The following is a 57,671-nucleotide window of genomic DNA, read 5'->3' as shown; positions in this document are numbered from 1 at the left end:
GGGTTAGTATTCCCGTTACATAAATAGCAATTAATGTACTCGCAATAACTGCTAAAATAATCAACAGACCAGTTGTTGACATCAATTCTGGATAATCAATAATACCAACTGTTGCTGGAATAAAGAACAATGTTAAAACGCCAATTAAAAAGCCAGCACCATCTTGGATGTATTCTACTTTCATTAGTTTAAAATTAAGTGCAAGTGCTAATAACAGTAAGCCAATTACACTTCCTGGAAGCGGAATGTGTAAGTAAGACACAATGCCCACACCGATATAATAAAAAATATTAAGTATGCCAATTTGGACAATAATACGAACAACTCGCATTAATATCATAGTAAAATTTTCGTTCATCATTTCGCCACCGTTCCCCCCTGTTACGCTTATTCTACAACTGAAGGAATTTTCTGTCTATTATAATTTTAGAAAAACAATAGAAAAAAGAGTCAACCCAAAAACAAAATGAGTTGCTCTTTCGTGTACAAAATCCGCTTAAATGCGCATTTTTTCTATATTTACGCCATTGAAAGTAGTTGAATAAAATGGACTTAACAGAGCTAAAAACTTGTCGTTCCCTATAAAGCGTGCCCTGAACCACCGTCAATATTAACAGCTGTCCCTGATACATAACTTGCTGCATCTGACACTAAGAAAGTAATGACATTAGCTGCTTCTTGCGTTTCTCCTACACGACCTAGTGGAATAGATTGACCAACTTTACGAGAGTAGTCATCCCACGAAAGATCTTGTGCTTCTTTTTTCCATAACTTCTCAATTTGATCACTTCGAATTAAACCAATACACACTGAATTCACACGAATATTATCTTTTCCTAAATCTTTGCTCATGGCCTTCGTTAAAGCGAGCCCAGCTGCTCGACTAACAGTAGTAGGAAGAGAACTTGCAGGAGGCGTTTTAGCCATTACTGCCGTCACATTCACAATTGCACCGCCGCCTACCTTTCGCATATAAGGCACAGCATATTTTGAGCAATTGATAGCACCAAACACTTTTAAATCGATATCAGCTTGCCACACTTCACTGCTGACCGTTTCAAACGGATTAGCTGACGCTGTGCCTGCGTTATTAATAACAATATCTACGCGTCCATAATGCTCCACAGTACGTTCTATAAGCCTCTTACAGTCTTTTTCCTTCGTAATATCCGTCGGTACAATTAAGACTTCCTCGCCCGTTTCATTTTTAATGCATCCAGCGGCCACCTGTAGCTGTTTTTCACCACGTGCACTAATTACTACCTTTGCACCTTCTTTTACTAGCTGCATCGCCGTATAATAACCAATCCCTTTACTTGAACCAGTAATAATTGCTACTTTTCCCTTTAAGCCTAATTCCATTTCGCCCCACCTCTATGTTTTCAAATAGTTATTTACTAGTTTTACTGTATCAAAGTTAGTAAAATTATACAAAAAAACGACTATAAAGCGAATATGCTTTATAGTCGTTTTATATGTTCAATTATTTTTTCGCTACAATATGGATTGGGTTGCCTAGTAATACTTCAGCAGCTTCCATTGTAATTTCACCTAATGTTGGGTGAGCATGAATTGTTAACGCGATATCTTCAGCAGTCATACCGCCTTCGATAGCTAAGCCCATTTCAGCGATCATATCAGATGCACCAGCACCTACGATTTGAGCACCAATTAATAAGCCATCTTCTTTACGCGCAACTAGTTTCACGAAACCTTCTGTTTGGTTTAATGCAAGCGCACGGCCATTTGCTGCGAATGGGAATTTCGCTGCAGTATATTCAATACCTTCAGCTTTTGCTTGATCTTCGTTGTAACCAACTGTTGCCATTTCTGGATCAGTGAAGCATACAGCAGGAACAGCTAAATAATCTACGATTGATTTCTCGCCAGCGATTGCTTCAGCAGCCACTTTACCTTCATAAGAAGCTTTGTGTGCAAGCTGTGGACCCGCTACGATATCACCAATTGCATAGATGTTTGGAATGTTTGTACGGCATTGTTTGTCAACTTTAATAAGGCCACGTTCACCGAATTCAATGCCAACACCTTCAAGACCCATTTCATCTGTATTTGGACGACGACCTACAGTTACTAATACATAATCAGCTTCGACTTTTTTCTCTTCTCCGCCAACTTCATACGTAACAACTACGCCGTTTTCTGTTTCTTCAACGCCTTTAGCAGATGCGTTTACTTCCATTTCAACGCCTTTCTTTTTAAGGCCTTTTTTCACGATTTGTGTCATTTGTTTTTCGAAACCAGCAAGAATATCTTTGCCACCTTCGATAATTGTAACTTGTGCGCCTAGGTTTGCATAAGCTGAGCCTAGCTCTGTTCCGATGTAACCTCCACCGATTACAACTAATTTACTAGGTACTTCTTGTAAAGAAAGTGCGCCAGTAGAGTTTAGTACACGCTTAGAGAATTTAAACGTTGGAATTTCAACTGGACGAGAACCTGTTGCGATAATAACATTGTTAAATGTATATGTTTGAGCAGATTCACCATTGATGATACGCACTGAATGAGCGTCAACGAAATACGCTTCACCTTGTACAATTTCAACTTTATTACCTTTAAGTAAGCCTTCAACACCGCCAGTTAATTTTTTAACAACGCTGTCTTTAAAAGCTTGCGCTTTTGAAAAGTCTAATTTCACATCAGAAGCGATGATACCCATGTCATCTGAATGTTTAGCATGCTCAAAGCGGTGACCCACTGAAATTAATGCTTTTGATGGAATACAACCTACGTTTAAGCACACACCACCAAGTACATTTTTTTCAACGATTGTTACTTTTTGGCCAGTTTGAGCTGCACGAATTGCTGCTACATATCCTCCAGGACCTGAACCAATGACAAGAGTATCTGTTTCGATTGGGAAATCTCCTACTACCATTTTTGTTACGCCTCCATTAATAATAATTCTGGCTCACTTAACAAACGCTTTAAGTGATTTAAAGCATTTTGTGCAGTGGCTCCATCGATCATGCGATGATCAAAGCTCAATGATAATGCTAACACAGGTGCAGCTACAATTTCACCATTTTTTATTACAGGTTTTTCAGAAATTCGACCAATACCTAAAATCGCTACTTCAGGGTGGTTAATTACTGGCGTAAACCATTGACCACCTGCAGAACCGATATTCGTGATAGACATGGAAGCGCCCTTCATTTCATGCGGAGCAAGTTTACCATCTCGCGCTTTTGTCGCTAAGTCATTAATTTCATTCGAAACTGCAAATACTGATTTGCGATCTGCATGTTTAATAACTGGAACTAATAAACCTTTTTCTGTATCTGCTGCAATACCGATATTGTAGTAGTGCTTTTGAATAATTTCTTGTGTTGCATCATCTAAAGAACGGTTAAATTCTGGGAATTCTCGCAATGTTGAAATAAGCGCTTTTACTACGTACGGTAAATACGTTAATTTTACACCTTTTTCAGCAGCAATATCTTTGAATTTTTTGCGATGTGCTACAAGAGCTGTTACATCAACTTCGTCCATTAGTGTAACATGAGGCGCAGTTTGTTTCGAGTGAACCATTGCCTTGGCAATCGCCTTGCGAATACCAGACATTTTTTCACGTGTTTCTGGGAAGTCGCCTTCAAGAACAACTGGCGCAGCTTGTGCAGTTTCTTGCTGAGCAACTGATTCTTCATTTGCCACTGGTGCTTCTGCAGCTTGCACTGCTCCACCGCCGTTTAAGAAATTCTCAATATCTTCCTTTAGAATGCGACCGTTTTTACCAGTACCTGACACTTCATGAATATTTACATCATTGTCTCTTGCAAATTTGCGAACAGAAGGCATTGCAATAATACGTTTTGTACTATCTACTGTTTCTTGCTTTACAGCTGCTTCCGCTGTTGCTGAAGCTTTTGGTGCTTCTTCCTTAGCAGGCGCTTTCGCGACATCCTGACCAGCTTCAGCCGTGGACTGAACTTGTGCCTCCGTTTTCGCCTCTGCATGATCGTCACCTTTAAGTTTTAAATCTTCGTAGCCAGGAGCATCTAAACGGATTAATACATCGCCAACAACAGCAACTGTACCTTCCCCTACTAAGATTTCCTCTACTTTCCCTTCAACTGGTGAAGGAATTTCTACAACTGCTTTATCGTTTTGTACTTCACAAAGAATATCGTCTTCTTTTACAGTATCCCCAGCTTTAACGAACCATTTTACAATTTCGCCTTCGTGAATACCCTCGCCAATATCCGGTAATCTGAATTCAAATGCCATGTGTACCCATCCTTTCTCTTTGCTTTTCTTCAAATATGCAAACTACATTAGAATGTTAAAACTTTTTTCGCTGTTTCCATTACATCTTTATAGTTCGGTAACCAAACACCTTCAGCTTGTGGGAATGGGTACACTGTATCTGGTGCTGCTACTCGAAGTACTGGTGCTTCTAAACTCAAGATAGCTCGTTCTGTAATTTCAGCGACAACATTCGCAGCAATACCTGCTTGTTTTTGTGCTTCTTGAACAACGATTGCTCGGCCTGTTTTCTCAACTGACGCAATGATTGTTTCAATATCAATTGGTTGGATTGTGCGTAAATCAATAACTTCTACAGAATGTCCTTCTTTTTCAAGTTCTTCTGCTGCTTTTAAGCTTTCATGTACCATTAAGCCATATGCAATAATTGTTAAATCTTTACCTTCACGTTTTACATCTGCCTTACCTAATGGAATTTCATATGCTTCCTCAGGTACTTCTTCACGGAATGAGCGATATAATTTTAAATGCTCTAAGAAAATGACTGGATTGTCATTGCGAATAGAAGAAATAAGTAATCCTTTAGCATCGTAAGGTGTTGATGGTACAACGACTGTTAAGCCCGGCTGTGCTGTCATTAAACTCTCTAAGCTATCTGAGTGCATTTCTGGTGTATGCACACCGCCACCGAATGGAGAACGAATTGTAACAGGTGCATTATATACACCACCGCTACGGTAGCTTAAACGCGCTAATTGTCCACTGATTGAATCCATCACTTCATAGACGAAGCCGAAAAACTGAATTTCTGGAACTGGGCGGAAACCTTGAAGCGAAAGACCGATTGCTAAGCCACCAATACCTGACTCTGCTAATGGTGTATCGAATACACGATCTACACCAAATTCTTTTTGTAGGCCTTCAGTTGCACGGAAAACCCCACCGTTGACGCCTATATCTTCCCCGAATAACAGAACGTTTTCATCATTCTTTAATTCTGTGCGAAGCGCATCTGTAATTGCTTGAATCATCGTCATTTGTGCCATAGCTTATTTCGACTCCTTCTCTTTGTAGATTTCATACTGTTCTTTTAAATTCGATGGCATTTCGCCTTTGTACATATTTTCCATTAATTGTGTTACTTTTTGCTTTGGTGCAGCATCGGCTTTTTTAATTGCGTCTTTTATTTCTTCTTTCGCACGTTCAATAACAGCCTCTTCTTTTTGCTCATCCCATAGTCCTTTACCCTCTAGGTATTTACGGAAACGAACTAATGGGTCTTTTTGAGCCCACTCGTTATCCGTGTCTGACGTACGGTAACGTGTTGGGTCATCCCCAGCCATTGTATGCGGACCATAACGGTAACACATTGTTTCGATAAATGTTGGACCCTCACCATTGATTGCTCGCTCACGTGCATCACGAGTAGCAACGTACACTGCAAGTGCATCCATACCATCTACTAAAATACTTGGGATACCTGCTGCAACACCTTTTTGTGCAATTGTTTTTGCCGCTGTTTGTAATTCACGCGGTGTAGAAATTGCAAATTGGTTATTTTGTACGATGAAAATAGCAGGTGATTTAAATGCACCGGCAAAGTTCATTCCTTCGTAGAAATCACCTTGAGATGACCCACCATCACCTGTATAAGTAACTGCTACAGCTTTTTTACCACGTTTTTGAATACCAAGTGCCACCCCAGCAGCTTGGATAAATTGTGCACCAATAATGATTTGTGGAGGTAAAACATTAACACCTTCAGGGATTTGATTGCCCTCGAAGTGACCACGTGAGAATAAAAATGCTTTATCTAACGGTAAACCATGCCATACAATTTGTGGTACATCACGGTAACCTGGTAAAATCCAATCTTCTTTTTCTAATGCAAAGTGAGAAGCAAGTTGTGAAGCTTCCTGACCAGCTGTTGGTGCGTAGAAGCCTAATCGACCTTGACGGTTAAGAGAAATGGAACGTTGATCTAAAATACGTGTATATACCATACGCGTCATTAACTCAACTAACTCTTCATCTGCTAATTTCGGATCTGCCTCTTCATTTATAATTTCGCCTTCTTCGTTCAAAATTTGAAACATTTCAAACTTTTCTTCGATTTCAGTTAGCGTTTGTTGTGGATCAAAAATATTATTGTTTTTTTTGCTCATTTGTCACATCTCCCTTTCAACTGTATTAAAATAAATCACTTTCAAACTAGTACAACTTATTCTTAGGACTCAGTATACTGAATAAAATACAGTCGGTCAATCATATATTACGCCTTATACCAAAGAATTTTTCTACAAAAACGTTAAGATTCGACTGTCCTATACTGTATCACTAATAACATAAATCTGTATTACAACAACTTTCTTTAAGCGCTCAAACATTACGTTTCTCTAAATAATGACCAATAGTAGAATACCCCAGTTTTCTGCAATCTAATAGCTACACAATAATTTTTTAAGTTTATTCAAATAAAGTCTTTTTTCATGTGCATGTTTTGATGCGTGATGTATACTTATAAATAAGGTAATACAAAGATTGAAAGGAAGATTCTCACATGATTTTAATGGATGATATAATTCGCGAAGGCCATCCGACACTCCGCACTAAAACAGAGGAAGTTCAATTCCCTTTAACTGATGAAATAAAACAGCTTGCTACAGATATGCTACAGTTTTTAATTAACAGCCAAGATCCTGAAATTGCCGATAAATATGATTTACGCAGCGGGATTGGATTAGCTGCTAACCAAGTAAATAGTCTACATCGCATGTTTGCCCTTCACTTAAAAGATGACAAAGGAGAACAATTGAGCTTTATCGCAATCAATCCGAAAATTGTTAGCCACTCTGTCGAAAATACCTATTTGCCAACTGGCGAAGGTTGCTTATCTGTTGATCGCAATGTTCCTGGTTATGTGCCACGTCACGCACGTATAACAGTGAAATTTAAAACAATCGACGGCGAAGAGAAAAAAATGCGTCTATCTGGCTTGCCAGCTATCGCCTTCCAGCATGAATTAGATCATTTAAACGGCATTATGTTTTATGATCGCATCAATGAAAAAAATCCATTTGCTGAAATTCCAGACGCTGTTCCATACGAACGCGACTAAGCCACACTAGTAGCTAAGGCGGATGCTTTCCACGGACGTACACATAAGCCGCTACCATCCACTAATGTAATTGTTTTAGTTGCCTGGCACTTAGCATAGATACCTAGCATAATATCGGCTCCTAAATCGTAAAAATCCACTACGCTTTCCGCGGGCACGACTAAGCCGCAACCTTCGCTGTCGCGCGGTCTGTTGCGTCTTACATTGCGTGCGTTCCCCCAGGAGTCTACGTGGATTTTTACTTGGCAAGTCATAAATACATGGCTAGCACGGAAATTGAATTAGTGCCTGACACCCGCTCTCTGCTAAATTTAATCTATTACCAAAGAAGATCAGCTAAGTTCTTCTCCATAATATGCATAGCAAAAAGTGTTAGATTGATTGCAGTCAATCTAACACTTTTTTTGCTTTTATTCTATCTGCTATATTTTAAGCTAATCGCGCATTAATTGTCTCAATTAATGCCGGCAGCTCACGCATTGTTTGAATCGTATAGTGTGCACCCGTTTGTTCAAAAATAGCTTTTGTTTTTTCAATAACGACTTGTTGCTCTTCATCAGATAGACTCATAAATTCCTGTTCTGTTAAGCCCATTTCAGAACTGCCAACTATTACACCAACAGCCCAAACTCCAGCATTTAATGCCTCTTGTATATCTGACGTAGTATCCCCGACTTTAACAACTTGCTTTGTCGCTTTCACGCCAAGTTTTTCTAAATTTCTGAAAATCATATATGGATAGGGACGTCCCTTATCACCTATATCAGTCGGTGTAACTAAAAAATCAGGCTTGTATCCTTTCTTAGCAGCATGATGTGTCACGACTTCCATCATCGTGGCAGTATAGCCTGTTGTGGAGCCAATGCGTATTCCGGCTTGTCTTAATTGATGCACTGTTTCTTTCACATGTGGAATCGGATCAGTGTACTTAGCAAGTGATGCCATTAATTTCGTTTCAAACTGCGAATACAGTGCCTGTACATCTTGTTCTGTAAATGAACGGCCATACACACGTGCCCATTCCTCACTCACTCTTGGCATCTCAAGCATCGTCCGAATATGGTCAATTTTTAACATGCCCATCGGTTTGCGTGCTTCTTCTAGTGTCACCGCAACACCTGCATCTTCAAAAATAGTAAGAAATACATTGACAGGTGCAAAACAACCAAAGTCAACCGCTGTACCTGCCCAATCAAAAATTACCGCTTCAATTTTCATTATTTTTCACCGCCATATAGTTTTCAATAACATGACATAATGTAGTCATATCTTCCTCATGAACATCCCCTATATTACCGATTCGGAATGTATCAAATTCAGTTAGCTTTCCAGGATAAATAACAAAGCCTGCTTGTTTCATTTCATGATAGAAATGCTCAAAAGAAAATCCTTCATATGGATATAAAAACGTCGTGATAATCGGCGATTGCATTTCCGCTGAAATATAAGCTTTAAAACCACAGCGCGATAATCTATCACGCAAAAGTTGATTATTTTTAGCATATCGTTTGTAGCGTGCCGCAACGCCACCTTCTACAGCAAGTTCCTCCAACGCCTTTGCAAAGGCTGCTACAACATGAGTTGGTGATGTAAAACGCCATTTCCCATCTACGCTCATCACTTCCCATTGTTTGTATAAATCTAATGCTACACTTTTGGCCTGTCCTTTACATTTTTCTAACGCTTCTATTTTCGCAACAACAAATCCAAAACCTGGCACGCCTTGAATACATTTGTTAGCACTACTGATTAAAAAATCAATTTGCATATTCGATAAATTCATTGGCACGCCACCAAAGCTACTCATTGCATCTACAATAAATGTTTTATTAAACGATTTTACAACTTTGCCTATTTCATCAATAGGATTTAATATCCCTGTTGTCGTCTCACAATGGACAATCGCGACATGCGTAATAGCAGCATCTTTTTCAAGTATAGCTTGTACTTCTAAAGGTGATGGTTGCTCGTGATAAGGTACACTGTAAACTACATGCTGTAATTGAAGGACAGTTGCCATTTCTACGATTCGTTCCCCGTATGCCCCATTTGTGATAATGAGTACTTTATCTGCATCTCCAATAGCAGTTGTCAGAACCGATTCAACGACAAAGCTCCCACTTCCTTGCATTAAGATAGCTGTATAGTCTGTTTCATCAACCTGCGCTAACGCTACTAACTGTTTGCGTATTTCTTGTGTAACTTGCTTGTAGTCGTCATCCCATGTACAGCGATCCACTAGCATCTCTTTTTTTACTGCTTCTGTAGTTGTTAATGGACCGGGAGTTAATAATTTGTAGGTATTCATATTGTTAGGCTCCTTTATTGTTGTGCTTCTTTAAAGAATGTTTGATGTTTTTCTAATAAATCGACAGTTAAAGTCGTATCCCATTTTTTTAAGTATTTTGGAATATATTTTTCCTCTACTTGCTCACCTTCATAAAGTGCTACTGGATATTGTTTTAACAAATCTGCTCGCGCCTCAGTCGCAATGACCTTCGCTATCTCACTCGCCAATGCCTCGTCCCCTTCTTTATCTACAACGGCAACAGATTCCGTTAACGTGAAGTTACCTTCCGTTGGGTCAATATAGTCGATTGGTAAGCCCTCATTTTTTGCATCAATCGCTTGAATACGTAAACCAAACCCTGCTGCGACTTCTCCCGTTTTCACCTTTTTAATAGGACCAGAACCAGAACTTTCAATATGCGGTCCAGCATTTTTAATTAAATCTGCTAATACTTGCTTTCCTTCTTTTTCGCCATATTCACTCATAATCGCCTGAACTAATAGCCAGCCAGTAGAAGAATCTAAAATATTTGGAAAGGAAACTAAATCTTTGTATTCTGGCTTCGTTAAATCTTTAATTGTTTGTGGCACAGGTAGCCCTTTTTGCGCCAATAAATCTGTATTGATAAAAATAGACCCGACATTCCCTAAAATCGGTAATGCATAAGTTGAACCACCATCTAACGGCTTTAACTCTGAAGATAGTTCGACAAACATTGATTTAGATGTTTGAGCACTTTCGATAAAGTAAGAAGCTATTGTTACCACATCCGCTTCAATATCCTTACCCTCTGCCATCATTTTCCCACCTAATTCAGATGTACCGAATGATTGGATAATATACTTTCCTTCATACCCCTTTTTATCGAGTGTGGTTTCCATTACTTCAATTGCTTCATCATCAGCATTAGAATAGATAATAACTTGATCCTTCGTATCAGCCTCCGCACCTCCACACGCTGCTAATACAATTGCAGAACTCACCGTTCCAAACATCATGACTGTCGACTTTTTCATCATTCCATCTCCTTAAACTTTTCTTTTTTTGTTGTTATATAGTCACAACCTAATTTCACAATGAGGTTTGTACATAAAATAAAAATTGAGAGAACAAAAATATCCGTATACTTCGCAAAATGCTGCAATTCTTTAATACGCGTGGAGACAAGCATCGTTTTCGTACTGACAAGGAAAATTACGCCACTGACTGTCACCATGGCATTTAAAAAATAATAGCTAAACATTTGAAAAATAGTAGGTCTTATATTCGGCAAAATAACGCGAATGACCGTTTGAAGCCAAGAGTCCTTTAATAATTCTCCGGTCACTTCCCATGTTGGGTCCATTTTTTGCAAAGAGTTTTTCGCCATTAAATACGGTGTTGTAAAGAAATGGACAACCGTATAGGCAATAATGATGAAGAAGGTCCCTTTAAGCGAACTCCCATTGAAGAAAAATAAATAAGAAAGACCGAGTACCATCCCTGGCACTGTATTGGTAATCATTGAAGCAAAATCTAATGTACTTCTCCCTTTGAGCGGTGTTCTGACATTTAGAAGTGCTGAAACAAACGCGATGCCCACACCTAAAATGGCTGTAAAAAAGGCAACAATAAGGGAATTCATATAAACCCTAATTAAATTCTTTTCTGCTAAAACATTTTGTACATGTTCCAATGTGAAACTAAAGTCATATGGATAGCCCTTAGTAAATGGCACGATGAACATTGTTGAGAAGATGATAAAAATCGTACTTACGCATACTAACGATAGTACTGTAAATGTACTGTCTCGAAGACGATGAACGACTAGAGCACTTTGACTGACATGCTTATATTGAAAATTAAATCGATCTAGCACGCTCAGCATCACGATGCCAAGTACAGCAGGGACAAGCATGAGCACAGAAATTACCGCCCCTTGCTCAAATCGCACAATAGAGCCAAGCATCGCTTGATATAGCTCTGTTGCAATCACTTTATAACCCCCACCTACCGAAGCAGGGATACCAAAATCGGTAAAACTTAAAATAAACGTTAAAATAAATGCTCCACCAATTGTTCCTATCATAGGTCGAAATACGGTATGGTAAAATCGACGTGATGGTCTATCATGCATTAGCATCGAGACAAGCAAAAAGCGTTTATCAATGTACTGCATGGAATTTTGCATTAAAATAAATGCAACAGGCAATGTGTAAAGCACATACCCAATCAACAAGCCATTAAATCCATAAATCGTCACTAAGGGCTGCCCCAGAAGTTTTGTTAGTATTCCTTGATTGCCAAATGTGTAAAGCAATACAAAACCATAGGTAATTGTCGGCAAGAGCATCGGCAATGTTACCCCGATATGTACAAGCTTTTTTAAATGTTGATTCATCGTCGTAAAATGCATGGCATAGGCAAGAGCAAACGCTAAACAAGTAGTAATAACAGCAGCGACAAATGACACTTGGAAACTATTAAGAAACGCTTCTCGAATTTCAACGCTCTGTAATGCTTCTACATAGTTTTGAATCGTTACGCTATTGCCTTTTTTCAAAGACTGCCAAAACATATAAAGTAATGGCACAATTAAAAAGAACAGAAAAAAGAAGACAATTGGCAGAAAGAGAATTTTCACCATTTTATTCGTTTTAAGCATATGATTCTCCAAACAGTTGATAGATGTTATGACGTTTAATATGAAGTTGCTTTAATATAAAGTCTTCTACAAATTGATTTTTTGGTGTTTTCAATATTTCGTGAGGTGTGCCATATTGTGAGACAGTTCCCTCATTAATGATGAGTACTTTATCTGATAACGTGAGCGCCTCCTCAGGATCATGTGTCACAATAATTGTTGTTAAATTAAATTGGCGAGCAATTGATTTAATGCGCTCCTTAATTGATTCTTTAATCACACCATCTAGCGCGCTTAACGGTTCATCTAGCAATAAAATTTTCGGCTGCATAACAAGCGTTCTAGCAATAGAGACACGCTGTTTCTGTCCACCAGATAATTCGTGAATCTTTTTATGTAAATGTGGAGCGAGTTCTAAGAAATCCACATACTCCTGAATTTCAGCTTTTGACATTTGCTGTTTTTTATTTTTCAAGCCATAAACGATATTGTCGTAAGCATTCAAATGTGGGAACAACGCGAAATCTTGGAAAACGATATTAAATCCTCTATCCTGCATTGATTGTTTCGATATATCTTGTCCATTGTAAAAAAGTTGTCCATTTGTTTGTTCCGTGAGACCTAAAACAATGTTGAGTAATGTCGTTTTCCCACAACCACTCGGCCCCAATAACGAAACAATTTCACCAGAATCTATCGTTAAACTTATATCTCTTAAAACATTTTTAGTTTTATAACTTTTTGAAATATTTTTTAGTTCTAACAAATTGCTCACTCCTTTTGAGTTGTTAACCACAGTATAGAGACAATTTGTAAAGAGAAATCACATGTTTGTGTAAATGTTGAGTAAATTCTGACTAACTGTTGACAAACTCATTACTACTTTGAGTAAATAACAATAAGAGGTGATGAAATGTATACAGTTGAAAGACAACAACATATTTTGCAATTCATTCGGAATAACAAGGTAGTAAAATTAGTAACCCTGACAAAAGAATTTAATGTATCAATGGAAACTATCCGAAGAGATATTCAACAACTTGTGCAAGAGAAGAAAATCGAGAAGTTTTATGGGGGTGTAAAATATATTGAACCCGTTGAAGGATTAATGGACAATCGATTAACACAGCAGTTAACAGAAAAAATCGCCATTGCCAAAGCTTGTGCTTCTTTAGTTGATCATGGTGACTGCATTTTTATTGATAGTGGCTCAACAACTTATCAAATGACACCATTTCTACTAGGAAAGGAGAAACTAACAGTCGTGACGAACTCTCTTCCTGTAGCATTTGATTTAATTGGTTCTACTATTGAAGTAATGATTATCGGCGGAAGAGTGCGACATTCGGAAAAATCGGTCACTTCAAATGACTTTCTTTTCCGCTTCGACCATCTCAATATTAATAAGGCATTTATATGTGCAAGTGGCGTGACATTAGAAAAAGGAATATCCGATTTTAGTTTAGAAGAAGCGATGACGAGGAAACAACTTATTAATATTTCGCAAACCGTTTATGTTGCGACTGATTCTACCAAATTCAATAAAGATGTGGCTATTCAAGTATGCCCGCTAGATGAGGTCGATATGATACTTACTGATAACGGACTGCCCAAAGAAACATTACAACAATTTACAGAAGCAGGAATTAAGCTGGAGGTTGTTGATATCTAAAGTATTGTTTGAGTGAATTGTTTGAGTGACTGGCACCGATAATACGTAAAAAACCCACTTCTCGTGGGTTTTCCTTTTAATATTCAAAATTGTTTGAGTGACTGGCACTTAAATAATTTTTAAATAGCGCATTGCTTTTGCAAGTCCATCCGCATCTACATGATCGGTAATATGTGTCGCGACCGCCTTTACTTTTTCATGGCCATTCCCCATTGCCACACTCGTACCAACAGCCTCTAACATTTCAATATCATTCATACCATCACCAAAAGCAATGGCATCCTCTAACGTTAAACCCATTTTAGCGAGCACTTTTTCGATTCCAGCAGCCTTGGAACCACCTTTAGGTAAAATATCACAAGAATATTCATGCCAACGCACGAACTGGACATTTGGAAATGCCTCATAATACAAATGTTCATCTTTCTCTTCCATAAAGATTAGTGTTTGATAAACATCGTGCTGCATATAATAAGATGAGTCTAATTCTGGGTACGGGTATTTTAACGTGTTTAAACTTTCGGATACCTTGTTATGCCCTCCAACTGACGCAATCATTCGCTTGTCATCTAAAAAAACAACGGGTTCATTGCGCGCTTCTCCAAAGGCAATAATTTTAGCTAATTCTTCTTTTTCTACCCCATTTGCGTAGACAACCTCGCCTTGATAAACGACGTACTGTCCATTAAAGGTCACATACGTATTAATATCAAGCTCTTCTAGCAATGGTTCAATCATAAATGGTGCACGTCCAGTAGCGATTGCAAGCTCATACCCTTTGCGACGTGCTTCCAATAGCGCTTCTTTGGCAGAAGCAGGCATTACTTTTTCACTGTTATAAAGCGTTCCATCTACATCAAAAAATAAAATTTTTTTCATCCTATTATCCCTCTCTTTATGTATGATATTGCAAAGGCTAAATCCTTTACACAGGCATTGTTTTTAATTATAATGATCCTAAGGAGTGATGTGCCATGCTGAAGAAACTAAAGCGAAAATTGTTGAAGCGACTTCGTGGCGTACTCGGAAAAAAATCAATTGCCTAACATTTGCCCTTCATTATTTGAAGGGCTTTTCTTTATTTTAGAGTAGCTGCGTGATAATATAAAGGAAATGCATTTATTTGACTATGCGCAACCACTGTCTCATTGCTTTTCATGAAAAGTGCAAGATTAAAGTATTGAGATACAAGAAATTCAAACGCTCATTTCTTTATTCGTCTAAAGTATACTAGAAATTCGCGATTTTTTCTTGTAGTACGTGTGTGGTAATAGCCAAATGTGCAATAATAATGTACGCAATCAAAGGAGAGCAAACTATGATTTACAAAGTTTATTATCAAGAAAAAGCAAATGAGATTCCAGTTCGCGAAAACACTAAAAGTCTATACCTTGAAGCTGCTTCAGAACGTGAAGTACGTCAAAAGTTACAAGACCGTCATTACAACATTGAGTTCATTCAACTGCTTGAAGGTAACTATTTAGAGTACGAACAAGCAAGTCCGAACTTCATCTTGGAGGAAATTTAACAAACATGAAGTTTGTTAAAAATGACCAAGCAGCTGTTTTCGCGCTCGGCGGACTGGGCGAAATCGGCAAAAATACTTACGGCGTTCAATTTCAAGATGAAATCATCTTAATTGATGCCGGTATAAAATTTCCTGAAGACGATTTACTTGGAATTGACTATGTTATTCCAGATTACACGTATTTAGTACGAAACGTAGATAAAATTAAAGGGCTATTTATTACGCACGGACACGAAGACCATATCGGTGGTATCCCTTATTTACTACGTCAAGTAAATGTTCCTGTTTATGGAGGTAAGCTTGCACTTGGCTTATTGCGCAATAAACTAGAAGAGCATGGTTTACTACGTACAACAAAACTAATCGAAATTAAAGAAGAAGATATTATTAAATTTAGAAAGACATCTGTCAGCTTCTTTAGAACAACGCATAGTATTCCAGATGCTTACGGTATCGTCGTTAAAACACCTCCAGGCAATATCGTGCATACAGGTGACTTTAAATTCGACTTTACACCTGTAGGAGAGCCTGCAAACTTAACAAAAATGGCTGAAATCGGACGTGACGGCGTTCTTTGCCTATTATCTGATAGTACAAATGCTGAAAAACCAAATTTCACAATGTCTGAACGTACAGTTGGAAAAAGTATCGATGAAATCTTCCGCAAGGTTGACAGTCGTATTATTTTCGCAACATTTGCATCCAATATTCACCGCTTACAACAAGCAACAGATGCTGCCATTAAATACGGACGAAAAATCGCTGTATTCGGTCGATCTATGGATAATGCCATTACAATCGGCCGTGAGCTAGGCTACATCAACGCACCAAAAGATACTTTTATTGATGCGCAAAGCATTAACCGTTTACCTGCTAATGAAGTAATGATTTTATGTACAGGCTCACAAGGTGAACCAATGGCAGCACTATCTCGTATTGCCAATGGTACACACCGTCAAATTCAAATCCAGCCTGGCGATACAGTTGTCTTCTCTTCTTCACCGGTACCAGGGAATACGGTTAGCGTCAATAAAATTATCAATTTACTGTTCCGCGCTGGCGCAGAAGTTATTCACGGTGCATTAAATAATATCCATACTTCTGGTCACGGTTCACAAGAAGAACAAAAGCTTATGCTACGACTGATGAAACCAAAATTCTTTATGCCTATTCACGGTGAATTCCGTATGCTAAAAATGCATACGCATTTAGCAGAAGATTGTGATGTTCCACTGGAAAATACTTTCGTCATGGAAAATGGCGATGTTTTGGCATTAAGTGCAAATGAAGCACATGTGGCAGGTCGCATCCCTTCTGGTGATGTCTATATTGACGGCAATGGTATTGGAGACATCGGTAATATTGTCTTACGTGATCGTCGTATCCTTTCCGAAGAAGGTTTAGTCATTGTTGTTGTCAGCGTTGACATGGAAAACCAAAAAATCGTTTCAGGGCCTGATATTATTTCACGAGGATTTGTCTATATGCGTGAGTCTGGCACAATGATTAATGAAGCACAAAAAATGCTAAATCGTCATTTAAATGAAACCATCCAAGGTAAAACACCTCAATGGACTGAACTTAAAAATGAAATCACTGATGTTTTAGGACCTTATTTATTTGAGAAAACAAAACGTCGTCCAATGATTTTACCGATTATTATGGAAGTATAATCTTCTATATTAAGAAGCTACGCGATTAATGCGTAGCTTCTTTTTTTGCATAGAAACTCTATCTTACTTTGATAAAGTAATATCATTTTTTCAAATCGCCTCTATAGATTTGAATCGTTTTAAACAGGACCTTTCCCATGGACTCTTTGTCGCAAAATCCCCCGTTTTGCAGACCGATAACACTCACTTTGTCCCACGTCCAAAAAATTTTATGTGTTTTAATAAATTTCTAAAATTTTGAAACCTCCTACAATGTTTTACGTATATAGTAATATCCACTTAAAAAAATGCAACATCTCTTTTCAAAAACAAGTACAAAAAAATAGAATTATCCACAATTACAAAACTGTGAACAATTCTATTTCAACAATTACAACTGAAAGTATTTATCCAATACATATACGACCCATTGACACCCCGGCTGCAGACGAATATTTTCAATTAAACCTTTTATAATCGCTTGACTATATGTCGTATGCTCAACTTGATTTTTTAAAAGCTCCAAAGATTCTCGTTCAATAGACGGCTCTAAATTATGAATACTTTGATCAATTAACTGTAAAAGCGATTCCTGCGTTATTTCTTGATCACATGGTCTTGCTACTAATTGAGCCAGTTCTTCGGTAATAAAAGGGATTGTCGTATGTCGAGCAATTATATCGGTCTTTTCCGCTAAAGATTGCGCCAACTGATCTAAGTCGAGCGGTAAATCAGAAAATATAAATAGCTCGGCATAACTTTTCATAAACCCTTTTACACAATACATAACATCGTACTTTGTCTCTTGCAGCTCTTCACGATACAACTGTTCAAGCATTTGGACAATAGACTTCGACATATCTGCTTCATAGGCACTCACTTTTTGAAACAACTCTTTATTTGTAAGAAATACCTTTTCATTAAAAAAAACACGTGACGATGCTGCATGTTTTTTGAATGCTTGAAAAATATTTTTGTAGAAATCAACCAACATGACATCTTTTTTATTTGAGTTTCTGACTACGTGGTCAATGTCTGCGATAAATTGCTGCAAGTAGTAGTCAACCATTGAGAAAAGAAGCTCATCTTTTGTTTTAAAAGACAAATAAAATGCCCCTTTAGAAATCCCACAGCGTTCCGTAATTTGCTGTACAGATGTTGCTTCAAAGCCTTGTTCAGAGAATAGCTCTAATGCTTTCTCCATAATTAATTGCTTTTTTAACATATTTTTAAATCTCTCCTAATGCATTTCGTTGACAAATGACTGATTAGTCATTAGTATAAATAATTGAATCTAGTAAGTCAATAAAGGGTAGGTGTGAAGGTGAAAGGTTTAGTTAATTTTGTATTGAAAAACAAATTGGCAGTGTGGTTATTAACAATTATCATCACTGTCTCAGGTATTTATTCAGGTACAAGAATGAAAATGGAATCAATCCCTGATATATCGATTCCATACTTAATTGTAATGGGCGTGTATCCAGGTGCCACGCCTGAACAAGTCATGAATGAACTTTCTATTCCATTTGAAAAATCCGTTGAAAGTTTAGAGGATGTTAAAGCAGTTTATTCCACTTCCTCTTCAAATGTTGCCCAAGTGCAAGTCGAATATGACTATGGCATTGATATGGATGAAAAGAAACGTCAGTTAGAATCTGCTCTCGATAATGTCAAACTGCCTGAAGGCGCACAAGAACCAACAATCATGGCCATTAGTATGAACATGATGCCGGTTGTCGCATTATCTGTGAGTAGTTCGAAGGAAGACATTGTTGACCTAACATCAACAGTAGAAGATTTATTACTTCCTAAAATCGAAAAAATCGACGGTGTTGCGTCAGCAACGATTACTGGTCAACACATTGAAGAAGTTTCGTTTAAATATGACGAAGAAAAAATGGCTGCTCTTGGCTTAACTGAAGATGCAGTCAAGCAAATGATTCAAGCAAGTGATATGTCATTATCACTCGGTTTATATCAGTTTACGGTTGGTGAACAAGCGGTTTCCGTAGATGGTAAAGTTAAATCTATCGATGAATTAAAAGATTTATTAATACCTGTCACACCTTCAGCTACACAACCTTCTCCTTTCGTTCGCTTAGGTGATATTGCAACGATTGAAGTTGAAGGTAAAGTACAATCTGTATCACGTACAAATGGTAAAGATGCCATTGCGATTCAAATCGTAAAAAGTCAAGATGCAAATACAGTAACGGTTGTCAATGCCGTAAAAGATCTGATAAAGGATGAAGAAAAAAGAATTGACGGCTTAAAAATAGATATTTCACTTGACCAAGGTGCTCCGATTGAAGATTCAGTCTTCACAATGATTGAAAAAGCGGTATTCGGTGGCGCAATCGCTGTTTTAATTATCTTATTATTCTTACGCGATTTCAAATCTACTATTATTTCGATTATTTCAATTCCAGTTTCCGTTTTCATGGCATTACTATTATTAAACTGGATGGATATTACGTTAAATATTATGACGCTCGGTGCAATCACTGTCGCCATTGGACGTGTAATTGATGACTCCATTGTCGTAGTAGAAAATATTTATCGACGTATCCATTTAAAACAAGAAAAATTAACAGGTCGTGCACTGATTCGTGAAGCAACTATTGAAATGTTTAAACCAATCTTGTCTTCTACATTAGTGACGGTAGCGGTATTTGCCCCACTTATTTTTGTAGGCGGTATGGTTGGCGAATTATTTATGCCTTTCGCATTAACGATGACATTTGCTTTAGGTGCGTCATTAATAGTAGCAATTACCATAGTACCAGCTTTATCCCACTTCTTATTCCGTAAAAAAATCTACGGAGAGAAAAAGGAAAGCCAGCATCAAGAAGTTGGTAAACTAGCTAATTGGTACAGAGGTGTATTAGAAAAAGCATTAAATCATAAAATCATTACGTCTACGATTGCAATTTTAATGCTTGTTGGTTCACTTGCTTTAACACCATTAATTGGCTTTAGTTTTATGGGCTCTCAAGAGGAAAAGGTCATGTATTTAACATATACACCTGGTACTGGCGAGCTAGCTGATGAAACAGAAGCAAATGTAGCACAAGTTGAAAAAGAATTAATGAAACGTAAAGATATTGATATTTTACAAGTTTCAATCACTGATGCTACAAACGCAGATCCAACAGCAATGATGATGGGTGGCGGAGCTGGTGGTGCATTAATGTACCTCATCTTTGACCCAGAGATGGAAGACTTCCCTGCTGCTCGTGAAGAAGTAGAAGACTATGTATTTAATCTTGACCAATCAGGCGAATGGAAAAGCCAAAACTTCTCATCAACATCTATGGCTTCAAACGAAGTAAGTTACACATTATACAGTGAAGACTTAAATAAGTTACGTAGCGCAGTTAAAGATGTTGAAGGATCGCTTAAAGATGTAAAAGGTCTAGAAGATGTGAAGTCTGATTATGAAGATCCATATGTAGAACATGTCTTAAAAGTAGAGCAAAAAAATGTCTTAAAATATGGTTTAACGACTGCACAAATTGTCATGGCTTTAAATTCTACTGCTTCGCAAGAAGTGTTAACAACAGTTGAACGTGATGGCAAAGACATTAACGTCATTGTTAAACGCGATGCCAAGGCAGCAGCCTTATCAATCGATGATGTTTTAAAAACTGAAATTAAAACGGCTTTAGGTACAACGATGACAATCGGTGAGTTAGTTAACGTTGAAGAAGGTACTACACTTAATTCACTATCGCGTTCAAAAGGTGAATATTTCGCAACTGTATCTGCTACAATTATTGGCGATGATATTTCAAAAGCAACGTCTGCAGCAGATAAAAAGATCGATAAATTAGACTTACCTAAAGGTGTGACAACAGGCGTATCCGGTGTAGCGGCAGATATGCAAGAAACATTTACACAACTAGGTATTGCGATGTTAGCAGCCATCGCTATCGTTTACTTTATTCTTGTCGTAACGTTTGGTGAAGGTTTAGCACCGTTTGCTATCCTCTTCTCATTACCATTTGCAGTTATTGGCGCATTTGTTGGCTTATATGTCACAAATCAAACGATTTCTGTCTCCGTTATGATGGGTCTCTTAATGTTAATCGGTATCGTTGTAACCAATGCCATCGTACTTGTGGACCGTATTATCCATATGGAACGCGACGGGCTTGGGATGCGTGAGGCCATTTTAGAAGCAGGCGCAACACGTTTACGTCCAATTTTAATGACTGCCATTGCAACAATTGGTGCAATGATTCCAATGGCAATTGGTAATGGCGGTAGTGGGCTAATTTCGAAAGACCTAGCGATTACAGTAATTGGCGGTTTATTATCTTCAACATTATTAACATTAGTAGTCGTTCCAATTGTCTATGAAATGCTATCCAAAATGTTAAAGAAAAACCGTAAAGATGTTGAAGAAAACTAATGCATACAAGCAACAATATGAAAGAGAGTACTCCTACAATGGAGCACTCTCTTTTTTCAAAGAATTGTTTGGGTGCCTGGCACTTCAAATATGCGGTCTATATGATGAAATGCCCATATACAGATAATGACTTAGCTAGTGGGGCATACATTTCTTTACGTTCTCCAAGAGCTGGAATGGCAATAATGACCTCGTTATGTTGATTAGCATTGTATTGAATATAATTGTCCATCTGCTATCCTTATCCTTTTCTTTACTTTTGAACGACCATTATTTACTTTGTGTTCAATAACTGATAAACAGCTTGTTCCTGACCAAATCTCTCTAATATTTGTACTTTTTCCATACCTATTTTTTCAAGTACCCGACAAGAGGCAATATTGGCGGTCTGTGTTTCTGCTACTAACTTTGACAATTGTAAACTAGTAAATCCATAATAGATGACCGCAGTTAAAACTTCTTGGGCGTAACCTTTGCCCCAATATGACGGCAAAAATTGATAGCTAAGCTCATATGTTGTGTGTTCATGGTATTCATCAATCGATACTAGACCAATGAAAACATTCGTGTCCTTTAACGATATGTAAAAGTATGAATTAGGAAATGATGATTGTAGCATGCTGTTAAAAGAAGAAAGAATATAGTTTTTATCTGGAATCCCTCCAAGGAATGCTCTAACATCCTGATTACAATATAAAGAAAAAATATCCTCTTGATGGTGTGGCTTTAAAGACTCTATTATACAATTTTTAGTTATTAACATATTATTCCTCATTATTAGAATTTTCTTTATTATGACAAAGGCATGCGGTAAAATCAAATATATTTTTACAACTTTACCATAAAAAAGACTACATCCAATTTAATCGTGAATGCAGTCCATTATCTTAGCCACTCTTTTAATTCCTAACATATTATTCAGTTATAAAACATTCTTTTTGTGCGTCCCATTCTTCTTTTAACATCCCCATGCGAATGGAATTATAATAAACTCCCTCATAATAACGCACTTTGCGAATATTCGCTTCCAATTGCATTCCTAATTTCTCTCCAACGCGAATCATGCGCTTGTTTGCTGACTAAACTTAACCGTGCAATTTTCAACTCACTTATTTTCTCTTCCGTCCAATCAATAATGTAATTTGTGCCATCGTAAAGGGCAACGATGATTTCTTGCGATACGCTACATATTTTGGTTCCCAAAAATCTGCATATTTTAATTTAAAGTTTTTTAATCCTTTAAAATGATAGAAATACTGGCCATGTAAAAATAATTGTGCTGCAATTTTCTCGCTTAAAAAAGAATATCTAGATTGACCGACATTCGATAACGGTGACATGCCCATATTAAACACGCCATATCCTTGTTCTTTCGCCCACTGAAAGAGCGATAAGAAAATAAAATCCATCGTACCAGACGGTGCCCCAGGTTTAAAACGCATTAGGTCGACTGAAATTCTTTCGCCATTATCATACATGGGCATGATGCTGGCAAAGCCCATGATGCCTTCAGCTCCTCTTAACACAGCAATTTTTGAGGTGTTCAAATAATTTTCATCGAAAAAGCCAAGCGAAAATCCCTTTTCAGCCCTTCCTTGCAGCCATTTTTTTGATACTTCCCCAAGTTCAGTCATAACCTCCTGTGAGTATGGCGGACTTAATATTGCGACCGTAAAGTTCTCACGTTCAAATCTATTTTTTACCGCCCTGCTGCCCTTCATTTCTTTACCAGCAAATGTGAACCTCTCTAAATCAACAAACGCTTCCTCACCAAGCTTAAAAAAGCTATAACCATGCTCATGTAACACAGGGAAAATCTTATTATTAATCTCATAAAAAACAGGTGTATAGCCATGCCTATCTGCTACTTCCAAAAACTCCTGAATAGCCGATAATAAATCTCTTTCTGGACCTACCGGATCACCTAGCACCACGATTTTATCTGCATAGATTTGATAGGAGAATAACACCGTATTTTGTTTATTCCAATATACGTATTTGTCATGTAAAAAAATGAGATGAGAAAACTCCGTTCCCGTATACTCCGTAAGATGACTTTGGATTTTATCTTCATGTTCTTTTGATAGCAGCTTCTGCATTTTTTTAGGTCCGCGTGTAAGATAACCTAAGTAAAAGATAGCGCAAGCGATGAGGATACCAATCATGGCACTGAAAAATAAATCCCGATAATCTGTAAGGATATAATATTGTAATGGAGTCGGTATATGAATTTTTGCGGTAGGTAAATTGATATAACCTATTAATAAGTATATTGCCGTAATGAAAATAACCGCAGCAAGATCAAATAATATAGTACCCCATGTTAAGACATAACTTTCCCGATAAAATTGTTTTTTGGATGCCATTAACAATACGGCGACTATCAGTAAGAAGATTGCTTCTTCATAATCAAACCCTTTACTAATTGAAAATAATGCCGAACTGCTAAGCACGATAATGGCAAGTTGATAAGCCGTTTTCACTTTGTATTTAATTCCCCTACACAATCCTAAAAGAATAAAGCCTGCCGCAACAGTCAATTGATGGGAAATATTCATAATTGGCGATGATAAAAACTCCTGAGCGATTTTTAATCTGCTTAGAATGCCCGGTACCGATGCTGATAACAATAGTACAATGCCAGAGATAAATACTAAAATGGTTAACAACATATGACTAATCTTTTGAAAAATAACATTTGGCACATCATCCCATGACCGATTCCAACGCTCCCAATAAGCTTTCATAAATAATAGTACGGACACCAAAAATGGTAGGACAAAGTAGCCAACTCGATACAAAATTAATAAAAAGAGCACTTTTTCTTCTGCAATTCCAACACTTTGCGTCCCCCATAAAAAAACAAGGTCAAATGAGCCAACCCCTCCTGGAATCATACTTACTATACCAGCACATGAGGCAATTAAAAATATTGGTATTAGCGTAGATAGCTCCATAGGAATTTGGATGATGATTGTTAACATCCAAATAACAAAAAAGACCGCAAGCCATTCAGCAACTGAAGTAATCAATAACTGTAGGAATAATTTATACGTTAAGGCACTTCTTTTGTTATAGCGAATAAGATGCGTCACTAAAAATACAGGAACATATAAGCTGACCACTATGACAGCAATTGATAACCATCGAATTTCTTTTAACATTGGGAAATCCCAAAAGAATAAATACATCAACCAAGTTAACAATGAAATCCCTGTTAAATAAAAAAGAGTAACGGTGGCAATGCTTTTTAATAAGCCTTCTCGATCCACTTTATATTTTGCATAAAAATAATTTCGTAGAAATACACCAACTAAACCACCAAAGCCTATAAGGTTCGAAAATGTGTTGACGATAAATGAATTGTTTACCAAAGTACGCTTGTTTATTTTAATTCCTAGTAGTTTTGCTAAAATAACATCGTAAAAAATCATCGGAGTAATCGCACAAAACGTAATGAAAAAAATCAACAACAGTTCCCATACTTGCAATTGACTAACTTCATTTCGCAGTAAATTTACATTTACCCCCCTTAGCGATTGTTGTATTTCGTAAATCGCTATCGCTAAAAGTATGATTGGAAATATAATTTTTAGAAACCGTAGTAATGGTTCTTTCCTAAATTTAAACATGTGCTAAACCTACTCCCCATCAGCTTTCTTAACATACTTCATAATAAAAGTTGGATTGTATATGAAAAAATGGAGTATTGCAAACCAACTACAATATTCCACTTCATGCTTATTCTTTCATTGCTTTCTTCACAAAACGGTTAATATCCACATCAGCACCGATAAGCAGCATAATATCTCCAAGTAAAATTTTGTCGCTTGCTTGTGGAGATACGATAATATCGGATCCTCGTTTTATACCGACAATGTTAATGCCGTATTTTGCACGGATATCTAAATCCATAATCGAATAACCGGCAATGGCATCATTCGCTTTTAATTCCATAATCGAATGCTCATCTGACAGCTCTAAATAATCGAGCACCGTATTAGATAACATATTATTCGCTATACGAATACCCATATCACGTTCAGGATGAACTACAAAATCTGCTCCAATTTTGCGTAGCACTTTTTCGTGGTAGTCATTTTGAGCTTTTACTGTAATTTGCTGAACACCAATTTCTTTTAAAATAATGGTCGTTAAAATACTTGCCTGAATATCTTCGCCGATAGCGACAATGACATGTTCAAAGTTACGAATACCTAATGAATTTAATACCGATTCATCTGTTGAATCGGCAATAACAGCTTGCGTTGCGATTGCAGCAAACTCATCTACCCGTTCAGATGAATTGTCAATCGCCATTACTTGCGCACCTTGACTCATTAGCTCACGAACAATACTTCCCCCGAAACGTCCAAGTCCAATGACGGCAAACTCTTTTTTCATCATTCAAAATCCCTCCGAAAACTACAATTACTTTATTTTAACTTATTCTTGCTTATATGTATTGTCAAAACAGGAGACTAATCGCCATTTTACCTTTTCTATCTATTCTTTTCGACATTCTATTCTATTACTATTAAAAAAAAGCGAGGATTTAAACATCCCCGCCTAGCAAATATTAAAATTATGCATTACGCATTTCGTCGAGAACTCGATTGACACGCTTTTCTAACATCTTCATACCGCTGCCACCAGCTTGCATATGGCGAAGCTGTCCGTCTTTATCGAATACGAAATAAGCGGGTACGTATTGGTTTTCAAAAGCATCCGTTAGCTTCATTTCACTATCTACAAAAATAGGTTGTGTAATATCATGCTCTGCTGCAACAGCTTTGATTGTATCCAAATCAGTATCTGCTTCAGAACGTGGCATATGCACAGCAATAACGTTTAATTCATCTTTATATTGGTCACGGAAATTATTCACTTCCGGCATTGCTTCTTTACATAAATGACAGCTTACAGACCAAAAATGGATAAGTGTTGGTTTTTCGCCAACTAATTGTGCTTTCGTTACTTCCCCATTTAACCATGTTGTTGCACCTGTAAGTTCAGGCATTTGTTCACGAAGTTTCATAAAAAATCCTCCCTTGAAAAAAATATCCCCACAAGCGTGTCGTGGGGACCCATTATTCATTTTATGCATGAATTGAGGCTTGGCGTAATTGCGTTTGGATTTTTTTCAAACAGGCTCGAAAAAAATCCAAACGTGCCAGAGTACTCCGTTGATTTCATTGCATAATTGGCATTCATCCCGCTCTTTTTAAGAGTGAAGGACTTTTGCTCAATTCAATTAAAGCGTTGCTTGACCTGGGCGCCAGTTTGCTGGGCAAAGACCGCCAGTTTGTAAAGCTTGTAATACACGTAATGTTTCATCTACGTCACGGCCAATATTATTATCAAATACTGTTTGATATTTTAATTCGCCTTCTGGATTAATGATGAATAGGCCGCGTAGTGCGATACCTTCTTCTTCAATTAAAACGCCATATTCTTTCGAAATCGCATGGTTCGTATCTGCTGCTAATGGGTATTTTAATTCGCCAAGCCCATTTTGCGTGCGATCTGTGTTAATCCAAGCTAAGTGCGTGTGGATTGTATCAGTTGAAACGCCGATTACTTCTGCATCTAAGTCTTCGAACTCATCATAACGATCGCTCATTGCAGTAATTTCTGTTGGACATACAAAAGTGAAGTCCATTGGGTAGAAGAACAGTACAGTCCATTTGTCTTGTGCTTTAATTTCTTCTAAAGATACTTTACCAAAAGATTTGTCTGGAAGTACTGCTTCCATTGTGAAGTCTGGGGCTTGTTTACCTACCATGCGTTCTGCCATTATAAATCCCTCCGAATAATATGTAGTTTTATATTCCATTCGCACATGCGAACCGTCTTCTACGATAGCAAAGAAAGCACAGATTTTCAACGAAGTGCACTTCGCCACGCTAATCGTTTCAAGTATACTGACAAATTTTTGTCAAATACCCAATAAATAATCATCACTACACTTTAGTTATTAGCTTCTTTTCGTAAATTTATTCTAGAATAACACAAAAAACTGCTCGAAAATATAGATGCTTCTTTTCTTTCAAATACATCTGCATTTTTTCCTCCAAAACGATTGCAAATTTTTCATTATTATGTATAATAGTAATGTTTTTAGTAAACTAAAAGTTTCGTTAAAGTAAACTTCATTTTCTGAAAGTTTATGATTGCTAAACTTCTTATAGGAGGGAAAGGATGCAAATTGGAGGAAAAATTAAAGCACTTCGTTTGAAAAAAGGTCTTACCCAAGAAGAGCTTGGAGAACGTACAGATTTAAGTAAAGGCTATATTTCACAACTGGAGCGAGATTTGAATTCGCCTTCTATTGAAACGCTTTTTTCATTATTAGAAGTTTTAGGATCGACGCCCAAGGAATTCTTTGATGATGATGCACCTGAACAAAAGGTTGTCTACACCGAGGAAGATCAATCGACGTATACAGACGAAGAAAAAAAATACGAAATTCAATGGCTTATTCCTACATCTAATGAGAAAGAAATGGAGCCCATCTTTTTGACACTTGCTGCTGACGGCGAATTCAAACAGTTTGAACCATCGCTATCAGAAACATTTATTTATATTGTCAAAGGGCGTATTCGTCTCGTTTTAGGGAATGAACAATATATAGCTAGTGAAGGCAATGCGCTCTATTTTGACGCGGCAGCTCATCATCAAATTTTTAATGCCCATGACGATGAAACAAAAATTTTACTCGTCGCAACGGATTCTTATTTATAGCTTAAGGAGGCGCTTCAATGACAACAAATTCTATTATCCGCTTTGAAAATGTATCGAAATCATATAGTGACGGCACAGTCGTCCTAAAAAATATTAACTTAGAGCTTGAAAAAGGAAAGTTCTATACGTTGCTTGGTCCGTCAGGTTGCGGTAAAACAACGATATTACGCATTATTGCTGGTTTTACAGAGCCCACTACAGGCGATGTGTTTTTCCACGATAAAAAAATCAACACTGTTCCAGCCAATGAGCGCCAAGTTAACACAGTATTTCAGGATTATGCGTTATTTCCACATCTAAATGTTTTTGAAAATGTAGCATTTGGATTACGTATTAAAAAACTTCCTGAAAACAACATTAAAGAACGTGTCGGAGAAGCGTTAAAATTTGTCAACTTAGCCGGCTATGGCAATCGAGAAATTTCTGAAATGTCAGGTGGTCAGCGTCAACGTGTTGCGATTGCACGAGCTATTGTTAATGATCCAGAAGTTATTTTACTCGACGAGCCCCTTTCCGCGCTTGATTTAAAACTTCGTACAGAAATGCAGTATGAACTACGTGAATTACAGCAACGACTTGGTAAAACATTTGTATTTGTGACACACGACCAAGAAGAGGCACTTGCCATGAGCGATGAAATATTTGTATTAAGCGAAGGGCAAATTCAACAATCAGGTACACCAGTAGATATTTATGATGAACCCATTAACCGTTTTGTTGCCGACTTTATCGGAGAATCTAATATTGTTAACGGCGTGATGATAGAAGATTTTAAAGTGGAGTTTGCTGGGAAAGTGTTTGAATGTGTTGACCAAGGAATGAAACCAAATGAAAAAATCGATATTGTTATTCGTCCAGAAGATTTGGAAATTACAACAGTCGACAAAGGAAAACTAATTGTTAAAGTTGATACACAATTATTCCGTGGAGTCCATTATGAGCTCTCCACTTACGATAAAGCTGGTAATGAGTGGCTTGTCCATTCATTGAAGAAAGCTGAAGTAGGGACAGAAATAGGTTTAGACTTTGATCCAGAAGCCATTCATGTAATGCGCCTAAATGAAACTGAGGAAGAGTTCGATAAACGTCTAGAATCCTATGGAGATGACGAAGATGCAAACTAAAACTTCGAAATCAGCGTTATTTCCATACGTTTTATGGATTGCACTATTTGTTATTGCGCCGATTGCCCTCGTTGTTTACTACTCCCTACTAGATTTACATGGCAATTTTACGCTCAATAACTACAAAGCATTTTTTACATCTGTCTATTTAAAAATGACCCTTAGTTCGTTTTGGTATGCGTTTTTAATCACATTCTTTACATTGCTGATTTCATACCCAACAGCTTATTTTTTAACTAAGACCAAACACAAGCAGCTATGGCTATTGCTCATTATTATTCCTTCGTGGATTAATCTCTTGTTAAAAACATATGCGTTTATAGGGATATTCGGTTTATATGGTCCTATCAATGCAGCCATTGAAGTATTTGGCTTCGATCCGAAGCAAATGCTATTTACTGATATGAGCTTTGTCTTCGTATCCGTTTATATTTTTATACCCTTTATGATTTTACCAATTTTCAACTCGTTGGATCGTCTTAACCCAACTCTTGTCTATGCAGCGCGTGACTTAGGCGCTTCTGCCTTTACAACATTCCGTCGCGTTGTACTGCCACTAACAATGGATGGCGTTAAATCAGGAATTCAAGTTGTTTTCATCCCTGCTTTATCACTTTTCATGATTACGCGCTTAATTGCAGGAAACCGCGTTATTACGCTCGGTACAGCAATAGAGCAACAATTCCTTGTAACGCAAAATTGGGGCATGGGTTCAACGATTGCCGTATTTTTAATTTTATTTATGGTAATCATCATGTTCATTACAGGTCAAAAGGATAAAGGAGGTCGCGTGCGATGAGCAAACTGTCAACATCTGCAAAAGTGTATTTAGCGATTGTTTTTATCGTCCTGTATGCTCCTATTTTTTACTTAGTCTTTTACTCATTCAATAGTGGGGATTCCATGACAAACTTCCAATCCTTCACATTGGATCATTATAAAGCGGTATTCGAGGATTCTCGATTACTCGTTATTTTAATCAATACGGTGATTGTGGCTTTGCTTTCTGCACTAATTTCCACAATTATTGGCACACTTGGCGCAATCGGTATCGTTACAGTAAAAGATTCGAAAATGCGCAATACCCTGCTTTCCTTAAATAATGTATTAATCGTTAGTCCAGATGTTATTATCGGTGCAAGCTTTTTAATTTTATTTACAATGGTAGGCATTAAACTAGGCTTCGCTTCCGTATTATTAGCCCATGTCGCGTTTAGTGTGCCTATTGTCGTACTGATGGTTTTACCGAAATTATTAGAGATGAATAAATCGTTAATTGATGCGGCTTTAGATCTTGGCGCAACGAAAAAAGATGTTATGATGCGCGTTATTTTACCGTATATCCAACCAGGGATTTTTGCTGGTTTCTTTCTCGCTTTAACGTATTCACTAGATGACTTTGCTGTAACATTTTTCGTGACAGGAAATGGCTTTAGTACTTTATCTGTTGAAATTTACTCGATGGCACGTGCTGGTATTTCTCTTACAGTGAACGCCATTTCTGGTTTAGTATTCTTCGTTACAATTTTAGTAGTAGTCGGCTATTATTTCTTCACTAGTCGTACAAGTAAAAGAACGGAGGGACAACAATGAAGTCTTTAATTCAAGCTACCATCGCCATACTTGTCGTCTCCGCCCTGTTAATGTACGCGGCTGATGCAATGAGTGCTACCGGTGGTAAAAGCGGAAAAGATACATTAACTATTTTTAACTGGGGCGAATATATAGATCCCGATTTGCTAAAGCAATTTGAAAAAGAAACGGGCATTCATGTCATTTACGAAACATTTGACTCCAATGAGGCTATGATGACGAAAATTAAACAAGGTGGGACAGCGTACGATATTGCAGTACCATCTGAATACATGATTGAAAAGATGAAGGAAGAACATTTATTACTTCCTTTAGATAAAACAAAGATTCCGAACTTTAAAAATATCGACCCTTATTTTTTAGATTTGCCATTTGATGATAACAATAAATACTCTGTTCCTTATTTTTGGGGCACAGTTGGCATTGTCTATAATCCAGATTTAGTCGGTGACTTAGATTTCTCTTCATGGCAAGACTTATGGGATCCTTCTTTAAAACGTAAAGTCTTTTTAGTAGACGGTGCACGTGAAGTCATTGGGATGGGTTTAAACAGTCTTGGACACTCCCTGAACTCGTTAGACGACCAAGAGCTACGTCAGGCCACAGACAAACTGATTACACTCGCACCAAACGTCAAAGCGATTATTGGTGATGAAATTACACCGCTCATGATTAATAACGAAGCAGCCATCGCACTCACTTGGTCTGGTCAAGCCGCAGATATGCTATCAGAAAATGAAGATTTAGACTTTGCTGTGCCAGAAGAAGGTTCGAACTTGTGGTTTGATAATATGGTGATCCCGAAAACTTCGAAAAATATTGATGGCGCACATGCTTTCATTAACTTTATGTTAAATGCCGAATCTGGAGCTCAAAATGCTGATTATGTAGGCTACTCTACGCCAAATACTGCGGCAATGAGCTTAATGGATAAAGAAGTTATTGCTGATGAGCGCTTCTACCCTTCAGAAGAACAACGCAAAACGTTAGAAGTCTATAAAAACCTAGGACCCGATTATTTAGGGAAATACAATGAATTATTTTTAGAATTTAAAATGAGTATTCGATAAATACGAAATAGAAGAAGTGTTAGATTGAGTGCCATCAATCTAACACTTTTTTGATGGACTGTTGATGTCCGCTACGGCAGTTAGTGGCGATTTATGATTTTTAGTGGCAATTTTCTTTATTCTGTCGCCTTGTACTTGTATCATAACCATGACAGCTACCTACGACTATAATCTGATAGCCAAGCATTATTTCTTTATGATAGACTTTAGTAATGTTTTAATAGTAAATAAAGGGGGGTATTCGATGAACCAGCAGAAGTCTAATAAGGCCGCGTTGTATATTTTAATGTTTAATATGTTTATCGCAATGGGGAGTATTGGGATTATTATTCCTGTTATGCCAGAGTATTTAAAAATATTTGGAGCAGCAGGACAAGTTCTTGGTATGCTAATTGCAACGTTCGCCTTAGCACAATTCGTATTTTCTCCAATTGCTGGGAATCTTTCGGATCGATATGGTCGAAAAAATTTGATTATCTTTGGTCTGATTGTAACCGGCCTTGGGCAAATTTCATTTGGATTATCTACAGATGTATGGATGCTTTTTGTTGCCCGTTTCTTAGGTGGTTTAGGTTCAGCCTTTGTTGCACCGCCTATTATGGCGTTTGTGGCAGATGTCACAACGTATGAAGAACGAGGAAAAGGAATGGGCATGTTAGGTGCTGCCATGTCTCTTGGTTTTATGATTGGACCAGGTATTGGCGGGTTTCTATCGAAAGTTAGCTTGCATTTTCCATTCTTTACGGCTGGTGGAGCGGCTATTATTGCTTCTATTTTATCATTGTATTTACTGCCTTCTACAAAGCCCACTTCAGCACAGAAAGCTCAAAAACAAGAAAATCTTGCAAAACAGATGGTACGTTCAGTCAAAATGCCATACTTTGTCATGCTTATTATTATGCTAGTATTCTCGTTTGGAATCGCAAATTTCCAAACAACATTATCATTATTTGTAACAGACAAGTTTAATTACACGCCTGCCGATATTGCTATCTTGCTGACTGTAGGTGGTGCATTTGGTGTTATTGTTCAAATGTTTGTCATTACACCACTCTTTAAACGTTTTGGCGAAATGAAAGTTGTGTTAGTCAATTTATTTATTGCGGCTGTAGCAATTTATGCAATATTATTTGTATCTGGTTTTGCACTAATATTAATTGTTGCAACAATTTTCTCAACAGCCACTACACTGATTCGCCCTGCCGTTAACACGTTAATTTCTAAACTGGCCGAAAATGAACAAGGCTTTGCCGCTGGTCTTAATAATGCGTATATGAGCCTTGGCAATATGATTGGACCGGCACTAGCAGGCATTCTTTTTGATTGGAATATAAATAGCCCTTATATTTTTGGGGCAATTATTTTAATGGCCTGCTTCTTCCTAGCACTTATTTGGACATTAAAAAAGGCGCCACATCTAATGCAACCTGAATCAAAATAGAGTGAAATAACATTGACTAATATAGGTGTTAGTTATACCATTTATTAGTAATAATTGAATATCATTTTTACCACTAGGGGAGTCTTGACAAGGCTGAGACGTATATGGTCATATACGGACCCTTTGAACCTGATCTAGTTCACACTAGCGGAGGGAAGTGGCGACTCTTGCTTATTGTCATTATCACATACAAGACCGCTTCCTTTTGTTTAGAGGAAGCGGTCTTTTTGTCATTCATATGTAATTTCATGTTTTATTAATAAAGGAGGAACTACTTATGTCTATTTATAAACTAACTATCATGGCTTTATTGGTTGCTATTGCTGTAGCAGGCTCCATATTGGTCTCGATTCCAACTGGGATTGCTCGTGCCTATCCTGTACAACATGCTATTAACGTTATCGGTGCCATTTTACTAGGGCCTGTGCCTACCATTATCGTTGCTTTGTTAACAGCCATTATTCGCATACTAACAGGCACGGGCTCTCTTTTAGCGATCCCCGGAAGTGTCATCGGTGCAGCATGTGCTGCTTTTGCTTATAAATATAGCGGCAAAAAATGGCTAGCAGGAGTTGGCGAAGTATTCGGCACAGGTATCCTTGCTTCACTATTCGCTGTACCTTATGCGCAATTATTTATGGGAACATCCGTAGCTGCATTATTTTTTATGCCCGCCTTTTTCACATCTAGTTTGATTGGGGCATGTCTCGGCATTATCATCGCGAGCAGTCTTCGGAAAACTGCACCGTCTATTCTTATTACTAAGTAGCTATGTTCATACAAAAACGATGGCACATGCTTTTTTCGCAATGTGCCATCGTTCTATTAAGAGCGTTTTTTCATGCCTTTTAATAACTGCGCAACATTGGTGTTTTCCACCTGCACGGCTGTTTCTTCTATAGGCTTTCCTTTTTGTTTGCGGCTTATTATAAAGCGCCAACCAAAACGTCGAATCGTAATATCCAAGAAGAATAGCAACATCCCTGCTAATAGTAGCCATGTGGCAATATTTTGGCGCTCTGCTCCTTTGTTTGTGAATTCACGGAACACTTCTTGTGGTTCTTTCAATATTGAACCACCTGTTTGCTTTGTTAGTTGCTCTACAATGGTTTCATTCACAGGACGTAATGCATATTCCGCACTGTAAGGTACACTAAGACCTGCTTGGTAAATGGCCCGCTCTTCATCAGCGATGCGGAAAAAAATCAAACCTGGCTTCGCTTGGACAACTGCACGTACTTGCGAGGCAGATAGCGTTTCAAGCTGTATATCAAGCTCCTCACCAGCTTCATCGACAGCAACAATGTCTAAAAATGCTGCTTCATTTGTCGGATCGGTAATCATAAATGAACCATCTGTATCAAGACGTACATCATAGGCCACATCATTATAACTTGGTAGCATTTGCGATATAATGGTTTGCCAAAATGTTCCCCATTCCTGCCATCTTGCCCAGTCACCAGCCCATTTCCCTGTTGAATCGGATGTGAAAGCAAAAGTTTTACCAAGTCCGTATTGCCATTGTGCTAATACCGGGTCTTCTTTCTCACTTTCTGCTATAACAGCGGCTCCCTGCTTCGCTGTTGTACCAATGTAGGCATTCATTTGTGGTACACCATTCGCAAATAATGCATTCCAGCCTGATGCATTGTAGATTGTCGGATAGAAAGGATTGTCTTCTATATACGTACGTGAAATCATTGCTGTCTCACGTGATAAAATCGAAGGAATTGTCTGTTCATCGATGACATCATAGAAACGACCACTGCCCATTTCACTTAACGATTGTAGTAGATTGCCATCAGCATCTTGTCCAATCGCCACGGTTGACAGTGTAATTCCTTGTTCTTTCCCCGTTTCAATTAAATCCTCATAATTGCCAGCTTGTGATTGTCCATCTGTAAGTAAAATAATATGTTTCCTTTGCAACTTTAAATCAGCTAAACTATCATAGGCTGCAGCCAATGAACTATAAATTTCCGTACCTCCACCAGGAGTAACCGATAAAATCGTATCGACGGCTTCTTCTTTATTGCCTAATGGTCCAGTTTCGATGATTTCCCAAGGGCGATCATCAAAGGCGATAAATCCTAGCGTATCTTCATCTCGTAGCATTTCAACGGATCGAGCCGCCGCTTCTTTGGCAAGCTCTAGCTTAGAGCCATACATACTTCCTGAACGGTCGAGTACAATGACAAGCCCTAAAGATGGCAATTGTTCTTTGCCTTTTATCTCCATCTCAACAGGTAATAATGTTTCAATCGGTGTTTTAAAATAACCACCCAAGCCGAAGCTATTTTCACCGCCGACCATCGTAAAGCCAACACCAAAGTTTTTGACTGCCTGTTCAATAACGCTCATCTTCGCCTCTCCAACTAAGTGTCCAGGTACATTATCAAAAATAATCGCGTTATATTGCAAATAGCTAGACAGTTCATTTGGTAAGCTTGCTGCATCCACAACATCATAGGAAATAGAATTCGGTCCTAGAGCTGCAGCAATTGGTGATGTCGTATCGTAACCATTGACAATAAGTAAATGCGGCTCGCTTTGTACCATCGTCACACTTGTTAATTTATTATTTTCAAAAATGGCATCCTGTCCAACTTGCACGAGCGCCTCATATTTCACAAGCCCCTCTGCAGTTGCTGTATGTTTATAAGTAAAAACATTGGCACCTTGAGCAAGTTCCACCGACTCACGATGAATAAGTTTGTCATTTTCATACAGTAATAATTCACCTTGCCCTGCCGCTGTGGCATTGACTTCCGTCACAAGCTGTTGCTGTTCACCTACGTAAGCTATTTGTGGGGTAACAAAGCTTTTCAATGATACATCATTCGTCACACTTTGATGGAACGGCACGACATCTACACTAATATTGGAGCCTTTTAGCTTCGTGGCAAATTCTAACGCATTGCCTTGTGTTTCATTGGCATCTGTTAGTAATACAAGTCTAGTTGCCTTTTTCGGATCAACAATACCTGTTGCAAGCTGAAGACTTTGCTCTATATTTGTTTGGTCTGTTCCCTTAACCTCAGTAAATTTCGGAACATCTTTTAAGGATTTTGATAAAATCGCTTCCGTTTGGAGAGTTGATGAAAATGAGTAAATCCCTGCAAGTTGATCTTCCTTTTTCGATTTCAAACTTTCCTCTATAAAACTAACGATTTCTGCCTCTGTACGATTCATCGAAGCAGAGCGGTCAACTAAATATAAAACTTGCTCGTCCTTTACTGGTAATAACAGATAAGGTGCTGCCAATGCAAAGACTAAACAGACGATGGCTATTACTCGAATGCCCAGTACGACTAGATGACTTTTTTTCAGGTGTATGCGCTCTCGCCAATAAGTCCATCCAAAATACATAAACAATGGCAGTAATAACAATAACGCTAATGGCGTATCAATTCGTAAATCCACGACGTCGTTGCACCTCCCACTCTGCGACAAGCAAACTTAAAATAATGAGTATTAGCCAAGGTACAAATGAAGCTTTCGAAACTTCTTCCTTGCCATTTTGCTGAAGTTCTCCAAGCGTATAGCTTGTTCCTTCTTCTATTACACGTTCCTGTGCTTGTAGTTGCACGATAAGACGCTTTTCCTCACTGTTTGAACGAGCTGTATACATACCTGGCTTCATTGGAGCAGTTAGTAAGCCATTTGTAATAGTCGATAAAAATTCATCTTCCTGAGAATAAACACTCCAATCTCCCTGTGATAACGCGACTGAACGTTGCTCATTTGGTGCAAAAATCCCAAGGGAGCCTACCGATTCAGATAATTGCTGTTCCACACTCCATAAAAATAACGGAAACGATGGATAGAGTGGCCAATCTGTATCTGCAATATCAGCAAGGACGATAATATCTCCTTCAGGTGTTCGTTGGATAAATGGTTTTTCCCCAACTGTGGCGATTGTTTTATAATCATCAAATGAAGGATATAAAGCACTGACATAAATATCATTTAACTCACTAAATGCAAATAAAGCATCGCTCGTTGTTTTTATTTCACCCTTTACGTCTACTTTTTCAATATCATCCCGTCCAAATAATACAATGGGTCTCTCCATCTTTTGGAGTAATGATGTTTGGTTCGTTACAATGGTAGCTCCTTGATTATCCGCCAGCTGCAAGGGCGGTACAATTTTTACGTTGCCATTAATAGCTTGAAACCCTTTTTGAATAAGCTGATGCATGTTTTGATCGACTACAATATTCGATGTAGCCGTTTGTAACACGACTGATTGGATATTATCAATCACATAATCATCTTTGACATCAATTTTAGCAGTCACCGTATCCATTAATGGTAAATCTTTAAATGATTTAGACATTGTTTCGTTTGCTGCCAAAGAAATAGGCTCGTCTATTAGTACATCGCCTTTACTATTTTGTAGTGTAAGTGTTAGCTTTTGCTCTTTATCGGTATCATTTTGAAGCTGCACTAATGCCATCGTAGATTTACCATCTGTCGTCGCAGCAAAACGCGTAATAGCAACATTCGTTAAATCTTTTGCAGAACCGTGTACAAGCCATTTCACAGATTCCTTTTCCATCGGTAATTGCTTTTTATCAAGTGCATCTGTGAAAACATAAATTGACGTTGGACTATCACCAACAAAAGCTTGTGCCACATCAAGCGCTTTATTGATTTGGGCAGTTTCATATGTTACATGTAAATCTTGTATAGTTTGTTCAATCGTTTTTACATTTGTTTCTTGCTGTAACACTGCTTGTGGAGAATTGCCAGTTGTAATTAATGTAACAGGTCGACCGTCAAGTTGTTCTACCAATGATTGCATTTCTTTTTTATGGGCATCGAATGTAGATTGCTCTTTCCCTGCTAGCATTGTAGCTGATGTATCCACGATAAAAATTGTCTGAGCACCCACAATCGTACTTTTTTTCATATATGGGTTGATAAGTGCTAACACTAATAAAAGTAATGCCAGCAATTGCAAATACAGTAACGCATTTTTTTGTAAATGCTTTAAATATGGAGAAACTCTTGTTTCTTGCATAATTTCTGACCAAAAAAGTGTTGATGACACAGGTTGATCCGTATATTTTTTTCGAAAGAAATAATAGAGCAGGACAATGACCGGGAAGATGGCCGTCCAGCTAAAAATAATTTGACTAAAGCCCAAAACGGCTCACCTCACCTAATCCAATGTGCTTTTAGTAATTGTTGAAAGATTGCATGTTGCAAACCGTCTTCTACCTTAAGCTGCAGTTTACGCACAGCAAAACGACGGCAAATGGCTTCAAACTCTTCTTCATGGAGGCGACGCCTTGTGTCATACGTATCTAGTACTTTTGATGACATCGTGACATTGACATCACGCCCTGTTTCACTATCCACTAAACGAACATCTCCCGCATATTGCGGATGAAGTTCTTCTTCTGTGACAACTTGTATAATGCGGACATCTCCTGCAAAACGAGGCAATCTTTTCAATAACTGTTCCCATTCTTCGATCGGTTCAAGCCCATCTGTTACGATAAATAACACTGTGCTATCTTTTGGTATAGCCTTTAATGCCCCTTGAGAAAAGCTTGCTGTATAGTTGGCTTCTTCTATATCGGTAACAACTTGCAAAAATGCGCGACGATACATAGCCCCTTTACGACGAAATGGAGGTTTCACGTCATCTTGCACATAAGAAAATGATAAGCGATCATCACGACCAAGTACCATTAAACCAAGTGATGCAACGATTTGCCGAGCAAATGTCCATTTGACTTGCTCACCCATTGATTTTGTTGCATCCAATAAAATATGCACCCGCATTTCTTGTTCATCTAAAAAACGTTTAATAAAATATTTATCGGTTCTCGCATAGACGTTCCAATCTACTTGTCGCACATCATCACCTAAATGATATTCCCGAAAATCAGAGAAATCTAGGGATGCCCCGAAGCGCTGCGAACGATGCGAGCCTTTATGCTGGCCACGCAATTTGGAGGCAGTCGCCACTTGGAAACGACTTATTTTCGCTAACCAATCCTCGGGCAAAATATTTTTTGTCATCGACTTACGCCTTGTTGGACTTTCTCTAAAATAACATCTATCACATCATCTGCTGTCTTACCTGAAGCCTCCCCTTCATAATTCAGCAGCATTCGGTGACGTAAGACGGGCTTCGCCACTGACTTAATATCCCCAACAGATACATGAAAACGTCCACTCATCAGTGCTCTAGCTTTTGCCAATTTAATCAAGCTTTGTAAGCCACGCGGACCGCTACCATACATCACATAGCGCTTTACTTCATCTATAGCCTCTTCTTTTTCAGGATGTGTTGCCACTACAAGGTCTGCTGCAAACTCAAGCATCTCATCAGCAATTAGTACTTCCTTCACCATTTGTTGTGCCAAAATTAATTCATCAGTATCCAACACTTTTTGCAAGCTGACTTCGTGCGCACCTGTTGTACGTTTCATAATTTCCATTAGTTCATTTTTCTCTGGATATGGGACGAGAATTTTGCACAGGAAACGGTCCATTTGCGCTTCTGGTAAAGGATATGTACCCTCCATTTCAATTGGGTTTTGTGTTGCCAAGACGAAAAATGGTTTTGCCATTTTCTTCGTATCTCCTAAAATCGTTACCGTTTTTTCCCCCATCGCTTCAAGCAACGCACTTTGCGTTTTAGGTGTAGCACGGTTAATTTCATCTGCTAAAACCATTTGACTAAAAATTGGTCCTGGCTGGAATGTAAACTGCTGCCTTCCATCTGCTGTTCGCTCAATCATACTTGTTCCTGTAATATCTGCGGGCATTAAATCTGGGGTAAATTGAATACGTGAGAACGATAAATCTAGCACTTCAGAGATAGTCCGAATAAGCATTGTTTTCCCTAAACCAGGAAGCCCCTCTAACAGTGCATGACCATCTGCAAGGACTGCATATAATGTGTAATCAATTGCTTCCTCTTGTCCAACAATAAAGCGATGAATTTCATCTTTAACTTGTTGTAATTTCGTACCCGTTTCGACATATTGTTGTTCTGTAAATGCCATTTTTTCTCCTCCTACTGCGACTCAATTGTCGTGAAATAAGATTGCACGACGTTTTGTAAATCTTTCGGCAATTGTAAACGCTGTGAGCTTTCTAAATAGCTATCTTTATAGGAGCCAATCACTTCATCATACGGTCTAATGGTACCTTTTGTAATCGGTCCATTGCCTTGTTGCTCGGAAACATGCGAACCGTCTCCTAATTGCCCACTATCGACAGTCGTTTCGCTAGAACCGCCAAGCCTTGGTGTAGTCAATAAATCTCGGCTTCCTTGACCACTCCCCGCACCCTTTCCTTGACCAGAACCACTTCCTTGTCCTTGACCTTGACCTTGTCCTTGTCCTTGTCCTTGTCCTTGACCCTGTCCTTGACCTTGACCCTGTCCTTGTCCTTGTCCTGATTGATTTCCTTGTGACTGGCCATTACCAGTAGCTTGCTGGGAATTGTTTTGACCTTGTTGGTTACTAGGTTGTGCGTTTCCAGAAGATTGTTGATTCGAATTTGCACTGTTTTGCTGATTATTATTTGTGCTATTTGCACTTGCAATGGCATTTTGTAATGTATTACTTGCTGGTTTTCCTAAGTTGCTCATCGCTGTTTGTGTTGTATTTGCACTTTGTGTAAGCTGTTGCTGCATTTGTGCAAGCTCTTTCAACTGTTCGAGTTCCTCTTGTGATAAAGCGTTTTTATCGCCAGCACCATCTTTACTCGCTGTCTGCTTATCTTTTAACTGCTGTTCTTTTAAAGCTAATTCCTTCTGCTTTTTCACGACTTCACGTAATGCTTCTTCCGCTGTTTGCGTTTCTTTTAACGTATTTTGTAATTCTTTTAGCTGCTCTTTCACTTCTTTTGTCTCAGCTTTTTTTTCTAACTTCGCCACTTCTTTTTTTATGTCCTCAATCACAGCCTTTTCTTTTTCCACTTCAATCGCTTCAATTTGCGTTGCCGCTGGGAACATATAAAGAATTGCTAAAACAATAGCTGTGGCAAAAAGGCCGATAAATGCTTTAGGTCGAAACAAATTTTTCTTTCTTGCTTTAAACTGAGCAAATGCTTGCTCTGACTTTTTAATCGCTTTCGCAAGTAAAGATTGGATCAGTGGATCTTCGTCGTTTTTAAAAGACAGTGCCGTTACAAGTTCATTATGTGAAAAATAATAGTCGAGTGCATACAATGCTTCCTTTTCATTGACACGTCGCCACCACATCATTATGGCTGTAGCAAGTAGGCCAACTATAAAGACAACTAGAGCAATCTGACGATAATAAGGCCAAACAAATAATCTTGATACTAGGACAAGGGAAGCACTCGAAAGCAATGCTAAAAACAACCCGTATTGTGCAATAGGAAGGCTTCTCTCAAAAGTTAAACTGTGTTGTGCACGCTGAATATATTTTCGTAATTGCTTCCGACGCTCCATGCTGTTTCCTCCTCATCGATTACTTTTCATATTGGCACGCAATTTCTTAATTGCAATGGTTAAACTTAACACAATAATCAAAACATAAATTAGTAAGTAGGTTATCCATACCGGTATATCAATGCCACTTAGCTCTGCTAAAGCATCTCCCATAGAGGGTGAAATAAGCGTAAGCATTAATGCACCTGGATTAATCGAAGCCCAGAAGTACGTCATAAAGGACGAGCTTGTGGCAATCGTATTGCCCATTTGATGGAATGCCATTGATAGGAAGAAGAAAAATGCTGTAATTCCTCCTAAGAAAATGATGGAACCATAAGTAGCAATCATAGCAACAATCGTTTTCTTCGTAATTGTTGAAAACATAACCCCAACGCTACCGATTGCAACAACTGTTAATAGGTAAAATAAAAAGATTGAAATTAGTTGGGAAGGTGATACCCCACCAAATAGAAAGACTAAACTATACAATGGTAGCCCTGCGACTAACATCAATACTAAAAATGCTACCGAAGATAATAATTTCCCAATAATAATTTGTGTCGAGCTTTGTGTTGTTGTTAATAAAATATTTAACGTTTGCTTTTCTCGTTCACTACTAATTGCCCCAGCAGTTAAACTCGGAGTAATGAAAAGAACGAGTGCCATTTGCAATATTGTTAGTACGGCAAACATCATAAAACTTGTATCAGGTCTAAAAAACCCTTTGCCCGTAAATTCTGTTGTCAGCAGTAAGAAACCTGCAATAAAAATACAAATTACCGCTAAATAAAACATTAAACCAGAAAAACTTTTAAAAGAACGGAAGCGTAACTTCAATTCTTTTACAAGGACGGGATTATAAAATCTTTCCATCATTGACTGTCCGCTCCCTTCGTAATCGCCATAAAGACATCCTCTAAATCTTTTTCTTCCTCGCTCAATGCATAAATTGGTAAATCTGCAAGCATCGCTTTTTTCAGTAGTACTATTTGTTCCTGATCTGAACCGCGATAGTTAAAAGCAATTTCTAAACGATTGTCCATGACATCTATTGAAGAAATTAATGGATCTTCCTCTAAAAATGTGCGTACCTCTTGTAAACGATCCGATACTTTGATAACTATTCGCTTTTCACCTTGTAGCTGAGCTTGAATGGAAGCAACATTGCCATGTGCAATCAATTTCCCATTATCAATAACGCCGATTTCATCACACATTTCCGCTAGCTCTGGCAAAATATGCGAGGAGATTAAAATGGTTTTCCCCATGGATTTTAAATTCCTTAAAATATCTCGCATTTCTACTCGCGCGCGTGGATCTAGGCCTGAAGCAGGTTCATCCAAAATTAAGACCTTTGGATCATGGATAAGAGCTCGTGCTAAACAAAGGCGTTGCTTCATCCCACGCGATAGTAAATCTACATATTCAAAACGTTTATTCGTTAAATTAACTAGCTCTAGTAACTGCGGTATAAGCACTTTGCGCTCCTGCGCGACAATGCCATAGCTCGCCCCATAAAAATCTAAGTACTCATCTACTTTAAGTTGATCGTACACACCAAAGAAATCTGGCATATAGCCGATTTGTTTCCGAACTTCCTTCGGTTCCTTAATCACACTTTTTCCATTGATCAATGCATCGCCTGAAGTTGGGGATAGCAATGTAGCTAAAATCGAAAACGTTGTCGATTTCCCGGCACCATTAGCCCCTACAAAGCCAAATACTACACCTTCCTCCAGTGACAGATTTAAATGATCTAGTGCTGTGAAAGAGCCGTATTTTTTTGTTAAATCGCGAATCTCAATCATTACTTCGCCACTCCTTTCAGCTCTATTTCAGGTAACTTTGTCTGCTCGCCTGTTTGATCTGGTCCAAATTTAATCTCCAACAGCAGCTTACCCTTATCATCGAAATATTGCGTAATATCATTTGAAAATACCTGCTTCGTATCAACCAATGGTTCATAGTTGCCCGTTTTGTTATTCCAAATAGATAACTGCATTCGTTGAACATCTTTATTCGAAATTGTAAGTTCATCTAAGGTTTGAACAAAGTCCATAAAATGGTCTGGCATCTCTATCGACAATTCATATAAACCTTCTGACATGTACCAAGTATTTAATTGCTCATCCATTTTATCGAAAGTGGCATTTGGCGATTGTGCGCTCAAATTATATGAAAAGTTATTACGTTTTAACGTAAATGGACCTGACATTTCAACTTTTCCATCGAATGGCTGTACGAAGTAAGAAATAGGTGACATGTTGACACTTGTTTCAAGTTCTACTCCTACAATTGCTTGCTCTGCCCAAGCTGTAATGACAGGTTGTTTCTCACTTTCTACTAATAGCAGGGCTTGCGACTTCATACGCTCAATACGTAATGGGTCAACTTCTTCCTTCGTCTTTGGATAGTTATAATTATAATTATTAAAGTGTGTTGGCTTTTGAAGAACTGTTGTTTTCAGCTCTTTGTCCACCTTCAGTGTAGCATTCGGTTCAATATCACCAAGTTTCACTTCTTTTGTACCCGATATAATCGTGACATCCTTCAAAGCAAACGGGAAATTATTTTTTACTGTCCCAGACAATTTTTCATTTTTCAATGTAATATCAATATCCATTTTGCCAATCTTTTGAGCGGCTGTTTTCCCCCCAAAAGATTGGACAGACCAATAACTTAAATCGCGTAAAGTTAATGCGGATCCATTGGCATGTTCCTTAATATACGACGATTCATGTAACGCGCCCATTGAACCAGTAAGATTATAATTATTGCGGAACGCTACTGCAGTCGTATCTTTATCAGCATTGACAACAAAATCACCACTGCGATTTGTTAAAATTGATTCTACATAATAACCATTCACGCTACTGTCTTCATTTACTTTAAAGAATGCTGATTGTTGAACTTGTGGCTGCACAATACGATCTTTTGCGCCGAAAACAAATAGTATAATTGACAGTACCACTGAAATCGTAGGAATAACCCACCATGCATGCTCTCGTTTATCCACTCTCTTTAAAACAAAGTAAAGGATTGGACCAATTACTAAAATATAAAGAATAATTACGATAAGCATATAGCTAACGGACACTTCGAATGATGGGAATAACTCGTTAATACTACCTAACTCGCTAGAAAGCTGATCCATTGTAGATTGACCTTGCATCCCTGTTTGCTGAGACATTGTTTGAAGGTCGAACATTTTCGCTGTTAAGGCCGCATAGCCGTCCATAGATGCTAATGGCTGGTCTCCTAATGAAAAAGTTGTTTGGACAATTTCTCCACTACCAACCTTTTTCTTAGCAGCTAGAATATTAGTATTGTCTTTTAAAACAGGGATACTGCCTTCATTTTCAGTTGCTGTATAGACAGAAATTGCTTGTGTGAAAATACCGCCTCCCGATAATTTCGTTAAACTATCTGCTGATACAGTCGTCATTTGTTGGGATAATGTAAGTGGCAAGTATTCTTTAAAAATGCCTGCAGTTGCATTGATTTGTTCAGAACTGCCAAGCAATAAAGTACCGCCATCTTGCACCCATTTTAATAATGCTTCCTGCTGTTTTTGCGTTAAATCAGCTATCGCAACCTCATCGACTGCAATAATATTTGCCATTGCATAGCCTTGTGCAACCTCAGGTAATGTGTAGTCTTTTAATTGATTTAAGTTAAATACTTCTACACTATTGGATGGAAAAAGTTGCGGTAACTTTAAATAGGCAGATAAACGGTCGCTTTTCTCTGTTAACGTATATATAAATGTTGAATTTGGCTCTGAAAAATTAGCCTGCAACCGCTTTGTTCCTTTATAAGCAACTTTTTTTCCTTTTTCAATGTTGCCCTCATAAAAGGCAAACACATCACCATCGGAATAACCGTAATCAGCTAAGCCGTCCAAATAAAGTGTAACTGTTTTTTCCTCACCAGCTGCTATATCTATAGGCACAACTAGTGCTGATCCTGCTTGAAAAGAATTAAAGGCATTAATCGCCATATCTCCTGAAAAATCAGGTCCATTATTTTTTACAGTTACTTGCAAAGGCGTAACTGATTGATATTTCGCCTTTCCTGCAATGCCTGTCTTAGCTTGTACCTCTAAAGTAGGTGCGGCGCTCGCCTCAGAAATAGGCAGAGCGTAGCTCATAACAAGCATTAATAATACTATTAGTGCTGTAATATTTAATTTCTTCAAAAACTCAACCCCTTTTCCTTTGCTTTTAGATGATTACATAATTATACGTTTTTTCGTGCATTTTGTTCCATTTCTTATGATATCTTCATGAATATTCATAAACTCTTAAGATTTAGGGAGATGCCAGGCACTCAAACAATTTTCTCTAACACAAAAGAAATATGTACAAAAAAGTGTTAGATTGATGCAGTCAATCTAACACTTTACTCTTCGAAGCCCCTTTAGCATGGGAATATTTAATTCGTATAGTCAAACAGGCATCGTGCATGATCTTGCACAACCTCTACAAATGCTTCCACTTGGCGTAATTCAAAGGAAGACTCATAGCCTATTAACCATGTATCTCGCGTTAAACCAAATTCTTTTTCATTGTTAGTCAGCGCAATTTTATTAACCCCATCATGCTCATTTAGCGTGATGGATGGTAATATGGCATAACCTATGCCATTTAACGCCATTTGCTTACATATTTCAATTTGGTCTACTAAAATTTGTCTTCTTGGATTTGAAGCAAAATGCTGTTGCCACCATTGCTGTATTTCTTGATAGTAATTGGAATCACTTTTAAATTGAATAAATGGACGATCAGTTGTCAGCACATCTTCAATTGTTTTTAACTCCCGATCTACTAAGTACAACGTATCACGGAAAAGATGAATCTTTTCACCTTTCCAATCCACCTGTCCACGCACAATGCCAATATGGGCCTCTCCCTCATATAAAGCTTTAACAATTTCCGAGCTCCAGCCAGTCATAAGTGAAATTTTAGCTTCTGGATATTTTGTTACGAAATCTTTTAATATTTTGGGAAGCCAGTTTTGCCCGACAATGGAAGCACAAGCAATTTTCAATGTCCCGTTTACTTTGGTTGTTAGCGATTGAATCATTTCAAAGATTTCTTCTTTTTTAGCAAGCATATCTGTTGCGTACGCTATAACGTGCTCTCCTGCGGGGGTTGCTGTAAGCCCCTTTTGTGAACGAATAAACAGCTGTGCACCCCAATCTTTTTCAATCGATTGCAACCGTTGTGAAAGTGCAGGCTGCGATAAAAACAACCGCTCCGCTGCTTTACGCATATTGCGTTCCTCAGCTAAAACTTTCAAAATTTCCGCCTCTGTTGCCATCAATCACCTAAACCTCCAATACAAGTAAAGGGGGACCTCATGATTTTGCACCTGAGTCCCCTCTTACACTACTTCTCTTTTTGATAGATATATTTTTTCAACTGTTTTAAAATAACGCGTCTTGTTAAAATCCCTGCAAATGTACCATCTTCATCTATTACACATAAAAACGCATGGTTAATAACCAAATCTAAAGCTCGTTGGAAAGTATCCGTCATCTTGAGAACGGCTATATCTTTTTCCATTATTGTATCTACTTTAATATTTGGTAATTTTTCATATTCAATATGTTCGAGACCTAAAATGGATTCTGTAATCATTTTCATGCTCAATAAACCTTGAAGGCGATATTTCATATCTAATACAGGTATGGACGAGTACCCTGTACGTGTCAGTACAAGGAGTGCATGCTCAGCACTATTACCACTTTGTACATGTGCAACCTTTTCGGATGAAATAATAAAATCACTAATTGGCATTGCTAATAAGTCTTTGCTGTTAGTTGAAATCATGAACTTCTTCTCCTTTTCTGTCCTTGCTTTGCAGAACAGGATCCTTCTCTTTTATCATATCACAATGTTTCCGACTATGACCACGACAAGGTCAAGAAGAGTTTTTCATAAACAATGTATATTATGGATATTTTTGTTTTAGACAATATGAAATATTAATTTATTTTCCCCGTTTTTCTAAAGTTAATGCATAAGACCGACTATAAAATCTTTGCACAGTTATAAAAAACTAATTTTTTACATTTTTGTATCGCTATAATGAAATAAAAACATTAGAGGTATTTTATGTGGATGCAAAATATGGTTGAAACTCCTCGCGGAAACTTCGAGTATTATAAAATGGGAAAAGGTGAGCCACTCTGTATAACACATCAATATACAGCGTTTAATAGTAATGGCAATATTTTTGCTGCACCTTTTACTACACACTATACAGTCTATTTAATAAACTTAAGGGGTTATGGAAACTCAAGTAATTCAACAGTACACGATGATCTCAGTTTTAAAAATAGTGTCCAAGATTTAGAAGCTATTAGAAGTGCATTAGGCTTTACACAATGGAATGCCCTTTAGTTTTTTCTGAAGAAATTGCCTCTCTTATACCAAATGCTTACTTAACAAACTTTGAAGAAAGTGGTCATAATCCCTTTCGTCGAGGAAGAAGGTATTTAATAGCTTTGTTAAAACGACAACAGAATGATAAAAAATCTTCTTATAAAATTTAAAGTTTGTGGGAACATAATCTATACAAATGTCAAAACGAAGTATCACATAAACCAAAGTAAATGTGATACTTCGTTGAAATCTGATTAATACCCTGTTTTAGTCCAGTAGTAAAAAATCATTATTCCTAAAAAAAGTAAAAATATGATGTACACCCAAACAATTGGGTTTAGCATCGTTGCATATTCTTCAACTGTTTCTGAAATCGGTGTATCCTTTTCCGATTCCCGCTCAGATGTCATTTTGGCAATTCTCATAGTCGAAACAAATGAAATAACCGAAATGATTGTAATTGCAATAAGAGCCGGTATCAACCACATAGTCATAGGCAAAACTCCTTTCTTTGCCTTAGTATGTATCAACACCGCTCCTCATTATGCAATGAATTTCAACAAGGCAAACGGTCACTTTACAACATTGACTACCTAGATAATCCTAAAAAGGATACTGATTTAACCACTGTCCACCATCTAAAGTGATACATTCGCCATTCATATATCTAGCTTTATCCGACATCATAAAAGTTGCTAAATCCGCTATTTCTTCTGGTGTACCGATGCGTCCAAGTGGTACAGCATCAATTGTACGAGCAGCAGCTGCTTCTGATTCCCAAAGTTTTGCTGCTCCTCCCGTTCGTTCAATTGGCCCTGGCGCAATGGCATTGACACGTATACCATAACGTTTGCCCCATTCAACAGCTAACGTTCTTGTCATTGATAGTACACCAGCTTTTGCAGCTGCTGAATGTATTACACCTGCTCCTGCATTCCAAGCATAGGTCGCCACCATATTGATAATCGATCCGTTAATTTTTTGGTCAATCCAATATTTACCGATAGCAGACGAGCAATAGAACGTACCATTTAAGACGATATCCACAACTGCTTTCCAACCATTTGGCGACAAATCCTCTGCACGCACAATAAAATTACCAGCAGCATTATTGACAAGCCCATCCACTCGACCAAATTTTTCAACCGCAAACTCCACCATTGCCTGCGCCTGTTCTGGTATACGAACATCCATCTGGAATGTTTCGATTGTATTGCCTGCTGCTAATATAAACTCTTTTGCCTCCGCTAATCGCTCTTCGTTACGACCTACAATTACAACGTTTGCCCCTTCTGTCACGAATTGCTTCGCCATATAAAGCCCCATACCACTTGACCCACCTGTAATAATAATCGTTTTCCCCTGTAACATCGTACTTCCCCCTTTGCACAAAATGAATAACCATTCATTTTATTTTACTATATTTTCTCGTAAATGTCATATTAATTCTATCATTTGTAGATATGTATACTTTTTAGAATAATAGCCTAAGGGAAAACACTAGCTTGACGCCCTTGGTCATTTTAGTGTTATTATGATTTTTCCATGTAATCGTCATAATTTCAGCAATCGTTCAAACAACTAACACAAGATAAATAAAAACGAATTATTTAGCATTCCCCAATGTTAAATAATTCGTTTTTATTTATTAATTTCTGATTTCTTCATACTCAATGATTCCATTTGTATCTGTAGAATTATCTGATACATTCGCTATAAATACAGCAATCGCTAAAAAAATAGGGAAAATAATGACCACTACTAAAACAGACAACATAATCCATATCTTTTTACTACTCTTTTGTTTGATAGGATGAAGATTTTCAGTAGAAGGTGCACTATACAAGTATTGATACTCAGCTTTAATTTCCTTTGCTAATTCGTTAGGTAAAAGAAAGCTTTTTAATACCTCGTCTACTGATTTGCCATTCGTTACGGACTGCAATAAATGATCTTTTACTTCCATAATATGATTGTCTCTATCCTTTTTTGGTAATGGCTCTAACTCCATTTCCAGTTGACGTATATAGTCATTTATCTTCTGATTATCCACGACTATTCCACCCCCTTAATTTCTTCAAAATAGTTTAATATTGAATCTAACTCCTTCAGTCTATTTTCTACTAATGCTTTTCCTAAATCTGTAATACGGTAATACTTTCTAATTCTTCCTTCGTATTCTTCTGAAAATACATCCACATAATCATTCGCCGTCAATCGTTTTAATATTGGATAAATTGAACCATCTGAAATAGAAAAACACTTGCTCTCTTTCAATTCTTTCGTCAATTCATAGCCATACATCGTTTTTTTCTGTAGCATCATTAAAATGGCAATTTCAAATAAACCTTTAAGATATTGCGTATTATTATTTTTGTTATCCATAAGATAATTATATTTTACACAAGTATATGTGTCAATCACATATATACTCTATTGATACATATTAGAATTAGTTTATATTAAAGTTTGGAACAGTGCCTAATAATGGCACAAGCATTAAGATAATGTCTTATTTTATGAAATTTCAACTCATGTTTATTTTTCAACAACATTATCTCAAATGAAAAGCGCCTTCCTCTTTTGCTTAAAGGAAGGCACTCTGTCTCATACTATTTAAAACTCATAATGATAAGCAATCTTGTACAGCTCCATTAACTCATCCTGTGTTGGCACTTTAGGGTTATTTGCAGGACTACCACTTGCCATTGCATCGATTGCCATTTTCGGAATCGCCGCATAAAATGCATCCTCCTCAATACCCCATTGCTGTAAATTGCCAATATTCATCTTTTTGCATAATTCTTTTATTGAGTCGATAGCCAAAGTCGCTAGTTCCTCATGGGTACTATACTGTCCATTTGTGTTAAAAAATTTTCCGATATCTGCTAGGCGTTCCACGCATGCATCCTTGGTAAATTCTAATACCGCTGGTAGTAACATCGCATTGGAAATACCATGAGGCACATGAAAAAGTGCACCGATAGGACGTGACATCCCATGTACTAAAGCAACTGATGCATTGGAAAACGATAGTCCTGCCTGCATTGAGCCTAAAGACATCGCCTCTCGCGCATCAATATCGTCCCCTTGCTCGTAGACCTTCAAAATATTATGAATAATTAAGTCCATCGCTGACAACGCAAGCACATTCGAATAAGGATGTGCTAAACGAGACAAATAGCTTTCAATTGCGTGGCTTAATGCATCAATACCCGTCGCCGCTGTAATAGCTGGTGGAGAGGTTACTGTTAGCATCGGATCGACAATGGCAATTGGTGGCATAAAAGCTGGTTGTTTTATCATCATTTTCACATCATTCGTCGTGTTGGTAATCACTGTAGCATCTGTTGCTTCAGAGCCTGTGCCTGCTGTTGTTGGAACAGCTATATGTGGGATAGGTGATTGCTCGGCAATTTTCGCTAGTTTCATATAATCGCCGATATAACCACCATTTGTTGCTACAACAGCAATGGCTTTGGCTGTATCGATACAACTTCCACCCCCAACAGAAATGATAAGATCACACTGTTCTGTTTGCAAAATACTAAGACCTTGTGCTACATACGTATCCACTGGCTCAGTTGTTACACCTAAATATGAAACCGCTTCCAAACCATTCGCTGTTAATAATGCCTTACACTGATTAACAAACCCTAATCCATCCATGATTGGATCGCTAACGATAAGTGCCTTCGAACCTAGTTTTTTGGCATATACGCCTACTTCTTCAAATGCATCTTTTCCATAAACAATCGTCGCAGGAGAATTTACTGTGAAAGTTGTTTTTGTTTGAATCATAACGCATCGCTCCTTCATTATTGGGCAGTATAACCGCCATCTAATACAATCGCCTGACCTGTTAAACCTTTGGCCACATCACTTGCTAAATAAAGTGCAAGCCCTGTAATTTCTGAAACATCAAGTAAGCGCTTTTGTGGGACAAGTGGATATAGCACCTGCTCCAACACTTCTTCTACTTGAATCCCTCGTGTCTTTGCTAAATCTGTAAATTGATTACGAACTAATGCTGTATCCACATATCCTGGACAGATGGCATTAACCGTAATACCGTCATTGGCTACTTCAAGTGCAGCGACTTTTGTTAACCCTATTAAGCCATGCTTCGCTGCGTTGTAGCCGGCTTTACCAGCAAATCCAATAACACCGTTTATAGACGCCATATTTAGAATGCGACCAAATTTATTTTTCTTCATATGGGGCAAGGCATATTTCATCGTAATAAATGGCGCGACAAGCATTACTTTTTGCATTTGTTCAAAGATTTCAGTCGGGAAATCCTCGATATAAGATACATGTTGAAATCCTGCGTTATTAATCAAAATATCAATGCTATTAAATTTACTAACTGTGAAAGCAATTGCCTCACTAATGCCTTGTTCATCCGTGACATCACATGTATAGGCTGTTAATTGTGGATTTTGTGCTACCACTTCAGCTAATTGTTGCTCATTTATATCTGAAATGACAACATTCGCTCCTTGCTCGGCAAATGCTTGAGCAATAGATAGGCCAATTCCACGAGCAGCACCCGTTATAAATACTGTTCTGCCTTTCATAAATTTCCATCCCTCCTACATTCCGAGTGAGAATAATACTATCGCCACAACAGTCCCAATAATCGGTATAACAACGGTTAAAGCACCGAAAGGCAAATAGGCATCCTTATGTTTTTCATTACATACAGAATTGATTGTCGTCACTACATAACCACCATGTGGTAAAGAATCGAGCGAGCCAGATGCAATCGCTATTGTGCGGTGCAATGCTTCCGTATTAACGCCCATATCAATATAGTGAGGAGCTAATAGTGGCATAGCAATTGTTTGACCACCTGAAGCTGAACCTGTTAAACCGGCTATAACTGCGATTGCAACAGCTCCCCCTATCAGTGGATTGCCAGGGATATTTGTCATCACATCGACAGTTGCTACAAATGATGGTGTAGCTTTTACAACGCCCCCAAAGCCTACAACTGCTGCAGTATTTGCAATAGCTACAACAGCGCCCATTGCACCTGCAGCTAACGTTGCACTAACTGATTTTGAATATTTATAGCTTACTAAATACGCCATAATACAACCGCTCGTTAACGCAACAATTAGAGCTGATGTGCCAAGAGAATCATGGAAGATAAACGAAATCAATAAAACGACTACTAATGGGACTAAACTTAATATTGGACTAGGTAATTTACGCGTTTCGTCAACGACAGGATCTGTTGAACGTTCGATAAATACCTCCCCTTTTTTCACTGCACGTTTAATCATCCAATTCAACCATAGTGCTCCACCAATCGCCATAAATAATGCAACGACAATACTCACCTGCCAACCTGCATATGGCGTTGTTCCTAAATAGGGAATTGGAATCCAGTTTTGGATTTCTGGTGAGCCTGCTGACGTCATTGTAAACGTTACAGAACCTAAACCAAGTGCCGCAGGAATAAAGCGTCTTGGAAGATTCGCCTGTTTAAATAAACTAATCGCCATCGGATAAACAGAGAAGGCTACGATAAATACTGAGACACCACCATATGTTAGTACAGCTGCTGCCAATACTACGGCATATGTAGCATACTTCACCCCAATTTTTTCAACAATCCATTTCGAAACACTATCAGCAGCACCTGTATCTTCCATTACCTTGCCAAAAATGGCACCTGCCATGAACATTAAATACCAAGAACCAACAAAGCCCGTAAATCCATCCATATAACTTGTTAAGAAATTAGCTTGATTGTCATTTGCAGTTTGCGGGAAGAAAGCAAGACCATTTGTTAAAGCTGCAATTAAAGCAGTTAATGGTGCTGAAATTAGTAAATTGACACCCCTCATTGTTAAATAAACTAGTAGTGCTAAACTTCCAAAAAGCCCAATATACGCTAACATCCACATCCCACCTATCTTTTAGAAAGTGCTATAGAGTTACATCTTATATTGCTATATGGCGTGCCTGCATACCTTCATTATCTATCGTTTCTGTGCTTAGTCTTTTTGACTTCCATTACTTCTTAAAACATTCTGTAACATCATTTAAGTACTCGATATATTTAGGCTACAGACGGACACTATCTGCTAACTAGCACCGATTGCTTTTGTAGCGTCCGCCTGTGGTCTTTAACATACCGTTAAGGCTTGCTATGTCATTAATCGTTGTTACTTGGAAATGCAAATGTAGATGCTGTTGCAGTATTATTCGTCACCCAACGCTCTGATATTGTTTTTGTTTTTGTAAAGAAACGTGCCTGATCTGGGCCAAACATATGCCCTTCTCCAAATCGAGAGCCTTTAAATCCAGCAAAGTTATGGTAACCAACTGGAATAGGAATTGGTACATTCACCCCTACCATTCCCACATCAATTTCTGTAGTAAATTTACGTGCTGCAAGTCCATCATTGGTAAAGATTGTGACACCATTGCCAAGCTCATGCTCGTTAATTAGTTGTATTGCCTCCTCTAACGAACCAACACGCACTACATTTCGAGCAGGACCAAATACTTCTTGCTCATAAATTTCCATTCCCGGTGTTACATGATCTAATAATGTAGGGCCGACAAAGAAGCCTTTTGATTCGTTGACAATCGCTAGCTCACGTCCATCACAAACAACAGTCGCCCCTTCTGCTTCTCCTTTATTAATTGCAGCAAGAATCGCTTCTTTTGATTGCTGTGAAATAACCGGTCCAAAATCTGTATCTTTCTCCGTATAAGACCCTACTTTTAATGCTGCAATTTTTTCTTTTAAGATGGCTACTAAACGATCTGCCGTTTCTTTACCCACTGGCATGATTGTTGAAATAGCCATACAACGCTGAGAAGCTGCTCCATAGGCCGCCCCAATAAATGCATTTGCCACTTGCTCTAGGTCTGCATCAGGCATTACGACCATATTATTTTTTCCACCACCTAAAGCAGTGACACGTTTCCCATATTTTGAACCAGTTTCATAAATGTACTTAGCGACAGGCGTAGAACCTACAAATGAAATAGCTTGCACAATTGGGTTTTCTAAAAGCTCATTAACCGCATCTTTATCGCCATTTACGACTGTCCAAATGCCATCTGGTAAACCAGCTTTTTTCCATAATTCACTTACATATAATGCGGTCATTGGTACTCTCTCTGAAGCCTTTAAAACAACTGCGTTCCCTACAGCAATCGCCATACTCGTTTGCGCTAATGGCACCATAATAGGGAAGTTAAATGGCGAAATTGCCGCTACCACACCGAGCGGATATTTAGCAGAGTAGGCATTAATTTGACCACCAACGTTTACAGAGTATTCGCCTTTTACCAAATGAGGAGCCCCAATTGCTAAATCAACGGATTCTAAGCCTCGTGTAATTTCACCTCTCGCATCATCAATCGTTTTACCACTTTCCGTACAAATAATTTGTAATAATTGTTCCATATTATCTGTCACTAGATTGCGAAATTTTAAAACTACCTCCGCACGCTTAGCTACTGAAGTATCACGCCATTTTGGAAAGGCAGCCTGTGCTTTGACAATTGCCTCACGTGTCTCTTCTACTGTTGCTAGCGGTACTTTTGCAATGACATCACCTGTTGTAGGGTTATAAACTGAACCGTAACGACCACTTTTTCCCTCAATCATTTCCCCACCGATAAAATGTGTTAATGTTTTTACTCCTTGTGCTGTTGTCATAACTGTTTTCCTCCTTTAATTTTGTTTAATCATGCACTTTTCCTTGAGACTTAAATAAGCAGCAGACATGTCGTTTTCACCAAAGCCTTCTGCTGATATATCATTGTAAAGACTGACCAGTTGTTCACCAATAAGAAGGGGCACACCTGCTTCATCAGCCATATTTTTTGCTAATCGCAAATCTTTTAGTAATAGATTTGTAGAAAAGCCAGGTTCATAATTTTCATTTTTCATGTATTCTAAATAATTACGCTCGTAAATACGACTTTGACCATAACTATTACTTAATACTTCATAAAGCGTATCTGCTGACACACCCATGCTTTCTCCAAGTACAATCGTTTCTGCAACTGCCTGCGTATAAAAGCCAATCATTAAATTGTTGAGTAATTTAATACGTGTCCCTACACTCGGGGATGTGCCAAGATGGAAAATATTTTTTCCTACTATTTCGAAAATTCCAACGCCACTTTGGTAATCCTTTTCTTCTCCACCAATCATAATTGTTAACGTGGCATTGATAGCACCAATAACACCTCCACTTACCGGAGCTCCTAAATAACGTAACCCTAATGATTGCGCCTTTTTATGTAACGAATCATTTAATTCAGGGTTTACAGTGCTAAAGTCTATTAGTAGACTTCCTTGATTAGCATGTTGCAAAATCCCTTCTTCTGATGTGTAGACATGTTCAACAACTTGTGGTGTTGGCAAGCTGGTCATAATTACTTCGCTTTGCTTTACAACTGCTTGTGATGTTGCTAAACCAATACCACCTTCTGCAATGAATTGCTCCATTGCTTTCTTGTTCGTGTCAAAGCCATACACTTCATAACCTGCACGAAGTAAGTTAATGGACATTGGTAACCCCATATTGCCTAAGCCGATAAAACCTAACTTGTCTTTCATTTGAGCTCCCCCATTCCCCATGAATTGCGTAAATAAGCTAATTGATACACTAGCCAACTTTACGTTTTTATCGTAACATTAATAACGAGATACTCTTAATGACCGCGGTCACTGACTGTGGTCATTTAAATCATAAACAAACATAATATCACTCGTCAATCAAAAAATTTTCTATTTTCTGAATAAATGTTGCAATTATTATTATAGGATATTTTAATTACGGAGGCAGATGGGCATGAATTCGTTAACTACTCGCCAAAAAAAGGCATTAGAAACTCGAGAAAAATTACTGAAAACTTCTTTAGATTTATTTAATAAACATGGATTTGAACATGTATCTGTGGAACAAATTACGAAAGCATGTAAAGTGTCCAAGGGCACTTTCTATACCCATTTCCCATCCAAATACGATGTTATTTTGGAAAAATTTGAGGAGCTTGATAGCTTTTACAGTACTGTCGAAAAAAATATTGATCAATCATTGTCAGCAAGTGAGAAAATTCTTTTGCTTTACAAGGAGCAAATGTTGTATTTAACAAATGTTGTTGGCAAAGATTTATTGAGAACCGTATATACGGCTGCCATGACAAATCAAGTAGAACAAAATCATTATTTAATTAGTCCTCAGCGTAAAATCTTTCAAATTATTAACACTTATATTGAAGAGGGTATTCAACAAGGAGAGTTTGTTAACGATTTACAAGCGGTACAGATGCAACAAATTATACAGCGTTGCATGAGAGCCAATGTTTATGATTG

The 57,671-nt window shown here is 37.9% G+C and carries 52 protein-coding genes, 1 pseudogene and 1 riboswitch (2 of these 54 only partly in view); of the genes and pseudogenes, 14 read left to right on the top strand and 39 right to left on the bottom strand.

All coding sequences use genetic code 11. From position 1 onward, the window contains the following. The 6 genes from MHH88_RS04320 to pdhA form a co-directional block, all read right to left on the bottom strand. Positions 1 to 361, bottom strand: partial view of a CidA/LrgA family holin-like protein gene (locus MHH88_RS04320; RefSeq protein ID WP_339261678.1) — the 5' portion only. 83 nt of this gene lie to the left of the window's left edge; the window shows 361 of its 444 coding nt (coding positions 1–361); its start codon is at positions 359 to 361; its stop codon lies beyond the left edge, outside the window. A 218-nt stretch (positions 362 to 579) separates the two neighbouring features. Continuing rightward, the gene (locus tag MHH88_RS04315) at positions 580 to 1,362 is read right to left on the bottom strand and encodes an SDR family oxidoreductase (protein WP_339261677.1); all 783 of its coding nucleotides are present in this window, start codon (positions 1,360 to 1,362) and stop codon (positions 580 to 582) included. Between the two features lie 121 nt (positions 1,363 to 1,483). Then, positions 1,484 to 2,899: a dihydrolipoyl dehydrogenase gene (gene lpdA / locus MHH88_RS04310; RefSeq protein ID WP_339261676.1), complete on the bottom strand. Its 1,416-nt coding sequence runs from the start codon at positions 2,897 to 2,899 to the stop codon at positions 1,484 to 1,486. 5 nt (positions 2,900 to 2,904) lie between these two features. Further along, positions 2,905 to 4,248 carry a dihydrolipoamide acetyltransferase family protein gene (locus MHH88_RS04305; RefSeq protein ID WP_339261675.1) on the bottom strand — a complete coding sequence of 448 codons (1,344 nt, stop codon included), beginning with the start codon at positions 4,246 to 4,248 and terminating at the stop codon, positions 2,905 to 2,907. Between the two features lie 47 nt (positions 4,249 to 4,295). Continuing rightward, complete coding sequence (locus MHH88_RS04300) at positions 4,296 to 5,273, bottom strand: alpha-ketoacid dehydrogenase subunit beta (protein ID WP_024362205.1); 978 nt, start codon at positions 5,271 to 5,273, stop codon at positions 4,296 to 4,298. A gap of 3 nt (positions 5,274 to 5,276) precedes the next feature. Next, complete coding sequence (gene pdhA / locus MHH88_RS04295) at positions 5,277 to 6,392, bottom strand: pyruvate dehydrogenase (acetyl-transferring) E1 component subunit alpha (RefSeq protein ID WP_069510353.1); 1,116 nt, start codon at positions 6,390 to 6,392, stop codon at positions 5,277 to 5,279. Between the two features lie 395 nt (positions 6,393 to 6,787). Here pdhA and def point away from each other — a divergent pair, with 395 nt between their 5' ends. Then, complete coding sequence (gene def, locus MHH88_RS04290; protein WP_069510355.1) at positions 6,788 to 7,345, top strand: peptide deformylase; 558 nt, start codon at positions 6,788 to 6,790, stop codon at positions 7,343 to 7,345. A 429-nt stretch (positions 7,346 to 7,774) separates the two neighbouring features. Here def and phnX read toward each other — a convergent pair whose 3' ends face one another. Genes phnX through MHH88_RS04265 form a run of 5 tightly spaced genes read right to left on the bottom strand, consistent with a single transcriptional unit; the run spans position 7,775 to position 13,024 of the window. Next, positions 7,775 to 8,563 (bottom strand): phosphonoacetaldehyde hydrolase, encoded by a 789-nt coding sequence (gene phnX, locus MHH88_RS04285; protein WP_339261674.1) that lies wholly within the window; start codon positions 8,561 to 8,563, stop codon positions 7,775 to 7,777. Beyond that, positions 8,553 to 9,653 (bottom strand): 2-aminoethylphosphonate--pyruvate transaminase, encoded by a 1,101-nt coding sequence (gene phnW / locus MHH88_RS04280; RefSeq protein ID WP_339261673.1) that lies wholly within the window; start codon positions 9,651 to 9,653, stop codon positions 8,553 to 8,555. Before phnW ends, phnX begins: the two co-directional genes overlap by 11 nt. Positions 9,654 to 9,667: 14 nt before the next feature. Next, entirely contained in the window at positions 9,668 to 10,651 is a 984-nt protein-coding gene (locus MHH88_RS04275) for an extracellular solute-binding protein (protein ID WP_339262992.1), read from the bottom strand. Next, positions 10,651 to 12,279, bottom strand: a complete 1,629-nt coding sequence (locus tag MHH88_RS04270; protein WP_339261672.1) for an ABC transporter permease subunit — start codon at positions 12,277 to 12,279, stop codon at positions 10,651 to 10,653. The genes MHH88_RS04275 and MHH88_RS04270 overlap by 1 nt, the downstream gene beginning before the upstream one ends. Then, positions 12,272 to 13,024 (bottom strand): ABC transporter ATP-binding protein, encoded by a 753-nt coding sequence (locus MHH88_RS04265; RefSeq protein WP_339261671.1) that lies wholly within the window; start codon positions 13,022 to 13,024, stop codon positions 12,272 to 12,274. Before MHH88_RS04265 ends, MHH88_RS04270 begins: the two co-directional genes overlap by 8 nt. A 147-nt stretch (positions 13,025 to 13,171) precedes the next feature. Here MHH88_RS04265 and MHH88_RS04260 point away from each other — a divergent pair, with 147 nt between their 5' ends. Continuing rightward, on the top strand, positions 13,172 to 13,930 hold the full coding sequence (locus MHH88_RS04260) for a DeoR/GlpR family DNA-binding transcription regulator (RefSeq protein WP_103977341.1): 759 nt from the start codon (positions 13,172 to 13,174) through the stop codon (positions 13,928 to 13,930). Positions 13,931 to 14,038: 108 nt separating this feature from the next. Here MHH88_RS04260 and MHH88_RS04255 read toward each other — a convergent pair whose 3' ends face one another. After that, complete coding sequence (locus MHH88_RS04255) at positions 14,039 to 14,809, bottom strand: Cof-type HAD-IIB family hydrolase (protein ID WP_339261670.1); 771 nt, start codon at positions 14,807 to 14,809, stop codon at positions 14,039 to 14,041. Between the two features lie 439 nt (positions 14,810 to 15,248). Between MHH88_RS04255 and MHH88_RS04250 the strand changes: the two genes are divergently transcribed. Next, positions 15,249 to 15,458: a DNA-dependent RNA polymerase subunit epsilon gene (locus MHH88_RS04250; RefSeq protein ID WP_069510370.1), complete on the top strand. Its 210-nt coding sequence runs from the start codon at positions 15,249 to 15,251 to the stop codon at positions 15,456 to 15,458. Between the two features lie 5 nt (positions 15,459 to 15,463). After that, a complete protein-coding gene (rnjA, locus tag MHH88_RS04245) occupies positions 15,464 to 17,131 on the top strand; it encodes a ribonuclease J1 (RefSeq protein WP_024362215.1) in 1,668 nt (555 codons plus the stop codon). Between the two features lie 370 nt (positions 17,132 to 17,501). Here rnjA and MHH88_RS04240 read toward each other — a convergent pair whose 3' ends face one another. Further along, positions 17,502 to 18,335 carry a TetR/AcrR family transcriptional regulator gene (locus MHH88_RS04240; protein ID WP_069510372.1) on the bottom strand — a complete coding sequence of 278 codons (834 nt, stop codon included), beginning with the start codon at positions 18,333 to 18,335 and terminating at the stop codon, positions 17,502 to 17,504. 99 nt (positions 18,336 to 18,434) lie between these two features. On the opposite strand from MHH88_RS04240, the gene MHH88_RS04235 reads away from it, so the two are divergent. Continuing rightward, positions 18,435 to 21,524 carry an efflux RND transporter permease subunit gene (locus MHH88_RS04235; protein ID WP_339261669.1) on the top strand — a complete coding sequence of 1,030 codons (3,090 nt, stop codon included), beginning with the start codon at positions 18,435 to 18,437 and terminating at the stop codon, positions 21,522 to 21,524. Positions 21,525 to 21,621: 97 nt separating this feature from the next. Here the strand turns inward: MHH88_RS04235 and MHH88_RS04230 are convergent, their stop codons facing one another. The 7 genes and pseudogenes from MHH88_RS04230 to MHH88_RS04200 all read right to left on the bottom strand — a co-directional run bounded on the left by MHH88_RS04230 (position 21,622) and on the right by MHH88_RS04200 (position 27,321). Continuing rightward, positions 21,622 to 21,756, bottom strand: a complete 135-nt coding sequence (locus MHH88_RS04230; RefSeq protein ID WP_256093140.1) for a hypothetical protein — start codon at positions 21,754 to 21,756, stop codon at positions 21,622 to 21,624. Between the two features lie 42 nt (positions 21,757 to 21,798). Next, positions 21,799 to 22,287, bottom strand: a complete 489-nt coding sequence (locus MHH88_RS04225) for a GNAT family N-acetyltransferase (RefSeq protein ID WP_339261668.1) — start codon at positions 22,285 to 22,287, stop codon at positions 21,799 to 21,801. A gap of 151 nt (positions 22,288 to 22,438) precedes the next feature. After that, positions 22,439 to 22,603: pseudogene (locus tag MHH88_RS04220) on the bottom strand (GNAT family protein); the annotation flags it as partial. Positions 22,604 to 22,633: 30 nt separating this feature from the next. Next, on the bottom strand, positions 22,634 to 25,156 hold the full coding sequence (gene mprF, locus MHH88_RS04215; RefSeq protein WP_339261667.1) for a bifunctional lysylphosphatidylglycerol flippase/synthetase MprF: 2,523 nt from the start codon (positions 25,154 to 25,156) through the stop codon (positions 22,634 to 22,636). Between the two features lie 109 nt (positions 25,157 to 25,265). Continuing rightward, positions 25,266 to 25,928: a TrkA family potassium uptake protein gene (locus tag MHH88_RS04210; RefSeq protein WP_069510785.1), complete on the bottom strand. Its 663-nt coding sequence runs from the start codon at positions 25,926 to 25,928 to the stop codon at positions 25,266 to 25,268. Positions 25,929 to 26,109: 181 nt separating this feature from the next. Continuing rightward, positions 26,110 to 26,562: a redoxin domain-containing protein gene (locus MHH88_RS04205; protein WP_069510380.1), complete on the bottom strand. Its 453-nt coding sequence runs from the start codon at positions 26,560 to 26,562 to the stop codon at positions 26,110 to 26,112. Positions 26,563 to 26,778: 216 nt separating this feature from the next. Beyond that, on the bottom strand, positions 26,779 to 27,321 hold the full coding sequence (locus MHH88_RS04200) for a peroxiredoxin (RefSeq protein ID WP_025218725.1): 543 nt from the start codon (positions 27,319 to 27,321) through the stop codon (positions 26,779 to 26,781). A 404-nt stretch (positions 27,322 to 27,725) separates the two neighbouring features. On the opposite strand from MHH88_RS04200, the gene MHH88_RS04195 reads away from it, so the two are divergent. The 7 genes from MHH88_RS04195 (at position 27,726) to thiW (ending at position 34,265) form a co-directional block, all read left to right on the top strand. Next, positions 27,726 to 28,268 carry an XRE family transcriptional regulator gene (locus tag MHH88_RS04195; protein ID WP_069510382.1) on the top strand — a complete coding sequence of 181 codons (543 nt, stop codon included), beginning with the start codon at positions 27,726 to 27,728 and terminating at the stop codon, positions 28,266 to 28,268. Positions 28,269 to 28,285: 17 nt separating this feature from the next. Beyond that, a complete protein-coding gene (locus MHH88_RS04190) occupies positions 28,286 to 29,392 on the top strand; it encodes an ABC transporter ATP-binding protein (protein ID WP_024362224.1) in 1,107 nt (368 codons plus the stop codon). Beyond that, a complete protein-coding gene (locus tag MHH88_RS04185; protein ID WP_024362225.1) occupies positions 29,382 to 30,191 on the top strand; it encodes an ABC transporter permease in 810 nt (269 codons plus the stop codon). Before MHH88_RS04190 ends, MHH88_RS04185 begins: the two co-directional genes overlap by 11 nt. Further along, positions 30,188 to 30,985, top strand: a complete 798-nt coding sequence (locus tag MHH88_RS04180) for an ABC transporter permease (RefSeq protein ID WP_069510386.1) — start codon at positions 30,188 to 30,190, stop codon at positions 30,983 to 30,985. Before MHH88_RS04185 ends, MHH88_RS04180 begins: the two co-directional genes overlap by 4 nt. Continuing rightward, positions 30,982 to 32,055, top strand: coding sequence for an ABC transporter substrate-binding protein (locus MHH88_RS04175; RefSeq protein ID WP_069510389.1), 1,074 nt, complete (start codon positions 30,982 to 30,984; stop codon positions 32,053 to 32,055). The genes MHH88_RS04180 and MHH88_RS04175 overlap by 4 nt, the downstream gene beginning before the upstream one ends. A gap of 244 nt (positions 32,056 to 32,299) precedes the next feature. Further along, positions 32,300 to 33,496: an MFS transporter gene (locus tag MHH88_RS04170; protein ID WP_339261666.1), complete on the top strand. Its 1,197-nt coding sequence runs from the start codon at positions 32,300 to 32,302 to the stop codon at positions 33,494 to 33,496. 65 nt (positions 33,497 to 33,561) lie between these two features. After that, positions 33,562 to 33,669: riboswitch (TPP riboswitch) on the top strand. A 104-nt stretch (positions 33,670 to 33,773) separates the two neighbouring features. Further along, positions 33,774 to 34,265, top strand: coding sequence for an energy coupling factor transporter S component ThiW (gene thiW / locus MHH88_RS04165; protein WP_339261665.1), 492 nt, complete (start codon positions 33,774 to 33,776; stop codon positions 34,263 to 34,265). A 56-nt stretch (positions 34,266 to 34,321) separates the two neighbouring features. Here thiW and MHH88_RS04160 read toward each other — a convergent pair whose 3' ends face one another. From MHH88_RS04160 to cbpB, 10 genes are all read right to left on the bottom strand, one after another. Further along, the gene (locus MHH88_RS04160) at positions 34,322 to 36,919 is read right to left on the bottom strand and encodes a VWA domain-containing protein (protein ID WP_339261664.1); all 2,598 of its coding nucleotides are present in this window, start codon (positions 36,917 to 36,919) and stop codon (positions 34,322 to 34,324) included. Further along, the gene (locus MHH88_RS04155) at positions 36,903 to 38,648 is read right to left on the bottom strand and encodes a VWA domain-containing protein (protein WP_339261663.1); all 1,746 of its coding nucleotides are present in this window, start codon (positions 38,646 to 38,648) and stop codon (positions 36,903 to 36,905) included. Before MHH88_RS04155 ends, MHH88_RS04160 begins: the two co-directional genes overlap by 17 nt. Before the next feature lie 11 nt (positions 38,649 to 38,659). Further along, positions 38,660 to 39,532 carry a DUF58 domain-containing protein gene (locus MHH88_RS04150; RefSeq protein WP_069510399.1) on the bottom strand — a complete coding sequence of 291 codons (873 nt, stop codon included), beginning with the start codon at positions 39,530 to 39,532 and terminating at the stop codon, positions 38,660 to 38,662. Further along, complete coding sequence (locus MHH88_RS04145) at positions 39,529 to 40,524, bottom strand: MoxR family ATPase (RefSeq protein WP_103977350.1); 996 nt, start codon at positions 40,522 to 40,524, stop codon at positions 39,529 to 39,531. Before MHH88_RS04145 ends, MHH88_RS04150 begins: the two co-directional genes overlap by 4 nt. An 11-nt stretch (positions 40,525 to 40,535) precedes the next feature. Next, positions 40,536 to 41,942, bottom strand: a complete 1,407-nt coding sequence (locus tag MHH88_RS04140; RefSeq protein ID WP_339261662.1) for a hypothetical protein — start codon at positions 41,940 to 41,942, stop codon at positions 40,536 to 40,538. Positions 41,943 to 41,954: 12 nt separating this feature from the next. After that, complete coding sequence (locus MHH88_RS04135) at positions 41,955 to 42,800, bottom strand: ABC transporter permease (protein WP_024362235.1); 846 nt, start codon at positions 42,798 to 42,800, stop codon at positions 41,955 to 41,957. After that, positions 42,797 to 43,732 carry an ABC transporter ATP-binding protein gene (locus tag MHH88_RS04130; RefSeq protein WP_069510407.1) on the bottom strand — a complete coding sequence of 312 codons (936 nt, stop codon included), beginning with the start codon at positions 43,730 to 43,732 and terminating at the stop codon, positions 42,797 to 42,799. Before MHH88_RS04130 ends, MHH88_RS04135 begins: the two co-directional genes overlap by 4 nt. Further along, positions 43,732 to 46,122 carry a hypothetical protein gene (locus MHH88_RS04125; protein ID WP_339261661.1) on the bottom strand — a complete coding sequence of 797 codons (2,391 nt, stop codon included), beginning with the start codon at positions 46,120 to 46,122 and terminating at the stop codon, positions 43,732 to 43,734. The genes MHH88_RS04130 and MHH88_RS04125 overlap by 1 nt, the downstream gene beginning before the upstream one ends. Positions 46,123 to 46,358: 236 nt before the next feature. Further along, positions 46,359 to 47,246 carry a LysR family transcriptional regulator gene (locus tag MHH88_RS04120; protein ID WP_069510411.1) on the bottom strand — a complete coding sequence of 296 codons (888 nt, stop codon included), beginning with the start codon at positions 47,244 to 47,246 and terminating at the stop codon, positions 46,359 to 46,361. Positions 47,247 to 47,314: 68 nt separating this feature from the next. Beyond that, positions 47,315 to 47,758: a cyclic-di-AMP-binding protein CbpB gene (cbpB, locus tag MHH88_RS04115; RefSeq protein ID WP_025218716.1), complete on the bottom strand. Its 444-nt coding sequence runs from the start codon at positions 47,756 to 47,758 to the stop codon at positions 47,315 to 47,317. 291 nt (positions 47,759 to 48,049) lie between these two features. Here cbpB and MHH88_RS04110 point away from each other — a divergent pair, with 291 nt between their 5' ends. Then, complete coding sequence (locus MHH88_RS04110; protein WP_339261660.1) at positions 48,050 to 48,331, top strand: alpha/beta fold hydrolase; 282 nt, start codon at positions 48,050 to 48,052, stop codon at positions 48,329 to 48,331. A gap of 236 nt (positions 48,332 to 48,567) precedes the next feature. Here the strand turns inward: MHH88_RS04110 and MHH88_RS04105 are convergent, their stop codons facing one another. The 9 genes from MHH88_RS04105 to MHH88_RS04065 form a co-directional block, all read right to left on the bottom strand. After that, on the bottom strand, positions 48,568 to 48,807 hold the full coding sequence (locus MHH88_RS04105; RefSeq protein ID WP_069510413.1) for a short-chain dehydrogenase: 240 nt from the start codon (positions 48,805 to 48,807) through the stop codon (positions 48,568 to 48,570). A gap of 109 nt (positions 48,808 to 48,916) precedes the next feature. Continuing rightward, on the bottom strand, positions 48,917 to 49,684 hold the full coding sequence (gene fadH, locus MHH88_RS04100) for a 2,4-dienoyl-CoA reductase (protein ID WP_103977354.1): 768 nt from the start codon (positions 49,682 to 49,684) through the stop codon (positions 48,917 to 48,919). Positions 49,685 to 49,961: 277 nt separating this feature from the next. Beyond that, a complete protein-coding gene (locus MHH88_RS04095; protein WP_339261659.1) occupies positions 49,962 to 50,366 on the bottom strand; it encodes a DUF1700 domain-containing protein in 405 nt (134 codons plus the stop codon). A 2-nt stretch (positions 50,367 to 50,368) separates the two neighbouring features. Further along, on the bottom strand, positions 50,369 to 50,698 hold the full coding sequence (locus tag MHH88_RS04090; RefSeq protein ID WP_339261658.1) for a PadR family transcriptional regulator: 330 nt from the start codon (positions 50,696 to 50,698) through the stop codon (positions 50,369 to 50,371). Between the two features lie 231 nt (positions 50,699 to 50,929). Further along, positions 50,930 to 52,114, bottom strand: a complete 1,185-nt coding sequence (locus tag MHH88_RS04085) for an iron-containing alcohol dehydrogenase (RefSeq protein ID WP_339261657.1) — start codon at positions 52,112 to 52,114, stop codon at positions 50,930 to 50,932. Between the two features lie 17 nt (positions 52,115 to 52,131). After that, the gene (locus MHH88_RS04080) at positions 52,132 to 52,893 is read right to left on the bottom strand and encodes a 3-hydroxybutyrate dehydrogenase (RefSeq protein WP_339261656.1); all 762 of its coding nucleotides are present in this window, start codon (positions 52,891 to 52,893) and stop codon (positions 52,132 to 52,134) included. 15 nt (positions 52,894 to 52,908) lie between these two features. Beyond that, positions 52,909 to 54,225, bottom strand: coding sequence for an SLC13 family permease (locus MHH88_RS04075; RefSeq protein WP_339261655.1), 1,317 nt, complete (start codon positions 54,223 to 54,225; stop codon positions 52,909 to 52,911). Between the two features lie 257 nt (positions 54,226 to 54,482). Then, positions 54,483 to 56,003, bottom strand: coding sequence for a CoA-acylating methylmalonate-semialdehyde dehydrogenase (locus MHH88_RS04070; protein WP_339261654.1), 1,521 nt, complete (start codon positions 56,001 to 56,003; stop codon positions 54,483 to 54,485). A gap of 15 nt (positions 56,004 to 56,018) precedes the next feature. Then, positions 56,019 to 56,912, bottom strand: a complete 894-nt coding sequence (locus tag MHH88_RS04065) for an NAD(P)-dependent oxidoreductase (protein WP_339261653.1) — start codon at positions 56,910 to 56,912, stop codon at positions 56,019 to 56,021. A gap of 235 nt (positions 56,913 to 57,147) precedes the next feature. On the opposite strand from MHH88_RS04065, the gene MHH88_RS04060 reads away from it, so the two are divergent. Further along, positions 57,148 to 57,671, top strand: partial view of a TetR/AcrR family transcriptional regulator gene (locus MHH88_RS04060; protein ID WP_339261652.1) — the 5' portion only. The gene runs 82 nt beyond the window's last position; the window shows 524 of its 606 coding nt (coding positions 1–524); its start codon is at positions 57,148 to 57,150; its stop codon lies beyond the right edge, outside the window.

It is taken from the genome of Lysinibacillus sp. FSL K6-3209 (assembly GCF_037976175.1).
GTDB lineage: Bacteria > Bacillota > Bacilli > Bacillales_A > Planococcaceae > Lysinibacillus > Lysinibacillus sphaericus_D.
Note: the sequence above shows the minus strand (reverse complement) of the source record. Positions and strands in the feature narration are given on the sequence as shown.

Coding starts and splice junctions, on each gene's coding strand:
- MHH88_RS04315 (WP_339261677.1), bottom strand. CDS start 1,362: ATGGAATTAGGCTTAAAGGGAAAAGTAGCAATTATTACTGGTTCAAGT.
- lpdA (WP_339261676.1), bottom strand. CDS start 2,899: ATGGTAGTAGGAGATTTCCCAATCGAAACAGATACTCTTGTCATTGGT.
- MHH88_RS04305 (WP_339261675.1), bottom strand. CDS start 4,248: ATGGCATTTGAATTCAGATTACCGGATATTGGCGAGGGTATTCACGAA.
- MHH88_RS04300 (WP_024362205.1), bottom strand. CDS start 5,273: ATGGCACAAATGACGATGATTCAAGCAATTACAGATGCGCTTCGCACA.
- pdhA (WP_069510353.1), bottom strand. CDS start 6,392: ATGAGCAAAAAAAACAATAATATTTTTGATCCACAACAAACGCTAACT.
- def (WP_069510355.1), top strand. CDS start 6,788: ATGATTTTAATGGATGATATAATTCGCGAAGGCCATCCGACACTCCGC.
- phnX (WP_339261674.1), bottom strand. CDS start 8,563: ATGAAAATTGAAGCGGTAATTTTTGATTGGGCAGGTACAGCGGTTGAC.
- phnW (WP_339261673.1), bottom strand. CDS start 9,653: ATGAATACCTACAAATTATTAACTCCCGGTCCATTAACAACTACAGAA.
- MHH88_RS04275 (WP_339262992.1), bottom strand. CDS start 10,651: ATGAAAAAGTCGACAGTCATGATGTTTGGAACGGTGAGTTCTGCAATT.
- MHH88_RS04270 (WP_339261672.1), bottom strand. CDS start 12,279: ATGCTTAAAACGAATAAAATGGTGAAAATTCTCTTTCTGCCAATTGTC.
- MHH88_RS04260 (WP_103977341.1), top strand. CDS start 13,172: ATGTATACAGTTGAAAGACAACAACATATTTTGCAATTCATTCGGAAT.
- MHH88_RS04255 (WP_339261670.1), bottom strand. CDS start 14,809: ATGAAAAAAATTTTATTTTTTGATGTAGATGGAACGCTTTATAACAGT.
- MHH88_RS04250 (WP_069510370.1), top strand. CDS start 15,249: ATGATTTACAAAGTTTATTATCAAGAAAAAGCAAATGAGATTCCAGTT.
- rnjA (WP_024362215.1), top strand. CDS start 15,464: ATGAAGTTTGTTAAAAATGACCAAGCAGCTGTTTTCGCGCTCGGCGGA.
- MHH88_RS04240 (WP_069510372.1), bottom strand. CDS start 18,335: ATGTTAAAAAAGCAATTAATTATGGAGAAAGCATTAGAGCTATTCTCT.
- MHH88_RS04230 (WP_256093140.1), bottom strand. CDS start 21,756: ATGGACAATTATATTCAATACAATGCTAATCAACATAACGAGGTCATT.
- MHH88_RS04225 (WP_339261668.1), bottom strand. CDS start 22,287: ATGTTAATAACTAAAAATTGTATAATAGAGTCTTTAAAGCCACACCAT.
- mprF (WP_339261667.1), bottom strand. CDS start 25,156: ATGTTTAAATTTAGGAAAGAACCATTACTACGGTTTCTAAAAATTATA.
- MHH88_RS04210 (WP_069510785.1), bottom strand. CDS start 25,928: ATGAAAAAAGAGTTTGCCGTCATTGGACTTGGACGTTTCGGGGGAAGT.
- MHH88_RS04205 (WP_069510380.1), bottom strand. CDS start 26,562: ATGAAACTTCGTGAACAAATGCCTGAACTTACAGGTGCAACAACATGG.
- MHH88_RS04200 (WP_025218725.1), bottom strand. CDS start 27,321: ATGGCAGAACGCATGGTAGGTAAACAAGCCCCAGACTTCACAATGGAA.
- MHH88_RS04195 (WP_069510382.1), top strand. CDS start 27,726: ATGCAAATTGGAGGAAAAATTAAAGCACTTCGTTTGAAAAAAGGTCTT.
- MHH88_RS04190 (WP_024362224.1), top strand. CDS start 28,286: ATGACAACAAATTCTATTATCCGCTTTGAAAATGTATCGAAATCATAT.
- MHH88_RS04185 (WP_024362225.1), top strand. CDS start 29,382: ATGCAAACTAAAACTTCGAAATCAGCGTTATTTCCATACGTTTTATGG.
- MHH88_RS04180 (WP_069510386.1), top strand. CDS start 30,188: ATGAGCAAACTGTCAACATCTGCAAAAGTGTATTTAGCGATTGTTTTT.
- MHH88_RS04175 (WP_069510389.1), top strand. CDS start 30,982: ATGAAGTCTTTAATTCAAGCTACCATCGCCATACTTGTCGTCTCCGCC.
- MHH88_RS04170 (WP_339261666.1), top strand. CDS start 32,300: ATGAACCAGCAGAAGTCTAATAAGGCCGCGTTGTATATTTTAATGTTT.
- thiW (WP_339261665.1), top strand. CDS start 33,774: ATGTCTATTTATAAACTAACTATCATGGCTTTATTGGTTGCTATTGCT.
- MHH88_RS04150 (WP_069510399.1), bottom strand. CDS start 39,532: ATGACAAAAAATATTTTGCCCGAGGATTGGTTAGCGAAAATAAGTCGT.
- MHH88_RS04145 (WP_103977350.1), bottom strand. CDS start 40,524: ATGGCATTTACAGAACAACAATATGTCGAAACGGGTACGAAATTACAA.
- MHH88_RS04140 (WP_339261662.1), bottom strand. CDS start 41,942: ATGGAGCGTCGGAAGCAATTACGAAAATATATTCAGCGTGCACAACAC.
- MHH88_RS04135 (WP_024362235.1), bottom strand. CDS start 42,800: ATGATGGAAAGATTTTATAATCCCGTCCTTGTAAAAGAATTGAAGTTA.
- MHH88_RS04130 (WP_069510407.1), bottom strand. CDS start 43,732: ATGATTGAGATTCGCGATTTAACAAAAAAATACGGCTCTTTCACAGCA.
- MHH88_RS04120 (WP_069510411.1), bottom strand. CDS start 47,246: ATGGCAACAGAGGCGGAAATTTTGAAAGTTTTAGCTGAGGAACGCAAT.
- cbpB (WP_025218716.1), bottom strand. CDS start 47,758: ATGATTTCAACTAACAGCAAAGACTTATTAGCAATGCCAATTAGTGAT.
- MHH88_RS04110 (WP_339261660.1), top strand. CDS start 48,050: ATGCAAAATATGGTTGAAACTCCTCGCGGAAACTTCGAGTATTATAAA.
- MHH88_RS04105 (WP_069510413.1), bottom strand. CDS start 48,807: ATGACTATGTGGTTGATACCGGCTCTTATTGCAATTACAATCATTTCG.
- fadH (WP_103977354.1), bottom strand. CDS start 49,684: ATGTTACAGGGGAAAACGATTATTATTACAGGTGGGTCAAGTGGTATG.
- MHH88_RS04090 (WP_339261658.1), bottom strand. CDS start 50,698: ATGGATAACAAAAATAATAATACGCAATATCTTAAAGGTTTATTTGAA.
- MHH88_RS04085 (WP_339261657.1), bottom strand. CDS start 52,114: ATGATTCAAACAAAAACAACTTTCACAGTAAATTCTCCTGCGACGATT.
- MHH88_RS04080 (WP_339261656.1), bottom strand. CDS start 52,893: ATGAAAGGCAGAACAGTATTTATAACGGGTGCTGCTCGTGGAATTGGC.
- MHH88_RS04075 (WP_339261655.1), bottom strand. CDS start 54,225: ATGTTAGCGTATATTGGGCTTTTTGGAAGTTTAGCACTACTAGTTTAT.
- MHH88_RS04070 (WP_339261654.1), bottom strand. CDS start 56,003: ATGACAACAGCACAAGGAGTAAAAACATTAACACATTTTATCGGTGGG.
- MHH88_RS04065 (WP_339261653.1), bottom strand. CDS start 56,912: ATGAAAGACAAGTTAGGTTTTATCGGCTTAGGCAATATGGGGTTACCA.